Annotated in this window: 21 protein-coding genes and 1 pseudogene (2 of these 22 cut by a window edge); 6 read left to right on the plus strand and 16 right to left on the minus strand. The window is 67.9% G+C overall.

Features of this window, described 5'->3' with window-relative positions; all coding sequences use genetic code 11:
* The 4 genes from BHS09_RS38615 to BHS09_RS18130 all read right to left on the minus strand — a co-directional run.
* A protein-coding gene (locus tag BHS09_RS38615; protein WP_161605160.1) for a hypothetical protein crosses the window boundary here: on the minus strand, window positions 1-55 show its 5' end (the start). It extends 557 nt beyond the left edge of the window; the window shows 55 of its 612 coding nt (coding positions 1-55); the start codon lies at window positions 53-55; its stop codon lies off the left edge, out of view.
* Window positions 52-633 carry a response regulator transcription factor gene (locus BHS09_RS18120; protein WP_140798437.1) on the minus strand — a complete coding sequence of 194 codons (582 nt, stop codon included), beginning with the start codon at window positions 631-633 and terminating at the stop codon, window positions 52-54. The genes BHS09_RS38615 and BHS09_RS18120 overlap by 4 nt, the downstream gene beginning before the upstream one ends.
* Window positions 630-2,720, minus strand: a complete 2,091-nt coding sequence (locus BHS09_RS18125) for a sensor histidine kinase (protein ID WP_161605161.1) — start codon at window positions 2,718-2,720, stop codon at window positions 630-632. Before BHS09_RS18125 ends, BHS09_RS18120 begins: the two co-directional genes overlap by 4 nt.
* Before the next feature lie 571 nt (window positions 2,721-3,291).
* Window positions 3,292-4,719 carry an ISKra4 family transposase gene (locus tag BHS09_RS18130; protein ID WP_140798439.1) on the minus strand — a complete coding sequence of 476 codons (1,428 nt, stop codon included), beginning with the start codon at window positions 4,717-4,719 and terminating at the stop codon, window positions 3,292-3,294.
* 375 nt (window positions 4,720-5,094) lie between these two features.
* Here BHS09_RS18130 and BHS09_RS18140 point away from each other — a divergent pair.
* Window positions 5,095-6,003, plus strand: a pseudogene (locus BHS09_RS18140) (IS3 family transposase); the annotation flags it as partial.
* Here BHS09_RS18140 and BHS09_RS18145 read toward each other — a convergent pair.
* Both BHS09_RS18145 and BHS09_RS18150 read right to left on the minus strand, forming a co-directional pair.
* Window positions 6,004-19,707, minus strand: a complete 13,704-nt coding sequence (locus BHS09_RS18145) for a non-ribosomal peptide synthetase (protein ID WP_140798441.1) — start codon at window positions 19,705-19,707, stop codon at window positions 6,004-6,006.
* A gap of 59 nt (window positions 19,708-19,766) precedes the next feature.
* A complete protein-coding gene (locus BHS09_RS18150; protein WP_237080411.1) occupies window positions 19,767-24,374 on the minus strand; it encodes a type I polyketide synthase in 4,608 nt (1,535 codons plus the stop codon).
* Window positions 24,375-24,888: 514 nt separating this feature from the next.
* On the opposite strand from BHS09_RS18150, the gene BHS09_RS18155 reads away from it, so the two are divergent.
* Window positions 24,889-29,412 carry a type I polyketide synthase gene (locus tag BHS09_RS18155; RefSeq protein ID WP_140798443.1) on the plus strand — a complete coding sequence of 1,508 codons (4,524 nt, stop codon included), beginning with the start codon at window positions 24,889-24,891 and terminating at the stop codon, window positions 29,410-29,412.
* A 55-nt stretch (window positions 29,413-29,467) separates the two neighbouring features.
* A complete protein-coding gene (locus tag BHS09_RS18160; protein WP_140798444.1) occupies window positions 29,468-32,662 on the plus strand; it encodes a type I polyketide synthase in 3,195 nt (1,064 codons plus the stop codon).
* 247 nt (window positions 32,663-32,909) lie between these two features.
* Here the strand turns inward: BHS09_RS18160 and BHS09_RS18165 are convergent, their stop codons facing one another.
* Together BHS09_RS18165 and BHS09_RS18170 are read right to left on the minus strand one after the other, a co-directional pair.
* The gene (locus tag BHS09_RS18165; RefSeq protein WP_140791643.1) at window positions 32,910-34,148 is read right to left on the minus strand and encodes a GNAT family N-acetyltransferase; all 1,239 of its coding nucleotides are present in this window, start codon (window positions 34,146-34,148) and stop codon (window positions 32,910-32,912) included.
* 31 nt (window positions 34,149-34,179) lie between these two features.
* Window positions 34,180-34,866: a glutathione S-transferase gene (locus BHS09_RS18170; protein ID WP_140791645.1), complete on the minus strand. Its 687-nt coding sequence runs from the start codon at window positions 34,864-34,866 to the stop codon at window positions 34,180-34,182.
* A 143-nt stretch (window positions 34,867-35,009) separates the two neighbouring features.
* Here BHS09_RS18170 and BHS09_RS18175 point away from each other — a divergent pair, with 143 nt between their 5' ends.
* Both BHS09_RS18175 and BHS09_RS18180 read left to right on the plus strand, forming a co-directional pair.
* Window positions 35,010-37,274, plus strand: coding sequence for a lantibiotic dehydratase (locus BHS09_RS18175; protein WP_140791647.1), 2,265 nt, complete (start codon window positions 35,010-35,012; stop codon window positions 37,272-37,274).
* Window positions 37,275-37,329: 55 nt separating this feature from the next.
* A complete protein-coding gene (locus BHS09_RS18180; RefSeq protein ID WP_140791649.1) occupies window positions 37,330-38,769 on the plus strand; it encodes a circularly permuted type 2 ATP-grasp protein in 1,440 nt (479 codons plus the stop codon).
* Window positions 38,770-38,784: 15 nt separating this feature from the next.
* On the opposite strand, the gene BHS09_RS18185 is transcribed toward BHS09_RS18180, so the two are convergent.
* The 8 genes from BHS09_RS18185 to BHS09_RS18220 all read right to left on the minus strand — a co-directional run bounded on the left by BHS09_RS18185 (window position 38,785) and on the right by BHS09_RS18220 (window position 52,649).
* Window positions 38,785-39,651, minus strand: a complete 867-nt coding sequence (locus BHS09_RS18185) for a cupin-like domain-containing protein (RefSeq protein ID WP_140791651.1) — start codon at window positions 39,649-39,651, stop codon at window positions 38,785-38,787.
* 22 nt (window positions 39,652-39,673) lie between these two features.
* A complete protein-coding gene (locus BHS09_RS18190) occupies window positions 39,674-40,003 on the minus strand; it encodes a hypothetical protein (protein ID WP_140791653.1) in 330 nt (109 codons plus the stop codon).
* Between the two features lie 26 nt (window positions 40,004-40,029).
* Complete coding sequence (locus BHS09_RS18195) at window positions 40,030-40,782, minus strand: thioesterase II family protein (RefSeq protein WP_140791655.1); 753 nt, start codon at window positions 40,780-40,782, stop codon at window positions 40,030-40,032.
* The gene (locus BHS09_RS18200) at window positions 40,779-42,056 is read right to left on the minus strand and encodes a glycosyltransferase family 4 protein (protein ID WP_140791657.1); all 1,278 of its coding nucleotides are present in this window, start codon (window positions 42,054-42,056) and stop codon (window positions 40,779-40,781) included. The genes BHS09_RS18195 and BHS09_RS18200 overlap by 4 nt, the downstream gene beginning before the upstream one ends.
* Window positions 42,057-42,089: 33 nt before the next feature.
* Window positions 42,090-45,149, minus strand: a complete 3,060-nt coding sequence (locus tag BHS09_RS18205; protein WP_140796499.1) for a type I polyketide synthase — start codon at window positions 45,147-45,149, stop codon at window positions 42,090-42,092.
* A 39-nt stretch (window positions 45,150-45,188) separates the two neighbouring features.
* A complete protein-coding gene (locus tag BHS09_RS18210; protein WP_140791659.1) occupies window positions 45,189-49,793 on the minus strand; it encodes a type I polyketide synthase in 4,605 nt (1,534 codons plus the stop codon).
* Between the two features lie 146 nt (window positions 49,794-49,939).
* Window positions 49,940-50,971 (minus strand): LLM class flavin-dependent oxidoreductase, encoded by a 1,032-nt coding sequence (locus tag BHS09_RS18215; RefSeq protein ID WP_140798445.1) that lies wholly within the window; start codon window positions 50,969-50,971, stop codon window positions 49,940-49,942.
* A 229-nt stretch (window positions 50,972-51,200) separates the two neighbouring features.
* Entirely contained in the window at window positions 51,201-52,649 is a 1,449-nt protein-coding gene (locus BHS09_RS18220) for a hypothetical protein (RefSeq protein WP_140791664.1), read from the minus strand.
* 301 nt (window positions 52,650-52,950) lie between these two features.
* Here BHS09_RS18220 and BHS09_RS18225 point away from each other — a divergent pair, with 301 nt between their 5' ends.
* On the plus strand, window positions 52,951-57,671 hold the beginning of the coding sequence (locus tag BHS09_RS18225) for a non-ribosomal peptide synthase/polyketide synthase (protein WP_237080415.1). It continues 12,433 nt past the right edge of the window; 4,721 of the gene's 17,154 nt are visible here — the first part of the coding sequence; the start codon lies at window positions 52,951-52,953; the stop codon falls past the right edge of the window.

Consider the following 57,671-nt stretch of genomic DNA (forward strand, 5'->3'; position numbering starts at 1 on the left):
CTTCCCATGCGTCAAGTTGGCCGGCCGCTCCTGGGCGGATGATTACGGTTTTCACGGTTTCTGACTGGCGAGTATCTGAGTGAGCCCTTGGCGATAATGGTTGAGTAAAGCTCGGCCTTTTGAGGTCGCCTTCTTCATCTCCTCCAGCGCTTGTCGAAGCGAGTACTCAGACCCATCTTCCGTAACTAAAAGTGGCGCGTCAGCATCCGGACTGTATTGAACCCATTCGTCTAGGGCGGCAATTACTTGACGCTGCTTCGCAATCTCGCGCTCAAGGACAGCCGGGAGCGCCTTCGGATTATCGCCCTTCTGTAGAATGAAGTCAATGCCATTGATTGCCAGGTCAGTTCGGGCGTCTCCGGCCTCTAGTCCGAGGGCGCCGCTCATGAGCACGACAGGGATATAGGCATCGCTCTCTCGAATGCGGTGAAGCACTGAAAGTCCATTTGGACCGTCTTTTAGGTCAAAATCCAAAACGATCGCATGGGGACGGAATGTCTCAAGGTCTTCTTTCAGCTTGTCAGCAGAGTCACGGACTTGGACCTCGTAGTCATCCAATTCCAGCGATTCCTTGACCGTTGCTCCGTATGCTGAATCGTCGTCGATTACCAGGATTCTTTCGGTAGGTTTCATTTTGCACGCGGAATTGCAATCTCAAATGATGCACCAGCGATCGTGCTACTTTTCTTCAGACTCAGACTCCCTCCATAATCGGCAGCGATTTCGCCCGCGATCGGCAGGCCCAATCCGGAGCCGTTGGGCTTGGTCGTCCAATACGGCTCGAAGATGACGCCCTCATCCTCGGTAGGCACACCGGGTCCTTGGTCGGTGACGGTTATGAAGGCACTTCCGTGTTTTGCGAAAACAGAGAGAGTTACCTGCCCTCCTTCTGGACTCCAGAACAAGGCATTGTCGACGAGGTTTCTAACGGCTTGATATAGCTCTCCATAGTCTACCTCGACCTCCGCCGGACTCGACGGCGACGCAAATTTGATTTCAATGTTTCTCTTGCTTGCTGGTTCGATGAAATCGCTTTGGATGTCGATGGCTAGTCTGCTGAGGTCGATTTTCTCAATCCTTCTGCGTGCGCGCGTGAACGGAAGGAGTCTGCGCACTTCCCGAGCTACGATGCCCGCCGATTCATCTGCACGTGCCAATGCTTCGGATACTCCCACAATAGTGACGGAGGCTTTTGCTAGGCGCTTGAGGCCATTGTCTATCGCTCGGCGGATAATGTCGACCTGCTGCCTGATTTCATGAGCCATCCGAGTTGCTACTACTGATAGGCTTAGGATTCGACGATATCTTGAAATTTCTTGCGAAATCGTTTCTTCTGCGGACGATTTTTCTGCCTCTGCTGCGCCAATCATTGCGAGGACTTGCGTGCTTGCAACTGATTTCGATGTTTCCGCTATTTCCCGCAGTCGCTTGAGGCTTTCCAATTCAAAGAGCCGCCTCCCGGATCGGCGTTGCTTGGTGGTCGGCTTGTCGACGAGTATTCGGTTTTCGATCTCTCTGATGACCTGTCTGATCGCTGAGCGAAGATCGTTGAAGGCGTCATTGTTTACCAAGCCTTGGCGATTGGTCTGATCGCGAAGTTCTGGGTTGTCTTGCTCGCTTAGGTAGATGCATCCAATGATTTGGCTGTTGCTGAGTCTCTCTTTGGGCGTGTTGATTCGCTCTTTGTCGAGGTCGAGCCAATCGTTACCTGATTCACCATAAGGGAAGACGCGGAAGCCGTCTCTATAGACTGAAATTCCCGACCACTTGTCAAGCAGTCCTCTAGCCTCTTGAAGCGAGAGATCCAGTGTCTCGCGAATCCCAGCCAGTCCTTCAGCGCTTCTGACCCAGACGTCGATTTCAACGGCAAAATGGCCGGCTGCGCTCTTCTTTCCCTTCGCTCCTCCGCCAAGGGGTCGCACGCGCTCAGACTCATCGTTGATTATAATTGCAATTTCGTCTTCGGTTGGGCTGTGTGCGCGAACGGCCGCCCTCACTCGCCAAGGACAGAGTGTCCTGAGTGACTGCGGAAACTGGCCTATGTCCTCGGAAATCCCATCAACCTCCAGCTTTACCTGGAACGTGGCAAGTGCTGGAGGTATCACAGGTCTGCCCAGAACTTCTGTGGATCTGAATGGAGGAAAAAGCTTTAGTAGTTCTAATTTAAGATGGGCGATTCTGTCTTCGGACCAAGAGCTGCGGAGGTCTTGGAGGAATAGACTGGTGCCATGGCCAATGGCAGGGGTCGGATGGGAGTCAATCTGTGGATGGATTTCGTCGAGAAACTTCATAGGATCGTCGAACTGATTCCAGTCGACGACCGCTCTTGTTGCTGTCGTCTCTCCCTCTTTCTTTGTGATGAGTACTAGCTTTCTAGCGAGTTTATCAGCGGCAAAGCGACCAACGCCCTTCTTGCCAAGAAGCGGCCGTCCCGATGGAGATGCCTGCCGAAGTTTCTTGTCCGGGGTAGCAGGTTGGAGCCATGACCCAAGGACGGTCTCCTTCGACATGCCGTGTCCGTCATCAATGATGTCAAGACTTCCGCCAAGTGCATTTTGGGCATTGTGAAATGCGACCTTGACGCTTAGCGCATCTGCGTCCCATGCATTCCTGACTAGCTCGACGACGGCAATGGTTTCGTCGCTGATTAGTTCTTCACCAAGGAGTCGTAGGACACGAGCTCTAGGACGAAAGACGTGCTGCCCTTCCGGGGTTGCCATGAGAGTGACACTAGCGCAGGATTGAGGCAGGCCGTTTCCAGAAAGTGGGCCAGTCAGCATCTAACTTGGCTCGCTGTCGGAATGTACCCCCCCTGGGTCAGGGAAGAAGTCGCCTCGACTGACGTGCCGAGCTGACGACGCCTTGGGGGCGAGAGCAGGCAGGACGCAGTGTTGTACACGGATGCATTCAATGCGCAGATGGTGAAGCAAATGGTGGGCCCAGGCGCGGTGAGTGCCGCGGCGTTGGCCCGCCAAGTGGGAGTCTCCCAGCCGAGGTGGGCGCACTCACCGTCCCCGAGCCGGTTGCGGACTCGTCCGAAGAGCAGTCGTCGCCGCGCTGAGAGCTTCCCGCTCACGGCCTCAAGATGAGGCGTCTGCTCGTTTCACCGAAGACGGGATTCGTTCAGCGGATACCCAATTCCGCGTCCAGGTCCACCTCCTCGTGTGGGGCGGTAGGACGTCTCACGTCTCGGCTGGGATCGTCACGAGAGGGAACGGCGAGAGCTCACGAAGCTTGATGACGTGCGTGGCCTGTAAGCCGGGCAAAATGGGGGTGTGGCTCCCATCCTGATCAAGCTGCGCGCCGCACCTCGGCCCTCTGCGGTGCAAGCGTGAGGTGCATGGCTGCGTCCCACCGTTCGGAGAGCACCAGGGCGCGCAAGTCCAGGATGTGCTGGCCGGACGCCTCCTTCCAGCGGGCGCCGGGGCGCTTCATGCGCAGGGAGACGAGAGACTTGCAGGTGGCCTCCACGTTGCCGCTGCCAATGGGAAGTCCCCGTGCGCGTGCCTCGGCATAGTGCATTCGCTCGCCGTGGTTCTCCAGGTAGGTGAGGGCCTCGTGCACCGGCTGGCAGTCACCGAGGACGACATGCCGCTTGCCGCTGGCGTGCAACGTCATGGCAATGGTCCACGACGCTCCGGGCGTGTTGAGCAGGGACAGCTTCCACTTCTCACGCAGCGCGGAGGCCTTCTCCTCCCCAGCCACCACGCGCGCCGCACTCCCAAGCTTCTCCATCAGGTGCCAGAAGTCCACCAAGCGCGCCGGCTTCTTGGCCGCGGGGGCGTGGGTGGCCAGCGCCTCGTCCAGCAGGGCGTGCAACTCAGGAGCGCCATCGGTGAGGACGACGACGGACAGGCCGCGCCGTCTGGAAACCAGGGCCTGGACGTCGCGGGCCAGGCGCTCGGCCACCTCGCGGGCCTCGCCCCGCGGCATCCGCCCGTAGCGCAGGGTGCCCAGCGCTTCGCCGTGGGCGTCGTGGAAGGTGAGGCAGGCCGCGTAGGCCATGCGCCAGACGACGTCCACCGGGCGCGTGGGGGCGCCCTTGCGAGGGTGGCCCACTGGCCGCCGCTTCGGCTCCTCCATCGGCACGGCCACCCTGTCCATGCTGACGCTCACGCCGCGAGTGCCTCGGGGCACTCTCAGCTCCCGGGCCAGCGCAGCCTCCACCCGAGGCCGCTGGCCGCCATACAGCGCTCCCACCGCATGCCCCACCCGCTCGAAGGAGGCTCGGCAATACGGCAGCACACCCACCTGACGCGCCGTCGCTTCTGCCTCCCGCGAAGTGCCTCGCGCCAGCAGGTACGCCATGGGCACCGCCGCCTCCGGTAACCAGCCGTCAGCCACGCACCCGGCTTGGACGCTGACGGTGTCCACCGTGGGGCCATTGCGCTCGCCCACCCGCCGGTAGAGGCTTCTCTCTATTTCGACGGGCCCTTGCCGCGTCTTGTACGTTGCCGGGTCCCGTCCGACTCGCACGTAGGACTGGCCTTCGATGAGGACTCGCGCCGCGTCGAGGTCGAGCCCTCGAAGCAACCTCCGCTTCATCAACCGCTCCGTTTGTTCCGCTCCGGCATTCACCTCCTGCCATGCGGCGTCGAACGCGGCCAGGTCCCCTCTGCTCGCTCCCTCCACCCCTCGGTGGGCGCGCTTCAGCGTCTCCTCCAGCGCCTTGACGCTGTCCTCGAATCCTTCCGGCACTTCGATGGTCACCTTTGGCATCGTTGGATGTCCTCCAGTGGCACAACCCACCAGTGGCCTCGCATGCTGCCGACCATCAGGCCTCCGGTGGTCCCCTTGCCTGTCAGCTCGCTCGCTGCTCAGTGCCAGATCCACACCCGGGCCTCGGGTCGGCGCCGCGGAAGCGAGGGCCTGGTGGTGCGCGGACAGGTGCGAGTCGTCGCCGCAGTGGCGACCCGACTTGCCCCCACTGTCGGCGCGGAACTGGCCCCCAAAGACATCATCGCGTGGAGGAAGCTGCGTGCCTCCCTTCGAAGACGGCAACACGCGCGAGTCTTGGGCCGTCGATTCCGGGCCAATCCGAACGCCTACCTCGCAGCGATTGAGCGGGAGCTCAGGAGAGCTTTGCCGGCGTAGAAAAAATGCGGCGGCCTTCTTCGCGACGGAGATGAAGTGAAATTCGCCTTCATCGACGCGAAGAAGGCCCTCTTTCCAGTCGCCACGCTCTGCCGTCACCTGGGCGTCTCCCGCAGTGGCTACTACGCCTGGGTGAAGCGTCCCGGGCAGTCCGAGCGCGCGAAGAGCGACCAGGCCCTCGGCGTCGAGGTGCTGGCCGTGCACCAAGAGAGCCGGGGTACGTACGGCGCCCCGCGTGTGCATGCGGAACTGAAGGCGCGAGGCCGGCGGGTGGCGCGCAAGCGCGTGGCTCGGCTGATGCGCCAGGCAGGGCTGCGCGCTCGTACTCGGCGCCGATTCGTGCGGACCACCGACTCCGCGCATCGCCACCCCGTGGCTCCGAATTCACTGGAGAGGAACTTCCAACCCGGACAGACCGCACGCGCCTGGGTGGGCGACATCACCTACGTCTGGACCGAGGATGGCTGGTTGTACCTGGCCGTGCTCTTGGACCTCTTCAGCCGCAAGGTGGTGGGCTGGGCGATGGGCGAGAGAATCGACCGCGCGCTGGTGCTGAGTGCGCTCGACATGGCGCTGCTGGGCCACTCCGCTCCCGAACTGCACCACTCGGACCGCGGCAGCCAATACGCCAGTCAGGACTACCGCCAATTGCTCGAGGAGCGCGGCATTGCGTGCAGCATGTCGCGCAAGGGCAACTGCTGGGACAACGCCGTGGCAGAGAGCTTCTTCTCCACGCTGAAGCAGGAGTTGGTCTACCTCACCCGCTTCGAGACACGCACGGCGGCCAAGGGGGCACTGTTCGAGTACATTGAGGTATTCTACAACCGGAAGCGTCGCCACTCGTCGCTGGGCTACGTCAGCCCAGCCGAGTACGAGCGGATGGCCGCAACGAAGAGGCTGGCAGCATAGTCAACCTGTCCACCGAACCGGGCCAAGCTCACGAGTCAGAAGCTCGGTCAGCACGCTTGCGAGCGCATCGACTCTGGGGGCCCGTAGGACGTTGTAGTGATCTCCTTGAATGACGCGCACCACCAACTGAGCTGCGTGGCGGCTCCATCCACGGTCTTCCGTCTCGGAAGGCTCCAGTTCCGTGTCGCTGCCGCATAGGACGTAGAGAGTGCCCGGGAAGGCGCCTAGCGTATGCTGTTGGAGCGCACGAAGATTGGCGGTGAAGACACGAAGCAACGCGTGGAGTTGGGCCATGCCGGCGTCTGGGATGAAGACACCCGCGTCGCGGCCCTCCTGGAGCACTCGTTCCAGCAGTGCCTTCGCGTCGCTCACGGAACCATCCGAGATCGTCGATGGAGAGATTCCCGCCGTGCGCGCCAGGTCCAGCGCGAACATCGTCGCCGCGGCCATGTCGTCGTCGGCCGTGACGCCTTGGGCCAGCGAGGTGGAACTGGGCTCAATCAGGGCAAGGACGTCCACCGTCTCACCACTTTTCCGTAGCAGGAGTGCCATCTCGAAGGCGATGACGGCTCCGAGTGACCATCCTCCCAAGCGGTACGGCCCCTGGGGCTGCACGGTGCGGATCGCGTCCACGTAGCTGGCCGCCATGGAATCGATGGACTCGTTCGGCGGCAGCGTTCCCTCCAGCCCCTGGGCTTGCAAGCCGTAGAAGGGCTGGTCAGGGCCGAGCCTCCGCGCCAGCTCGGTGTAGCAGAACACCGTGCCTCCCACCGGGTGGACGCAGAAGAAGGGCACTCGCGAGCCACTTCGCTGAATGGGAACGAGCGGCGTCCAAGGCGCGGGTTCGCGCCGGAGGAAGGCGGCCAGCCCCTCGACAGTGGGGGCCTGGAAGAGTGCCGCGGCTGGCAGCGTACGACCCGTTCGCGCTCGCAGCATGGACAGCAGCCGCACCGCGAGCAGTGAGTGACCGCCCAGTTCGAAGAAGTCGCTCTTCGCGCTGATTGGCGAGACACCGAGCAGTTCCTCGAAGAGACGCGCCAACTCAAGCTCGTATGCGTCGCGTGGCGGGACGTAGGCCTCATGCCGCGTAGACGTTTCCTCGGGTAGCGGAAGTGCCCTGCGATCCACCTTGCCGCTCGTGTTGAGTGGTAGGGCCTCCAGGGTGACGAAGGCCGAGGGCATCATGTGCTCGGGCAGCCGCTCCTTGAGGAACGGCCGGAACGTACCGGAGTCCACGGTGGCGGCGGGCTCCGCGACGACGTATGCCACCAGGCGCTGGATGCCTGGCACGTCCTCGCGCGCCAGGACCACCGTGTCGCGCACCGCGGGGTGTTGGCGCAGCGCGGACTCAATCTCTCCCAGTTCGATGCGGAAGCCGCGCACCTTCACCTGGAAGTCGATGCGGCCCAGGAATTCGAGTTCGCCCTGGGGTAGCCATCGCGTCTGGTCTCCGGTCCGGTAGAGGCGGGCACCCGGAACTGTGCTGAACGGGTCCGGGATGAAGCATTCGGCGGTGAGGTCCGGCCGATCCAGATAGCCACGTGCCAGGCCTGCGCCACCAATGTAGAGCTCTCCGGGCACACCCACGGGAGCCGGTTGCAGGTGTGCGTCCAGCACGTAGGCCCGTGCGTTCGCCAGCGGGCCGCCCAGGGTTGGAGGCAGCGGAGCCTCACGCACGGCGCGAAGGGTCGAATCCACGGTGCACTCGGTGGGGCCGTAGACGTTGAAGCACTCGATGTGGGGATGGGCGGAGAGCCGGGCCCAGAGCGCCTCGTCCAGTGCCTCGCCCCCGGCCAACACTCGCAAGGGCCGGTGGGCCGCGAGGCCCTCGTCCAGCAGCAGGCGCAGCAGCGACGGGGCACAGTCCAGGACGTCCACGTCATGCTGATCCAGCCACGCCAGCATGACGCGCGCATCCTTGCGAGCGGTCTGCGGCACCACGCACAGCGCATGGCCATCCGCGAGCTGCACCAACTGCTGTACGGAGGCGTCGAAGGACAGTGACGCGTTGAGACTGACCCGTAGGGGTTTGTCCACGCCTGCGTAAGCGGTGGCCGCTAGCGCAGCGCGCAGGTTCATCACCGAGGCATGCTGCACCATGACGCCCTTGGGCTTGCCAGTGCTGCCTGAGGTGTAGATGACGTACGCGAGGTGTTCGGGTTCACTGAGCCTCGGTGGATTGGATTCGGACCGCGGCTCGTTCGTGGGAGCGGCGTCGTCCACGCAGAGGACTTGCACCTTGTGCCCGGCGAGCTTGTCTGCGACGCGCTGCTGCGTGAGGACCCAGCCAACGTTTGCGTCGCTCACCATGTAGGCCAGGCGCTGGGCGGGGTAGGCCGGCTCCATGGGGACGTGGGCTCCGCCCGCCTTGAGGATGGCGAGGATGGCGACGACCGTGTCCACCGAGCGTTCCATGCACAGGCCCACGCGACCCTCGGGACCCACACCACGAGCGCGCAGCGTCCAGGCGAGCTGGTTGGCGCGGCGGTTGAGTTCGGCATAGGTGAGCGAGTGCTCATCGTCCAGCACGGCGAGGGCATCGGGAGAAAGGGCCGCGCGGTCCTCGAACCGCTCGTGCAAGCAGCCTTCCCAGGCGACCTCCCGGCGCGTCGCATTCCACGTCTCCAGCAGCGTGTCGCGGTCGGCCGGTGGGAGCAGCGCCGCCTGCTCGTAGCGGCTGCTTGGGCTCGCGGCCATGGCCTCCAGCGCGCGCAGGTAGTACTGCCCCAACTCCCGCGTCCGCTCCGCTTCGTGCCGTGTGCCCGTATTGGAGATGGAAATCGACAGCGACGACGTGTCCGGGTCCTGGGTGAAGGTGACGCCCAGCGGCAGCTCCATCCAGGCGGCGCCCAGCATCTCGTCCACGAAGCGCAGGCCCTTCTGCTGGGACAGCCCTCCCGCGACGTGGAAATGGATGAAGTTGAAGAGCGTGTCGAACAGCGGCTGGCCGCCGCGCTTCTGCTGGAGCCGCGCCATGGGGTAGCGGCGGTGCGGCATCAACTCCTGCTCATACTTCGCGACCTGCTGGATGAGCTCCAGCCATGTGCCTCCAGACAGCGTCACCGGGAAGGGGACGCTGTTGAGGAACAGGCCAATCATCCGCTCACCATCGACGACTTCGGGGCGGCCGTTGGCGACGATGCCGGTGACGACGGAGGTGCTGCCTTCGACGAAGCCGCGGACGCGCAGATGCACGGCCAGCAGCACCGTCTTGAGGGACACGCCCGCCTCGTGGGCCACGCGTACCAAGGCCTGCTGGAGAGGAGCGGGGATGCGCACGTCGTGGTTGTGCAGTACGCGTTCGTCGTCCCTGGCCCGGTTCGGGCGGGAACTTGGCGAGTCTATGGCTTCCATGCGCTTCAGCCAGAAACGCTCACTCTCCGCGGACTGCTGGGCCTCACGCTCCAACGCAATGAACTGGCGGTAGGTCGCAGCCAGGGGCTGTGCCGGGGGCGTGTTGGAGTCGTTCTGCAATTCGAGGTAGCGGCCGAAGAGCTCCGAGAACAGGGTCGCGGCGCTCCAGCCATCGAGGATGGCGTGGTGGAAGACGATGGTCAGCTGAACGCTGCGGTCTGTGCGGCGATGCACGGCGACATGGAGCAAGGGCGCCTGGGTCCACTCGAAGGGCTTGATGCGCTCCGCTTCCACCCACTCCCGCAGGAACGCGTCCTGCTGGGAGGGTTCCAGATGCCGAAGGTCTTCGATGCGCAGAGGCGGCTTGACCTCACGGTGGACGAGTTGGAGGGGCTCCTCGTAGCCATCCAGATGGAAGGAGGTTCGCAGGATGGCGTGACGCGCAATCAGTTCCTGAAACGCCTGACGTAGCAGCGGCTCGTGTAGCTCCAGATCCAGGTGGAAGCTGAACATGTCGTGGTAGATGCCGGCCGAGGCATCCAGCGCGCTCTCGAAGAGCATGCCCGACTGGAGCGCGGCCAGAGGGTAGGCATCCTCCACGTCTTCCGGCAGCCGCTTGCGGTCCGCTTCGGACACGAAGCCGAAGGGGGCCACGTCATGTGCGGCAGGGGCGGACCCTTCGGTGTGCTTCACTGCGCCGGAGAGCTGGCGGATGGTTGGGTGCTGCAGCAGCTCCATGATGGGCAGATCCAGGCCCCGTTCGCGCAGCTTCGCGATGACCTGGATGCTGCGGATGGAGTCGCCGCCCAGCTCGAAGAAGCTGTCGTCGATGCCGACCTGGCGGAGGCCCAGGACCTCGGCCCAGATATCGGCGATGGCCTGCTCGGAGGCATCCCGTGGTGCCTCGAAGGGGGCACCCATCAGGGCTCGGTCCGCGTCGGGGGCGGGCAGGGCCTTGCGGTCCACCTTCCCGTTTGCCGATAGCGGCAGGGACTCCATCGGGATGAAGATGGCAGGGACCAGGTACTCGGGCAGCTTGCGCAGGACGTGATCGCGCAGGGCACGGGGCTCTACAGACTCCACGCCGTCTTCGCCCACGACGTAGGCCACGAGGCGCTTGTCGCCAGGAGCGTCCTCACGAGCGAGGACGACCGCCTCCTGGACACCTGGAGCCTGCTGGAGGACGGCCTCGATTTCGCCCAGTTCGATGCGGAAGCCGCGCACCTTCACCTGGAAGTCGGAGCGGCCGAGGAACTCCAGCGATCCGTCGGCCTTCCAGCGGACGCGGTCGCCGGTGCGGTAGAGGCGAGCGCCGGGCGACTCCGAAAAGGGGTGCGGGAGGAACTTCTCGGCCGTCAACTCCGGACGGTGGAGGTAGCCCCACGCGAGGCCGTCGCCACCGACGAAGAGCTCGCCAGGGACGCCGACAGGGACAGGCTCCATGCGCGAGTCGAGGACGTAGGCGGAGGAGTGTCCCAGGGGCCTGCCGATGGGGACGGAGGTGCCGAAGGCCTCGCCTGCGCGGAGGGAGTGGGTGGCGGAGAAGGTGGTGTTCTCAGTGGGGCCGTAGCCGTTGACGAGGACGGCGCCCTGGGGAATGCGCTCCAGGTGCTGGCGGACACGAAGCGGCGGCAACACGTCACCGCCAGCGAGGACTTGCCGGACACCGGCCAAGGCGTTGCCCTGGTGAAGCACCATCTGCTCGAAGAGGGCAGCGGTGAGCCAGAGGGTGGAGACGCGGTGGTGAGTCAGCAGCGCGGCGAGTTCGTCCAGAGAAGGCGTGTGAGGCGGAGCGAGGACGAGGCGAGCGCCGTGAAGCAGCGCGCCCCAGAGCTCCAGAGTGGAAGCGTCGAAGGCGACAGGAGCCAGTTGGAGGAAGACTTCGTCAGAGCCGAAGTGGATGAAAGGGTTTTCGAGAACGAGCCGGGCGACGGCGCGGTGAGGAATGCAGACGCCTTTGGGCCGGCCGGTGCTGCCGGAGGTGAACATGACGTAGGCGAGGTCATCACCGCCTACGGCCACGGGCAGAGGCGCGTCATGAGGCAATGCGGTGATGACGTCCGCGTCCGTGTCCACGCACACCATCAACCCGCCCGAGCTGGGCAGCTCATCGGCGAGCGACTCCTGCGTGACGAACACGCTGACGCCGGCCTCCTGAAGCAGCAAGGAAATGCGTTCAGCGGGGTAGTGGTGGTCGATGGGCACGTAGGCGCCGCCTGCCTTGAGGATGGCAAGCAGGCCCACCACCATGTCCGGCGAACGTTCCAGGCACAGGCCCACGCGGGTGCCGCGGGAAACACCATACGCGCGCAAGTGGTGCGCGAGCTGATTTGAGCGGCGGTCCAGCTCCGCGTAGGTGACGACGCTCTCACCGCTGACGAGCGCCATGGCGTCTGGCGTGCGAGCCGCCTGCTCGGAGAAGAGAACGTGAATCGGCGTATCGCGCGGGAACACGGCGGACGTCGCGTTCCAGTCGACCAGGAGTTGCTGACGCTCCTCGGTGCGCAGAAGGGGCAACTCGGCCAGACGCTGGTTCTCATCCGTGACGATGGCTTCCAGCAGCGTGCGGAAGTGCCCCATCATGCGCTCGGCGGTGGAGGCATCGAAGAGGTCGGTGTTGTAGTTCAGCGCGCCGGAGAGCCCTTCCGGGGACTCTTCCAGCAAGAGACTCAAGTCGAATTTGACGGTCTCCAGCTCCGTCTCCAGCACACGCAACGATAGCCCCTGCAACTCCAGTCGTACGGGCGGCGTGTTCTGCAGGGTGAAGGTGACCTGGAAGAGCGGCGAGCGGCTCGGGTCTCTCGCGGGTTGCAGCACCTCGACCAGCTTTTCGAACGGCACGTCCTGGTGTTCGGACGCGCCCAGCGCCGCCGCCTTTACTTGGGCCAACAGCTCACGGAATGTGAGCTCCGGCGACATGCGGGCCCGGAAGACCAGCGTGTTGACGAAGAATCCGATGAGCTCTTCCAGCTCCGGCCGGGTGCGGCCCGCGATGGGCGAACCGACGCAGATGTCCTGCTGACCAGAGTAGCGAGAGAGCAGCAACTGCCAGGTCGCCAGCAGGACCATGAAGGGCGTCGCCTCATGACGGCGCGCCAGTGCAGTCATAGGCTCGGAGAGCTTCGCGGGCATCTTCACCGGGAGGAGCGCTCCCCGGTACGTCTGCACCGCCGGGCGCGGCCTGTCGGTAGGCAGCTCCAGGGCCGCGGGGGCTTCAGCGAGCTGTTCACGCCAGTAGTTCAGCCGTGACTCCAGCACCGGCCCCTGCATCCATTCTCGCTGCCAGAGGGCGTAGTCGGCGTACTGCACCGAAGGCGGGGGGCGCTGTACCTCGCGGCCCTGGACGGCGGCTTCGTAGCCCTCCGCCACCTCCCGCACCAGCACGCCCACGGACCAGCCATCGGACACGATGTGGTGCATCGTGACGAACAGGACGTGCCTGTCCGAAGCCAGCCGGAGCAAGCGCGCCCGGAAGAGCGGGCCGCGCACCAGGTTGAACGGGAGATGGGCCTCCTCGTTCGCGAGCTGTCGGGCCCGGGCATCACGCTCACCTTCGGGCAGGGTGGAGATGTCCGTGATGGGCAACTCCAGCGTCTTGAGCGGATGGACGACCTGTACGGGCAAGTCCCCCTCGTTCCGGAACGTCGTGCGCAGCGCCTCGTGTCGCTGCACCACCCGCAACAGGGACTGCTCCATCGCGCGAATGTCGAGCGCTCCGTCGATGGCCACCGCCGCGGGGTTGTTGTACGTCGCGGTGTCGGGCGTCAGTTGCTCCATCACCCACAGCCGCTGCTGGACGAAGGACTGGGGCAGTGGACGATCGCGTGGCGCGGCACGGATGGGCGGCAGGGCACTCGCGGTGCCGCGAGCCCGCTCGGAATCCAGACGCGCGGCAAGCGCCGCCACCGTGCTCTGCTCGAAGAGGGCCCGCAGCGGCAGGTCTACGTCGAAGTCCTGCCGCAGCCGCGTCACCAACTGGGTGGCCAGGAGCGAGTGGCCCCCGAGTGCGAAGAAGTCATCCTCGGCGTTCACCGTCTCGACATGCAGCAGCGTGGCCCAGTGGGCGGCGACACGACGCTCCGTTTCCGTGCTGAGCGGGCGCGTGGCGGCGTGCCGAGGAACTTCCGATGCCGGCAGTGCCTTGCGGTCCAGCTTGCCATTGGGGGTGAGTGGCAGGGCCTCCAATGTGACGAAGGCCGAGGGCACCATATGCTCGGGCAGCCGCTCCTTGAGGAGCGCGCGGAACGTACCAGAGTCCACGACGGTGGTGGCCTCCGCCTCCCCGACCACGTACGCCACCAGGCGTTGCAGCCCTGGCGTGTCTTCGCGGACCAGGACCACGGTGTCGCGAACCGCGGGGTGTTGGCGCAGCGCGGACTCAATCTCTCCCAGTTCGATGCGGAAGCCTCGCACCTTCACCTGGAAGTCGATGCGGCCCTGGAACTCGAGTTCGCCCTGGGGCAACCAGCGAGCCCGGTCTCCCGTCCGATAGAGGCGGGCGCCGGGGGCCGTGCTGAAGGGATTGGGAATGAACCGCTCGGCGGTGAGCTCAGGACGATTCAGGTAGCCACGCGCCAGGCCCGCTCCAGCAATGTAGAGCTCGCCTGGCACACCTGCCGGTACTGGCTGCAGGTACGCGTCCAACACGTAGGTCTGAGCGTTCGCCAACGGACCGCCCAGCGAAGGAGGCAGGGACGCTCCGCGCACGGGACGCAGCGTGGAGTCCACGGTGCACTCCGTAGGGCCGTAGACGTTGAAGCACTCGATGTGGGGATGGGCGGAGAGCCGGACCCAGAGCGACTCGTCCAGTGCCTCGCCGCCAGCCAGTACGCGCAAGGGGCTGTGTGCCGCAAGGCCCTCGTCCAGGAGCAGCCGCAGTTGTGAGGGAGCGCAGTCCAGGACGTCCACGGAATGCCGCCTCAACCACGCCAGCATCAGGCGGGTGTCCTCGCGTGTCGCTTGTGACACCACGCACAGCGCATGTCCGTCCGCGAGCTGCACCAACTGCTGAACGGACGCATCAAAGGACAGCGACGCATTGAGGCTGACGCGGAGGGGCTTGTCCACACCTGCGTAGGCGGTGGCTGCCAGCGCCGCGCGCAGGTTCATCACCGAGGCGTGCTGCACCATGACGCCCTTGGGCATGCCGGTGCTACCCGACGTATAGATGACGTAGGCGAGGTGCTGGGGCCGGCTGAGTCGCGGCGGGTTGGACGCGTCCCGTGAACCGATCACGAGCCCTGCGTCATCCACACAGAGGACCTCCACCATGTGCCCGGCGAGCTTGTCCGCGACTCGCTGCTGCGTGAGCACGCAGCCGACATTCGAGTCGCTCAGCATGTAGGCCAGGCGCTGGGCGGGATATGCCGGATCCATGGGGACGTAGGCGCCGCCTGCCTTGATGATGGCGAGGACGCCGACGACCATGTCGACCGAGCGCTCCATGCACAGGCCCACGCGGACCTCGGGCCCTACGCCTCGGGCACGTAGGGCCCAGGCGAGCTGGTTGGCCCGACGGTTGAGTTCGGCATAGGTGAGTGAGTGCTCATCACCCAGCACGGCCAGCGCATCGGGAAAAAGGGCCGCACGGTCCTCGAACCGCTCGTGCAAGCATCCTTCCCAGGCGACCTCTCGGCGCGTGGCATTCCACGCCTCCAGCAGCGTGTCGCGGTCGGCCGGTGGGAGCAGCGCTGCCTGCTCGTAGCGGCCACCTGGTCCCGCGGCCACGGCTTCCAGTGCGCGCAGGTAGTACTGCCCCAACTTCCGCGTTCGCTCCGCTTCGTGCCGAGTGCCCGTGGTGGCGATGGAGACCGATAGCGACGAGGTGTCGGGATCCTGGGTGAAGGTGACGCCCAGCGGGAGTTCCATCCAGGCGGCGCCCAGCATCTCGTCCACGAAGCGCAGCCCCTTCTGTTGGGAGAGCCCTCCCGCGACGTGAAAGTGGATGAAGTTGAAGAGCGTGTCGAACAGAGGCTGACCGCCGCGCTTCTGCTGGAGCCGCGCCATGGGGTAGCGGCGGTGTGGCATCAACTCCTGCTCATGCTTCGCGATCTGTTGAATGAGCTCCAGCCATGTGCCTCCAGGCAGCGTCACCGGGAACGGCACGCTGTTGAGGAACAGGCCAATCATCCGCTCGCCATCGACGACTTCCGGACGACCATTGGTGACGATGCCGGTGACGACGGACGTGCTTCCTTCGACGAAGCCCCGGACGCGCAGATGCACGGCCAGCAGCACCGTCTTGAGGGACACACCCGCCTCGTGAGCCACGCGCAGCAATGCCTGCTGAAGCGGAACAGGGATGCGCACGTCGTGGGTGTGCAGCACGCGCTCGTCGTCCCGGGACCGGAGCGGGCGCGGACTTGCTGCGTCCACGCCATCCATGCGCCGCAGCCAGAACCGCTCGCTCTCATGGGAGTTCTGGGCTTCGCGCTCCAAGGCCACGAACTGCCGGTAGGTGGCGGCCGGGGTCGGCGCGGCGGGGGCGTCAGTGCCCTCCAGCAATTCGAGGTAGCGGCCGAAGAGTTCCGAGAGAAGGGTCGCGGCGCTCCAGCCATCGAGGATGGCGTGGTGGAAGACGATGGTCAGCTGGACGGTGGTTTCCGACCGGCGATGCACGCAGAGCCGCATCAGCGGCGCCTGGTTCCAGGTGAACGGCTGAACGCGTTCCTTCTCCGCCCACGCCTGCAAGTAGGCCGTTTGCTGGGTCGCCTCCAGGTGCTGGAGGTCTTCGAACTTCAGCGGCGGTTCCACTTCACGGTGGACGAACTGGAGGGGCTCTTCATGGCCGTCCAGGTGGAACGACGTGCGCAGGATGGCGTGACGCGCGAACAGTTCCCGGAAGGCTTGTTGCAGCCGCGGTTCGTTCAGCGCCATCTCCACATGGAAGCTGAACATGTCGTGGTAGATGCCGGCTGAGGCATCCAGCGCGCTCTCGAACAACATGCCTGACTGGAGTGCGGCCAGCGGGTAGGCGTCTTCCACGTCCTTGGGCAGCCGCTGACGGTCTGCTTCGGACACGAGGCTGAAGGGTGCGATCTGGCTCGCGGGGGCCACGCTCGTGGCTTTGATGACACCGGCGAGTTCGCGGATGGTCGGGTGCTGGAGCAACTCCAGCGTGGGCAGCTCCAGGCCTTGTTCCCGCAACTTCGCGATGACCTGGATGCTGCGGATGGAGTCGCCACCCAGCTCGAAGAAGCTGTCGTCGATGCCGACCTGACGGAGGCCCAGGACCTCGGCCCAGATATCGGCAAGGGTCTGCTCGGAGGCGTTCCGCGGTGCTTCGAACGGGGTTCCTGTCCGATTCAGGTCCGCGTACGGGGCGGGCAGCGCCTTGCGGTCCACCTTTCCGTTGGGGGACAGCGGCAGGTCCTCCAGCGGCATGAACACCGCGGGCAGCATGTATTCGGGCAGCCGCGCCTTGAGGAATGTGCGGATGCCGCCCACGGCATTCGCGGCCTGTTCTTCTGACCGCGCTGCGGCGGTGGGCACGAAGTAAGCCACGAGGCGCTTGTCGCCAGGAGCGTCTTCACGAGCGAGGACGACGGCCTCCTGGACGCCCGGGGCCTGCTGGAGGACGGATTCGATTTCGCCCAGTTCGATGCGGAAGCCGCGCACCTTCACCTGGAAGTCGGAGCGGCCGAGGAACTCCAGCGAGCCGTCGGCCCTCCAGCGGGCGCGGTCGCCGGTGCGGTAGAGGCGAGCGCCCGGGGCGGAGGAGAAGGGGTGAGGGAGGAACTTCTCAGCCGTCAACTCCGGGCGGTTCAGGTAGCCCCATGCGAGGCCGTCGCCACCGACGAAGAGTTCGCCAGGGACGCCGACAGGGACGGGCTCCATGCGCGAGTCGAGGACGAAGGCGGAGGAGTGCCCTAGGGGCCTGCCAATGGGGACAGAGGTGCCGAAGGCCTCACCCGCGCGAAGGGAGTGTGTGGCGGAGAAGGTGGTGTTCTCAGTGGGGCCGTAGCCGTTGACGAGGACGGTGCCGAGGGGAATGCGCTCCAGGTGCTGACGGACGCGCAGAGGAGGCAACACGTCACCGCCGGCGAGCACCTGCCGGACACCGGCCAAGGCGTTGCCCTGGTGAAGCACCATCTGCTCGAAGAGGGCTGCAGTGAGCCAGAGGGTGGAGACGCGGTGGTGAGTCAGCAGTGCGGCGAGTTCGTCCAGAGAAGGCGTGTGAGGCGGAGCGAGGACGAGGCGAGCGCCGTGAAGCAGCGCACCCCAGAGCTCCAGAGTGGAAGCGTCGAAGGCGACGGGAGCCAGCTGGAGGAAGACTTCGTCAGGGCCGAAGTGGATGAAGGGGTTGGCGAGGACGAGGCGAGAGACTGCGCGGTGGGGGATGCAGACGCCCTTGGGCCGGCCGGTGCTGCCGGAGGTGAACATGACGTAGGCGAGGTCCTCACCGCCCACGTCCGCGGAGGGAGGCGCGTCGTGTGGCAAGGCGGCGATGAGGTCCGCGTCCGTGTCCACGCACACGTGCTTGCTGTTGGATGCAGGGAGTCCTTCCGCCAGTGGCTTCGTCGTGACGAGCACGCCGATGCCGGCCTCCTGAAACAGCAAGGAGATGCGCTCAGCAGGGTAGTGGTGGTCGACGGGAACGTAGGCGCCGCCTGCCTTGAGGATGGCGAGCAGTCCCACCACCATGTCTGGCGAGCGCTCGAGGCACAGGCCCACTCGGGTGCCTCGGGAAACACCGTACGTGTGCAGGTGATGCGCGAGTTGGTTCGCACGGCGCTCCAGCTCCGCATAGGTGACGATGCTCTCACCGCTGACGAGCGCCACGGCGTCTGGCGTGCGAGCAGCCTGCTCGGAGAAGAGCGAGTGAATCGGCGTCTCACGTGGAAACGCCGTGGACTTTGCGTTCCAGTCGACCAGGAGCTGTTGACGCTCCTCGGTGCGCAGCAGGGGCCGCTCGGAGAGTCGCTGGTCGGCGTTCTCCACCACGCTCTCCAGCAGGCGCACGTAGTGGCGCTCCATCCGTTCGACGGTCTTCGCGTCGAACAGGTCCGCGCAGTACTCGATGCGGCCGATGAACCGGTCGGGCCGGTCCTCGCGCAGCTCCATCAGCAGGTCGAACTGAGACGCGCCCAGATCCAACTCCACGTAGCGCGCGAGCAGGCCCGGAATCCGCAGGGCCGGCTGAGGCACGTTCTGGAGGACGAAGACGGCCTCGAAGAACGGATTGCGGCTGGGGTCGCGGGGCGGTTGCAGCTCCTCCACAAGCTTGTCGAAGGGCACGTCCTGGTGTGAGTAGGCATCCAGGCAGACCTGCCGCACCCGGTGCAGGAACGAGCGGAACGTCGGGTCCCCCGACGCATCCGCACGCATCACCAGCATGTTGACGAAGAAGCCGATGAGTGGTTCGAGCTCGGGCGCCCGGCGGTTGGCGACAGGCGAGCCCACCGCGAAGTCCTGCTGGCCGCTGTAGCGGTGCAGCAGCGTCTGGTAGGCAGCCATCAGCACCATGAAGAGCGTGGCGCCTTCCTTCTGCGCCAGCAGCTTGAGCTTCCGTGCCAGCTCTGGCTCGAGCCGGAAGTGGTGCCACCCGCCGCGATACGTCTTCAGCGCCGGTCGGGGATGGTCCGACGGCACGACCAGCGCGGGAGGCTGCGGCGTGAGCTGCCGTCGCCAGTAATCGAGCTGACCGGCCAGTTCCCGCGTTTCGAGCTGCTCGCGCTGCCACCGCGCGTAGTCTGGATATTGGAGTTCCAATTCCGGCAGGGGCGAAGGCAGGCCCTCTTCGAAGGCCTTGTAGAGCGCCATCAACTCCTGGAGGAACACGCCCAGGGACCACTGGTCTGTTACGGAGTGGTGCAGGGTCAACAGCACCAGTGTGTGCTGCGCATCGAGCCGCAGGATGCCGACTCGCAGCAGCGGTCCGGCGGAGAGGTCGAACTCGAAGTTGGCCTCCGCGATGATGCGGCGGCGTACCTCATCTCCCTGTGCCTCCAGGGACAGTGCGGACAGGTCCTCTTCCGGGAGGGTCAGCTCCAGCGAGGGGGCGACCACCTGCACCGGATCTCCGCCGTGGCTCCTCAGCGTCGTGCGCAGGGATTCGTGACGGCGCACCACCTCGTTCACACACCGCGTGAGCAGGGCCCGGTCCAGCCGCCCGAAGAACTCAACGCTCACGTGGACGTTGTAGGCAGCCATGCTGCTGGGATCCAACTCATGCAGGACCCACAGGCGTTGCTGAGGGAAGGATGCCGGAGCGGGCTCGTTGCTTTCGCGCCGGACCAGGACGGGCGCCGCAGCGTGAGGCTGCGCCGACTGCTGCTCCTGGAGGAGCAGGTCGAGAAGGGCGCGCTGCGAGGGAGAAAGCTGCTCGAGGGCCCGAGAGATGTCAGTCATCGAAGTCGATATCCAGAAAGTGGGGGATCGGGTGCTCCAGCGGGGGCTGGAGCTTCCGTTCACGCGGCCTTCACGCCGCGGCGTCGAAGCTCTTCGGCGAGCTCTTGCTCGGAGACGCGGGTGACCCGGTCGAGCAGCTCGCGATAGAGGGATTCCTGTTGCCGCGCCTGGAGGTCGGCGATTGCCTTCGCCAGCCCCGCCACGGTGGGCGACGTGAAGAGCAGTGCCAGACTCAGGTCCAGTTGCAACCGTGAGCGCAACCGCCCGACGACCTGCGTGGCGAGCAGCGAGTGCCCGCCCAGCTCGAAGAAGTGGTCGTGCCGCGCTACCTGTTCGACGCCCAGGATCTCCTGCCACAGGCCCGCGATGACACGCTCCAGCTCATTGGAGGGAAGCTCTTCGTCTCCGGTGCGGACCTTGCGAGCGACCTTGGGCAGAGCAACCGCCCGCTGGAGCCACGCAGTCAGTCGCCGTGATACGTCACCCGTTGCCACCATCACCGGGCCATCCAAACCGCCGGTGACGACTCGCTGGAAGGCCTCGGTGGCTTCATCCTCGGTCATGGCATACGGCTCAAGGTCAGGAGCGCGCGCATCGCTGGCGCCGGCCGCTCGCGGCCACGGGTCCCAGGCCACGCTCATCCAAGGCGTTCCTGTGTCCCGGCTGCGGTGGGCCGCGAACGCATCCACGAAGAGGTTGGCCGCCGTCGAAGGCGTGTCGCCGAACGGCGACAGCACGGCCGCCGACGCGGAGAACAGCATCACGAAGTCCAGCGCCCGACCGCGCAGGACGTCCTCCAGCACGTACGTGCCGCGCACCTTGGCGCGGAAACGGGCCTCCGCGTCCGGGTTCGTCGCGGAGGGCGGGGTCCGTTCGGGCGGAGCAAGGGGAAGGTCCGCGCAGTGCAGCACCCCGTGGAGCGCGCCGAAGCGCTGGTCCACCTCGGCCAGGACTTCCTGCATCCAGTGCGGCTTGGAGACGTCGGCGCTCAGGACGAGCACCTCTGCACCGTGTGACTCCAATTCACGCACGCGCTGGATGAGCAGGCTGGCGTCGTCGTCCTCACCCTGTGTGGCAACCCAATCGTCCCAGAGACGCCGGGGCGGCAGCGGCGTGCGGCCCACCAGCGCCAGCCGCGCCTGCTTCGTGCGCGCCAGATGGCTGGCCAGCAGCAGGCCCACGCGGCCCAGGCCGCCGGTGATGAGGTACACGCCGCGCTCACGCAGAGGCCGCGCGGGGGCGGCCGTCTCTGTCAGCCGAACGGGAGACAGCTCCTGGACCCAGCGGCGCGAACCGCGCAAGGCCACCCGGACGTCTCGTGCCTCTGTGGCGAGCTCGGCGAGGAGCTGTTCGGCAAGTGCTGCGACGCCTTCGGAGTCAGGGAGGAGCACATCGACGCCGCGCGCGGTGATATGCACCTGTTGCTGCGACAGCACCTGGCAGGGGCCCAACAGGGGCGCCTTCTCCGGCAGCGCCTCCGCTCGGCCGTCCGGGTCGAACAGGTGGTTGGAGATGACCTCCACCCGGAGGGGGCGCGCATCCTTCAGTCCGGTAAGGGCTTGCCCCAGGTGCACCACGCTGTAGTAGCCCAACGCTTGCGCGGCCTGGAACCGCGTCAGCACGGACTGGCGCTCGTCCTGCGGCGTGAGGCTCCACAGGTGGACGAACACTTCGGGACGGGGTGTCAGGTCCTCCAGGGCGCTCAGCAGCGCGACGTAGTCTCCAGGTGCTCCCGGCGCCACGGTGAAGCGCCGCTCGCCGTCACGGGAGAACGCGGCGCCCGCGTGCACGGAGACGACGTACTGTCCCGCCTCTTCCAACCGGGAGACGAGACGCGAGGCCAAAGGGCCTCCATCGGTGAACACCACCCAGCATCGAGGCTGGGCGAGCGCGGTGGGGGCGAGCGTGGCCGGAGGCGTGCGCCGCCACGAGGGCAGGTGGAACCAGTCCGCGATATCGGTCAGCTTGCTGCCGCTCGCGGTCTGCGAGGCCAGCAGCGCGGCGGACCGGTCCAGCGGAGCGACCCAGTACCGCTGGCCCTCGAAGGGATAGGTGGGAAGGGGGATTCGTCGGACCGACTCCGTTCCGTGCAGACCGCTCCAGTCCACCTCCACGCCCGCGAGCCACAGCCGTCCCAGCGCGTTCAGGAAGAGGGCTTCGTCCGGCTGGTCGTCCTTGGGGTGACGCGCGGAGGAGATGATGGTGCGCGCGCCAGCGGGCTCGCCTTGGAGCCTCGCCACGGCGGTCAGCGACTGCGCGGGACCCACCTCCAGCAGGACGCGCGTCGAGTCCTCCAGCAGCACCTGCATGCCGTCCCGGAAGCGTACCGAGTGGCGCAGGTGGTCCACCCAGTACCGAGGTTGCGTCACCTCGTCCCCCGTGACGGGCTGGCCGGTCCGGCTGGAGATGTAGGGCCGCTCGGGTGGACGGAGCGTCAGACGGGACACGCGCTCGTGGAATCGCGGCAGGACGTGCTCCAGCATTCGCGAGTGCGCCGCCGCCTCCACGTGCAACTGGCGGTGCTCCACGCCTCGCGCCGTCAGCTCCGCCATCAGCCGCTTCACCGCCGCCAGCGGACCGGAGACCACGCACTGCGCGGGTCCGTTCACGGCCGCGAGGTCCAGCTCCTGGCCCAGCAGTGGCACCACCTCCGCCTCGGGAAGGCTGATGCTCAGCATGGACCCGGCCGGCAGCTCATCCATGAGCTGGCCACGCAGCGCCACCATGGCCGCCGCATCCTCCACCGACAGCACACCAGCGATGCACGCCGCGGCGTACTCGCCCAGGCTGTGGCCGAGCATCTGCTCCGGCTCCACGCCGCACGACATCCACAGCCGCGCCAGGGCGTACTCCGTCAGGAAGATAGCGGGCAGCGCGAGCGCGTTGCGGGAGAGTCCCGGCACCTCTTGGAGGGGCTCCTGGTAGAGCACCGTGCGCAGGTCCATGCCCAGGTGCGGGCGGAGGATACTGGCGACCTCGTCGGCGGCCTCGCGGAAGACGGGCTCCGTGCGGTACAGGCCCGCGCCCATGCCCAGGTGGTGGGTGCCACCCCCAGGGAAGAGGAACGCCACGGGGCGGCCTCGCGCCTCCTGCTTCAGTGTGACCAGCCGCTCTGGCTCCTCGCCGCGCAGCACGCGGATGGCGTGCTCCCGGTCCTTCACCACGGCGATGCGGCGGTGCTGGAAGGCCTGACGTCCCACTTGCAGCGTGAAGGCCACGTCCTTCAGCGCCTGCTCCGGGTGCTGTTCCAGGTGAGTGGCCAGCGCCTCCGTCGCGGCATGCAGGGCGGTATCCGTCTTCGCCGACAGTGGCAGCACGTACCAGGGACGGGCGTCCGCGGTGGGAGCGACGGCTGGGGCCTCCTCCAGGATGACGTGTGCGTTGGTGCCACCAATACCGAAGGCGCTGACGCCGGCTCGGCGAGGGGAGGGGCCCTGCGCCCAGTCCCTCAGCGTGGCGTTGACGAAGAAGGGACTGGCGGCGAAGTCAATCTGTGGGTTGGGCGCCTGGAAGTGCAGCGTGGGCGGCAACTTCCGGTGCTTCAGCGCGAGCACCGTCTTGATGAGGCTGGCGATGCCGGACGCGGCATCCAGGTGGCCGATGTTGGGCTTCACCGAGCCGAGCGCGCAGAAGCCCGTGTCCTGCGTGCTCGTTCTGAAGGCGCGGGTGAGCGCGCGCACCTCGATGGGGTCTCCCAGTTGGGTGCCCGTGCCATGGGCCTCCACATAGGAGATGCTCCGCGCGTCCACCTCCGCGGTCAGCAATGCATTGCGGATGACGCGTGACTGGCCTTGGACGCTGGGTGCGTTGAAGCTGGCCTTCTGTGCGCCGTCGTTGTTGATGGCCGAGCCTCGGATGACGGCGTGGATGGTGTCTCCATCCTCCACTGCGTCCTCCAGTCGCTTGAGCACCACCAGACCCGCGCCGCTGCCGAAGAGGGTGCCCTGCGCCTGCGCATCAAAGGCGCGGCACCGTCCGTCTGGCGATGCAACACCACCAAATTGATACAGGTAGCCGGTGCGCTGAGGTGACTGGATGGCCACGCCGCCCGCCAGGGCCATGCGGCATTCTCCGGCCAGGAGCGCCTGGGCAGCCAGGTGCACCGCCACCAGCGAGGTGGAGCAGGCGGTGTGCAGCGAATAGGCCGGACCCTTCAGGTTGAGCCGGTGCGCCACCCGCGTGCTGAGGAAGGCCAGGTCATTGCCGAGGCCCACCTCGAACGCGCCGAGCATCCCCAGCGCGGCCGGGTTGGAGAAGAGATTGAAGACGTACGTATTGGTACGGGCTCCCGCGTAGACGCCGATGTGCTCCCGGTAGCGCTCGGGGTCGTAGCCCGCGTCTTCCAGTGCCGCCCAGGCACACTCCAGGAAGACACGCTGCTGCGGATCCATCACCTCGGCTTCCTTGGGGGTGATGCCGAAGAAGGCCGCGTCGAACAGGTCCGCGCCCTCGATGGGGGCCGCCGCGCGCACGTACTGCGGTGACTTGCGGAGTGCCGGGTCCTCCATGACGGAAGGCTCCAGCTCCGACTCCTGGAGGAAGGTGATGGACTCGACGCCATCCCGAAGGTTCCGCCAGTACGCCTCGGCGTTACAGGCCCCGGGAAAGCGGCACGCCATCCCGATGATTGCAATCTCCAGCCCGTTCCAGTGGGTGTCGCCAGCCATGATTTCTTGAGTCCCCAAGATCTTTTCGGGAGTCGGAGGTCCCGCACGCTCGCGCGCAGCGGTTCCATTCCGGGACGCGCCGGGGCCCTGGCGCGCGCGAAACAGCAAACAACGAAGCGGGCCCCAGCGCTCCCAGTAAAGCAGCTTTCAAGTCGAAAGTCGCTTCAACCGGAAAAACTTATAAGGTGCGTCAGGAGGCTTTTCCGCGTTAAATGGACTAGGCTGCTATCACAGGAATGCGGCTGTTGTTGCCACGGTAGTCAATGTCATACTGGACCAGGATGAATCACCTGGAGTGTAGTGGCCGTTCTCAGAGAGAGCGGGCGAGCAAGCGGCAGGCAGGTGCATGCGTCGGGCATCCGGTGGTTGGGATGCTGGCGTCCCCCTGACGCGAGTCCGTCCAGTCCTTCATTTCATCGAAGCGCCGCCGAGTCTCGTCCCAGGGGCCGCTCGGAGCGGAAGCTCGAGCGACTCGAGCTCCAGCCGCCGCGCAAGGAAGCAGGGGTAGACAAACATGGGTCGTCACACCCGGTATGAGGGGGACGCGAGTCTCGCGGTAGCCATTGTCGGCATGGCCGCCCGCGTTCCCGGTGCCGAAGACGTGGAGTCCTTCTGGCGCCTGCTGCGTGAGGGCAGGGAAGCCATTACTTTCTTCACCAACGAGGCGATGAAGGCCTTGGGCGTGGAGCCCGGCTGGCTCGCCAATCCAAACTTCGTTCGCGCCGCGCCTGTCCTGGAGCGGCCGGGGCGCTTCGACGCGGCTTTGTTCGGATACGCCCCACGTGAGGCGGAGTTGCTGGACCCGCAGCACCGCATCTTCCTGGAGTGTGCCTGGTCGGCGCTGGAGCACGCGGGCTACGCCCCGGGCCGGTTGACGGTCTCCACCGGCGTCTTCGCGGGCTCCAGCCTGAGCACCTATCTGCTGTTCAATCTGCTCTCTCGGGCGGAGTTCCAGCAGGCCGAGGACACGTTCCCGGCCATGGTGGGTAACGACAAAGACTTCCTCGCCACGCGCGTGGCCTATCACTTCAATCTCAAGGGGCCCGCGCTCACCGTGCAGACGGGGTGCTCGACGTCGCTGGTGGCCACGCACCTCGCCTGTCAGTCGTTGCTGGGCTACCAGTGCGACGTGGCGCTGGCGGGCGGCGTGTCCGTGCACATGCCCCAGCGCACGGGCTACCACTATCAGGACGGCGGCATCTCCTCTCCGGACGGGCACTGCCGCGCGTTCGACGCCAAGGGGCAGGGCACGCTCTTCGGCAGCGGTGCGGGTGTGGTGGTGCTCAAGCGCCTGGAGGACGCGCTGAACGATGGTGACACCATCCACGCCGTCATCCGTGGCTCGGCCATCAACAACGACGGCGCCATGAAGGTGGGCTACACCGCCCCCGGGGTTGAGGGACAGTCGGAGGTCATTGCTCGCGCACAGGCCGTGGCGGAGGTGTCCCCGGACTCCATCTCCTACGTGGAGGCGCATGGCACCGCCACGCCGCTGGGAGATCCCGTGGAGGTGCAGGCCCTCACGGAGGCCTTCCGCGCGGGGACGGACAAGCGTGGCTTCTGCGGGCTGGGCTCGGTGAAGACCAATGTGGGCCACCTGGACGCGGCGGCGGGAGTCACCGGCCTGCTGAAGACGGTGCTCGCCCTGGAGCATGGCGAGCTGCCTCCCAGCCTTCACTACGAGAAGCCCAACCCGCGCATCGACTTCGAGAGCAGCCCCTTCTACGTCAACGCCGCGCTCAAGCCGTGGCCGGAGGGGGATACGCCTCGGCGCGCGGGGGTGAGCTCGTTCGGGATTGGTGGCACCAACGCGCACGTCATCCTGGAGGAAGCGCCTGTCACCCTCCCGGGGGATGCGGCGCGCCCATGGCAGCTCCTGGTCCTGTCCGCGAAGACAGCCTCGGCGCTGGAGTCCCAGACGGCCGCGCTGCTGGCGCACTTGAAGGCCCACCCGGAGCAGCAGCTCGCTGACGTGGCCTGGACGCTTCAGGTCGGGCGCAAGCCCATGGAGCTTCGCCGCGTGGTGGTGTGTGAAGACCGGGCGAGCGCCGTGGCGGCACTGGAGTCCAAGGACCCGCAGCGCATCTTCACCCTGGCCCCGGGCAACGGCACGCCGTCGGCCGTCTTCATGTTCCCCGGCGGTGGCGCGCAATACCCGGACATGGGCCGTGGCCTCTACGGCTCCGAGAAGGTGTTCCGCGAGGCCGTGGACCGTTGCTGCGAGCTCCTGCGGCCCCGGCTGGGCTTAGACCTGCGGCCCGTCATGTACCCGGACGCGGCGCATGCCGCGGATGCCGTTCAGCGCCTCAAGCGCACGTCGCTGGCGTTGCCCGCGCTCTTCACCGTGGAATTTGCGCTGGCCCAGCTGTGGCAATCCTGGGGCGTGAAGCCCGAGGCGCTCATCGGCCACAGCCTGGGCGAGTACGCCGCGGCCTGCCTCGCGGGCGTCTTCTCCTTGGAGGACGCCCTGGCGCTGGTGGTGCTGCGCGGCCAGCTCTTCGAGGAGTTGCCCGGTGGCGGCATGCTCAGCGTCCCGTTGCCCGAGGCGGAGCTGCGCCCGTTGCTGGGGGATTCGCTGTCCATTGCCGCGATGAACGGACCCGCGCAGTGCGCGGTCGCCGGTACGGTGGAGGCCGTGGAGGTGCTGGCCGCGGAGCTGACCCGGCGCGAGGTGGAGTTCCGTCACATCCCCATCGACGTGGCGGCGCACTCCCACCTGGTGGAGCCCATCCTCGCGCGCTTCCAGTCCTTCGTGGGGACCCTGACGCGCAATGCCCCCACGTTGCCCATTGTCTCCAACGTCACCGGCACATGGATGACGCCAGCGGAGGCGGTGGACCCGGCCTACTGGACGCGGCACCTGCGGCAGACAGTGCGCTTTGGTGACGGCATCCGCACGCTGGCCGCGCAGCCTGGCCGCGTCTATCTGGAGGTTGGTCCGGGCCGCACGCTGGGGACGCTGGCGCGCCTGCAGCTCAATGGGCCCAAGGCCCCCTCGGTGCTCTCCTCGCTGCGTCACCCGCAGGACCCGGTGCCGGATGACGCGTTCCTCACCACCACCGTCGGCCGGCTGTGGGCGGCGGGCATGGAGGTGGATTGGAGCGCGGTGCACGGCGGTGCTCGGCGTCTGCGCGTGCCGCTCCCGACCTATCCCTTCGAGGGCCAGGATTACTGGCTGGCGCCGGAGGTGTCCTCCGCGCGTCGCAGGGGTATCGCGCGCAAGAGCGCGGACGTGGCCGGCTGGTTCTATTTGCCCTCGTGGCAGCGTGCGCCGTTGATTCCCAAGGCGGGACCGGTGACGCCGCGCGGGTGGCTCGTCTACCTGGACGCGGGGGGGCTGGGGGCGGCCCTGGCGGAGCGATTGGAGCGCCTGGGCCACGGCGTCGTTCGCGTGACGCCTGGCACCGGTTTCCGTCAGGTGACGGAGCGCGAGTTCACCGTAGATGGGCGAGAGCGTGAGGACCACGCCCAGTTGCTGCGTGCGTTGAAGGCTCGGGACTTCAACGTAGAGCGCGTGGTGTATCTCTGGAGCCTCGATGTGACTGGGGCGGACTTCGACGAGGCCCAGGTTCGCGGTTTCTTTGGCGTGCTGCGGCTGGCGCAGGCCCTGTCCGGAGCGGAGCTGCCCGGGCCCGTGGAGTTGACGGTGGTGGGGCGCGAAGCGCTGGAGGTGGAGAGCGCCGATGCGGTGGCGCCCGAGCGAGCCACGTTGCCGGCGCTGTGCAAGGTGATTCCGCAGGAGCTGGACACCGTGGCGTGCCGCTACGTGGATGTCCGCACGCCGTCGGTGGACGCATTGGTGCGGGAGGTGACGTCGGACGCCCCGGAGCCGGTGGTTGCCTGGCGAGGCCCACACCGGCAGGTGCAGGCGTACGAGCCGCTGCGCATCGAAGCGGACACGCCGGTGTCCTGGCCCCTCAAGCAGCGCGGCGTCTATCTCGTCACGGGCGGTCTGGGCGGCGTGGGCTTGCGGATGGCGGACTATCTGGCGCGCACCAGGCAGGCGCGGCTGGTCCTGGTGGGGCGCTCCGGCGCGGGGCTGGACTCGGATGGCCGCCGTCAACGTGCGGTGCGGGCGCTGGAGGCCGCGGGAGCGGAGGTGCTGGTGGCTCGCGCGGATGTGGCGGATGAGGCGCAGTTGCGCGCGGTTCTGGCGGAGGTGGATTCCCGCTTCGGTTCGCTGGATGGGGTCATCCACGCGGCGGGGCTCGCGGGCGACGGCGCGGTGTCGTTGCTTGGCGCCATGGAGCCGGCGACGTGCGCGCCGCACTTCCGGGCGAAGGTGCATGGCACGTATGCGCTGGACCGGGCGCTGGCGGGCCGCACGTTGGGGTTCGTGATGCTGGTCTCCTCCAACGCCACGGTGCTGGGCGGCCTGGGATTGGGAGCCTACGCGGCGGCCAATGCCTTCCTGGATGCTTTCGCGGCGGCACGCTCGCGAACTGGAGGCACGCGGTGGCTGAGCACCAACTGGGATGGATGGCCAGTGGATGCCGCCGAGGGTGCGAAGGCCATCCAGACCAGCATCGACCAGTTCGCCATGACGCCAGATGAGGCGGTGGAGGCCTTCCGCCGGGTGGTGGAGGCGCCGCTGGAGGGGCAGGTGTTGGTGTCCACGGGCAACCTGGACGCGCGCGTGGCGCAGTGGGTGCGCCGCGAAGGTGCGGGCGCGAAGAAGGACGCGGGGGGCACGTTGCACTCACGGCCCGCGCTGGGCACGGAGTACGTGGCACCCACTGATGAGGTGGAGCGCGCGCTCGTGCGCGTGTGGCAGGAGCAGCTGGGGCTGGAGCAACTGGGTATTCACGACAACTTCTTCGACCTGGGAGGGAATTCACTCCTGTGGCTGAAGATCGTCGGGCGCATGAAGCGGGAGCTGGGGCGGGACGTGCCGCTCACCAGCGTCTTCGAGGCCCCCACCGTGGCCACCCTGGCGAAGAAGCTGGGTCAGGGACCGGCCCCAGCGGAGAGCACCGCCTTCGAGTCCAGCCAGAGCCGTGGAGCTCAACGCAGAGAGCGGCGCAGCCGTCGCGAGTAGGGCGCGTGCCCGCGCCGAAGCCCCCTTCGACCTACGAGAACCTGGAGACGACACCTTGGACAGCAAGCTCCCTCAGGAGTTCGACGACGCCGACGTCGCCATCATCGGGATGGCCGGGCGATTTCCCGGCGCTCGGGACGTGGAGACGCTTTGGGCCAATCTCCGCGAGGGAGTGGAGTCCATCCGCTTCTTTTCCAAGGAGGAGGCCCGCGCGGCCGGTGTGCCGGAGGAGCGGCTGGAGGACCCGTCCTTCGTGAGGGCCGCGGCCATCCTTCCGGAGCCGGAGTTGTTCGACGCGGCCTTCTTCGAGATGCCGCCACGCGAGGCGGAAATCACGGACCCTCAGCACCGTGTCTTCCTGGAGTCGTGCTGGGAGGCGCTCGAGCACGCTGGCTACTCACCGCGTGACTACGCTGGCGCCATCTCCGTGTTCGGCGGCGCTACGCTCAACACGTACCTGTTGATGAACCTGGCGCGGAACCCGCGTGTGCTGGAGTCCTTCGAGCCGGTGCAGGTGAACATCGGCAACGGGGGCGACTTCCTGGCCACCCGCGTCTCGTACAAGCTCAACCTGCGGGGCGCCAGCCACACCGTGCAGAGCGCGTGCTCCACATCGTTGGTTGCGGTGCACCAGGCTTGCCAGAGCCTGCTCAACGGCGAGTGCGACATGGCGCTCGCGGGCGGTGCGTCCGTCAACGTGGGGTTCTTCAACGGGTACCGGCACGCGGAAGGCGGGATGGCTTCACCGGATGGTCACTGCCGGCCCTTTGATGCGAAGGCGCAGGGTACGCTCTTCGGCAGCGGCGTGGGCGTGGTGCTGCTGAAGAAGCTCCGAGCCGCGGTGCGGGACGGTGACACCATCCATGCCGTCATCAAGGGCTCGGCCACCAACAATGACGGTGCGCTGAAGGCGGGCTTCACCGCGCCCAGCGTGGACGGCCAGGCCGAGGTGGTGGCGGAGGCGCTCGCGGCGTCGGCCTTGGATGCGGACGACATCAGCTACGTGGAGGCCCATGGCACCGCCACGCCGCTGGGCGACCCCATCGAGGTGCAGGCTCTCACCAAGGCTTTCCGTGCCACCACCCAGCGACGGCGCTTCTGCGCGCTAGGCTCGGTGAAGGGCAACCTGGGCCACCTGGACGCGGCCGCGGGCATCACGGGCCTGATGAAGACCGTGATGGCGCTGAAGCACGGCGAGCTGCCGCCCAGTCTTCACTACGAGCGTCCCAACCCGGCCATCGACTTTGATGGCAGCCCGTTCTACGTCAACGCCGCGCTCAAGCCCTGGCCCGCGGGGGACTCGCCGCGGCGCGCGGGCGTGAGTTCCTTCGGCGTGGGTGGCACCAACGCGCACGTGGTGCTGGAGGAGGCTCCCCAACTGCCCGCGAGCGCACCCTCGCGACGTGCATGGCACTTGTTGCCTCTGTCAGCCCGGACGCCCTCGGCGTTGGAGTCAGTAACGACGCGGCTGGTGGAGTCATTGAAGAACCAAAGGGGTGTGAATCTGGCGGACGTGGCCTGGACGCTCCAGGCCGGACGCCAACGTTTCCTGCACCGTCGCTTCGTATTGGCGCACAGCGCGGAGGATGCGGTCGACGCGCTGTCGCAGCCACAATGCCCTCGCGTGTTCACCGAGGCTCAGGACGCGGTGGAGCGGTCCGTGGCGTTCCTCTTCCCGGGCCAGGGGTCGCAGCACGTGGACATGGGGCGAGCGCTTTACGAGGCAGAGCCCATCTTCCGCGCCGAGGTGGACCGCTGCGCGGAGTTGCTGAGGCCCCACCTGGACGGACTGGACCTGAGAACGGTGCTGTACCCTCAGCCCGAGGCCGCCGAGGTCAGCGGGACAAAGCTTGCTCAGACGGCGCTCACGCAGCCCGCGCTCTTCACGCTGGAGTACGCTACCGCGCGCCTGTGGATGTCCTGGGGCGTGATGCCGCAGTCGATGCTGGGACACAGCATCGGCGAATACGTGGCGGCGTGCCTCGCGGGTGTCTTCTCGCTGGAGCATGCGCTGAGACTGGTGGCCGCGCGTGGCCGGCTCATGCAGGGACTTCCTTCCGGTGCGATGCTGGCGGTGCCCCTGTCCGAGGACGAGGTTCAGCCATACCTGCGCGCAGGCGGAGCCGAGCTCAGTCTGGCGGCCCTCAATGGCCCCATGCAGTGCGTGCTGTCGGGGACGCACGCAGCCGTCGAAGCGGTGCGGAAGCAACTCCAGGATGCGGGGATTCAGTGTCAGCCGCTGGTGACGTCGCATGCCTTCCACTCGTCGATGATGGACGCCATCCTCGACGTGTTCGCCGCGCAGGTGGCCACGGTGCCGCTGGCGGCGCCCACGCTTCCATTCGTCTCCAACGTCACCGGCACCTGGGTGACCGCCGAGCAGGCGACGAGCCCTCGTTACTGGGCCGAGCACCTGCGCGGAACGGTGCGTTTCGCGGAGGGACTGCACGCGCTCTTCGCCGACGCCAGGCGCGTGTTGCTGGAGGTAGGCCCGGGCCAGGTGCTGGGTAAGCTGGCGAAGCGTCACCCCGCATTCACGGCCTCGCACATGGTGCTGGCGTCCATGCCTCCGCCCAAGGATGACGGGGCCACCGCCGGCATGGCGCCGCTGGCCTATGAGACGCTCGGCCGGCTGTGGCAAGCGGGCGTCCTCGTGGACTGGAAGGGTGTCCATGGCGCGGAGCTTCGATATCGGGTGCCACTTCCCACCTATCCCTTCGAGCGCCAGCGCTTTTGGATCGAGCCCGCCGCCGTCGAGACCGCGCCTCGGGTCACGATCGCATCCCAGCCCGCGGCGGCGGCGCCGGACGCCACGCCTCAGGCCTCGCAGGCGGAACCGGGGGGCGAAGCCGTCAGCGCGCGCCCGTGTCAGCCGCGCCCGCAGCTTCGCAGTGCCTACGTCATGCCGGGCACGCCACTCCAGCGGTCGCTGGTGGAGTTGTGGCAGGAGATGCTGGGCGTGGCGCCCATCGGCATCCAGGACAACTTCTTCGAACTCGGTGGCGACTCGCTCATCGCCGTGCAGCTCAGTGGCCGCATCAAGAAGCAGTTGGGCTTGGACCTGCCTGCATCAAGCCTTTACGAAGGCGTCACCGTGGAAGCCCTGGCGGCGCTGCTGAAGCCGGCGGAAGCGGTGGGGCAGGAGCGCCGTGAAGAGGCGCCAGTGGCGGATGCTGCGCTCCAGCGTCGCAAGCAGACCCTGGCGCGGCAGCGCAACCTTCGTCGCTTCGACGACGATGATGATGCATGACCGCTCCACCGATTGCTGCGACGGACGGCTCGCATGATGGGGCCGTCCATCGTGGGAAGCTTCGTGGCGCTCGTTGATGCACATCGCCGCGAGATATGCTGCTCGTGGCCATGGACCTCCGAGACATCATCCCAGACGTGCGTGATGGGCTCAGCCAGGTGGAGCGCGTCATCCTTCACACGCTGCATCAGCTTCAACGGGAGCGGGGTGGCCGCTCCGTTCCCACTGTCATGCTCACATCGACGTTTCAGGACGTCTTGCGGATGCGGCCATTCTGGGTGCCGCCAGCAGCCATGGCCATGGCCACGCGGGAGTAGGCAGACACGTAGGGCTGAAGCACCGTGCGTGACCAGCGCCCCGGAATCCACAGGTAGCTGTACAGCCCGTGCCTGCGCGCGCCACGGCGCCGCTTCGTCTCGTACCCGCTGGCGCCCAGCCAGAGTTTCTTGACGCCGAGTTCATAGGCCCGGCGCAGGGGCTCGTAGAAGGCGAGGTTGAAGTACAGCGGCGTCTCGGATGCCCCGGCCTCGGCGCGGCCGACCCGGTAGAACCACATCTCATCGTTCTTGTGGAGCAGCAGGGAGAAGCCGATGGGTTCGCCGTTCTGGTAGGCGACCACGGCCTCGGCCTCGGGCGAGACGTGCTGGTCGAGCGCTGCCCAGAACGTGGAAGGATGGCGGAGGTGCTCGCTGCCATACTTGGAGTAGGTCACCTCGTAGAACCGCTCCAGTTGCTCCGCCATCTCGCCCATCCGGGAGACGCGCTCGAAGCGAACGCCCGCATCCCGAGCGTGCGCCATCTCCTTCTTGAGCACCCGCCGGACGTCGCTCTTGAACTGGCCCAGGTAGGCGTCGAAGTTGTCCCCCGGGACATCCATGACGTTGTCGTCGTAGATGAAGATCTCCTGGAACGTCGCCGAGGTGAGCGCCTCTCTCAGCGTCGTGTCATCCCGTTCCACGCCGTAGAAATAGAGCGGCAGCCGCTCGCTGGTAGCGAGCTCCCGGAGTCCTTGGAGGATGAGCTCCCGAGCCTGCTTCGCGACGTCCACGGACTGCGCGGCACAGTGGATGCTGCTCCGCATGCTGAGCGGGCTGGTGACGAAAACGCCGCCATCGAAGCCTGCTCCCGTGCGCCAGGCCACGTTGCGGTAGAGGTCCGCCGCCGCGATGGCCACCCGGCTCCAGGCCGGCCCGTTGGCGAAGCCTTTCTTCCAACTGGTGAAGAGGAAATGCTCCAGCGAGTAGGGCGTGTAGATGGTCTTGCTACGGGTGATGAAACACGGGCACATCGCGACGGGAGTGCCCTGCTGATACGCAATGGCATATCGCAGGGACAGCTCCCCCCGGGCCATGGCGGACAGGTCGACCGCGTCCAGCATGCGGAACCAGCGCCGGCCGAAGAAGACGCTCGACTCGGAGGTGAGGGCATCCAGCTCCGCGTCGCTCAGGTGGCTGACGGAGTCGTGGAATTTCAGGGTAAGCGTCATGGCCGGGGGGCTTCGTCGGGCGCGGGTCCGCTCAGCCGTTGAGCAGCTGGACGGCGGGGTGCCGCTTGGGGCTGGCGAGGTGCCGCGCGAGGTTGGGGCGCTGCTTCATGCGCTCGAAGAACCCGAACAGCCCAGGGTAGGTGCTCTCCAGAAGGTCCTGGAGGCCGTTGTCCACGAGCAGCTCCAGGAAGCCGAAGACGCTGGTGTCCGCCACCGTCACGGAGGGGCCGACGAAGAAGCCGTCACCGCTGCCGTTGCTCTTCAGCAGGCGCTCGAAGTGTGAGAGCCACTGCGGCAGTTCCTCGCCCAGGATGATGGGGAGCTGCTCGGAGAGCTGGTCCGGCGTGAGCGAGGTCAGGCTGCGCGCACGGGCCGTCACTTCCTCGACGCCGTCGATGATCATGTCGCAGGCGGCGGTCTCCCGCGCATCCTTCCCATAGAGGCCGCGGGTGCGCGCGACGTGACGCATGATGGCCAGGCTCTGCACCACGCGGAAGCCGTCTGGCTCCTCCCACAGCGGCACCTTGTCGAAGGCCAGCATGCCAGCCGCCTTGATGGCCTCGAAGGCCGGTGTCTTCACCTTGGCCTGCACGTCATAGGTGCCCAGGTCGATGTCCTCGTACTCCGTTCCGGACTCGGCGAGCAGCAGGCGGATCTTCTCGGCGACGCCTCGACCCGTGAAATACGACAGGCGCGGCAATGATGATTGAGCGTTCATACAGGGTTCGTGGTTGGAAGGGAGAGGCTCTATACTAGAGTAAACGTATTATTCGGAAGGGGCAGACTTCCTTGACTGGTGTATCCGAGCCTCTGGATTCCGCGAAGTCCGAAGCACCCGCGCTCGTCTCCCTTGCTCCAGGAATGGCCCTGTGGCCGTGGGCCGCGCTGCGTGGCGCCGGCTTTCCCGCTCAGGATGCGCTCCGGCTCGCGGCTCCGACAGCGGCCGCCGCCGCCGATACATGGCTCGCGTCTGGGGTTGAGACACCCGGTGACGCACTGCGCACCGCGTTCGACTCGGACCTGCTGGGTATCAGCGCGGCGCTGCGCTCGCTGGCGGGGGAGTCCCACCTGAGCGAGGCCCTCCTGTGGCAGAACCGCCATGCCTACAAGACGGGCGTGGAGCCGCTGGCGGCCCTTCCCGCCACCGCTCGGAACAGCAAGGCCCGGCAGCGTGAGCGGCTGGTGGCCTCCTACGTCCAGCGCTACAGCACCAAGAACGACACCATCGGCTTCTTTGGTCCCGTGGGTTGGGCTCGGCTCACCCCGTCGAATGACGGGCTGCGCTGGACGCCTGGGCAGCAGCTCGTCTCCCGGCGCGCGGTCTATTTCGAGACATGGTGCCTGGATGCGCTCAGCGCCGCACTGGCGCGCGACGCGTCCCTGCGTCACTGGGCACCTCCCCGGCTGTTGCCATACTTCCGGCTGGAGGGTCACGTGCTTCACGGTCCCATGCCCACGCCGGTGGAGCTGAGCCCGGAGCAGGCGCTGCTGTTGTCGCGGTGTGATGGCTCGGCCAGCGCCGTGAGCATCGCGCGGGAGCTCACGGCTGGTGATTCGCCTGCCTTCGCCACGCAGGATGAAATCTACACGGCGCTCGAACAGGCGGTTGGTTTCGGTGTCCTGGTCTGGGGCTGGGAGGTGCCGCTCGTCCTCCGGCCCGAGGTGGTGCTGCGCGGCGCGTTGATGGCCATCGAGGACGCAGACGCACGGGCCCGTGCGCTGGCGCCGCTGGAGCGCCTGGAGCGCGCGCGTGCCGCGGTCCAAACGGCGGCTGGGACGCCCGCGGCGTTGGATGCCGCGGTCGCGGATTTGGAGGCCGTGTTCCAGGAGGTGACGGGGGCGCCGCCGACGCGCGCGGCGGGCCAGACGTATGCCTCGCGGACGCTCATCTACGAGGACTGTGAGCGGGACGGCGCGTTGGCGCTGGGCGCTCCGGTGATTGGCCGGCTCGGAGCCGTGCTGGAGCTGGTGCTGACCGGAGCGCGGTGGCTGGTGGGGGAGGTGACCCGGGGTACGCGCGCGGGCCTGGATGCGCTCTTCGACCGGTTGTCCGAAGGCGGCGCACCCGTGTCGCTCACCGCGCTCCAGCTCGCCTTCGTCCAGGGACTCAAGGACCCGGCCTCTGAAGCGGAGCTGATGCCCGTGGCCAAGGCTGTCGCCGAGCATCGCCGGCGCTGGCGTGAGCTCTTTGCATTGGAGCCGGACGTCCGCCGCCAGACGCGCACCGTTGATTCGCTCCGGCCCCGCGTGCTTGAGGCCTTCGGCGAGTCGGGCCCGGCATGGCGGAGCCGCTGGCACGCCTCACCGGACGTGATGATTGACGCGGCAAGCGAGGAGGCTGTTCGTACCGGGGACTACCAGTTGGTGCTGGGCGAACTGCATTTGTGCAACAGCATCTCCTCGCTCTTCGTGGAACAGCACCCAGCGCCCGAGGAACTCTTCGCGCTCGCGGAGCGGTGTGCCACCGGGGCCGACGTGGTGCCCGTGTTCCCGAAGTCCGAGTGGAGCCAGCGGACGCTGCCGTGCCTCTTCCCGCGAGACAGCCTCTACTACCTCTCCGGGCAGGAGCCGCCGCCCCAGCCGGGCGCACGCGCGCTCCGCGTGGGGGACATGGTGGTGGAGCGGCGAGACGGCTCGTTAGAGGTCCTCGACCGCGTGAGCGGGCGCCGCTTTGGCCTGATGGAGTTCATGGCCGTGTTCCTGGAGCAGCGCTGCGCCAGCATCTTCGACCTGGCGCTGGCCGATGACTACTCGCCCCGGGTGACGGTGGATGGCGTGGTCGTCGCCCGTGAGCGCTGGAGCGCGCCTGCTTCCGAGCTGGGCTTCGCCGGCCTCACGGACCCGATGGCGCAGTGGCTGGAGGCCCGGCGTTGGCAGCAGCGGCTGGGCATTCCGCGCTTCGCGTTCTTCAAGGTGGCGACGGAGCGCAAGCCGTGCTTCGTGGACTTCGACAGCCCCTTGCTGGTGGAGATGATGGCGAAGCTGGTGCGGCGCACGGCGGAGGAGTCGCCGGCTTCGCGCGTCCAGTTCTCGGAGATGCTGCCGGACCCGGAGCACCTCTGGCTCACCGACGCGGCTCAGCGCCGCTACACGAGCGAGCTGCGGTTGGTCTGCGAGATGTCTTGACCAGCCCGCGGCCTTTCAACGGTTTCACCCCTGTTCATGAAGGAGCCGTACGCCCATGAGCGTGCCCGAGCCGATTCCCGGCGGACAATTCCCTCCAGAAGTCAAAGCGCTGCACGGCCGGCTTTCCCCTGCCGCCGCTGCGTTCCTGGAGTTCACGGAGCGCGTCCCCGAGGCCCTTTCGCGCCACAAGTTCAATCCACACGAGGCATCGCCGTTCATCACCTATGAGCTGCATGCGTGGCCCACCTTCGTGGAGGGCCCAGTCGCGCGACAGATGCGGGAGGTCGCTCCGGCGCTCTGCCGGCTCATCAAGCGGGCCCCCCGGCGCCTGCTGGGGGCCACGGATCGCGCGGCGGCGTTCTACGGACTGCCGCATGAGCGGGCGCACGCGGCGCTCGAGGCCCTGGCGCGGACGGATGACGCCCGCGGAGCCATTGGCCGTGGTGACTTCATTCATGACGGCACGGCCTTCAAGTGCGTGGAGTTCAACCTGACCGCGGGTGTCGGGGGCTGGGAGACGGCCATCCACGTCCAACAGGTGCTGGCGCAGCCCGCGATGCAGCGCTTCGCCATGGAGCAACGGCTGCGCGTTCGGCAGCCACGGACGCTGCGCGACTTCTTCTCCAACCTCGTCGACACCGTGCGGCGGGACATCGACTGGGAAGGGGAGTGCAACATCGGAATCCTCTTCACCCCCAGCACCTTGCCGGACGCTGGCCCCGCGGAGCTGGTGAGCCGGTTCTTCACCGCCCAGCTCCAGGAACTCCTCCAGCCCGAAGGCGCGCGCGGCGAGGTCCTCCTGGCCGCCTATGGCTCGGTGGAATCCGAGCCCGGCGCCCGCCTCACGCTCCGGGGCAAGCGGCTTCACGCCGTTGTGGAGTACGACGCGCGAGACAGGCTGGCGATGGCGGGAGCGGCCTACGTCGCGCAGGCCCAGGCCGCGTTCGATGCCCGGACGGTCAGCCTCCTCAACGGCCCGGCGCAGGATGTGCTCGACGACAAGCGCAACCTCGCGCTGCTCTGGGAGCACGTGGCGTCGCCCGCGCTGTCCGAGGCGGAACAGGAGTTGGTGCGCCGGCACGTGCCCTGGTCATGCCGGGTCGAACGGACGCACGTCGAGCGCGACGGGACGCGGTACTTCGTTCCGGAGCTGCTGGCCTCGCAACGCGAGTCCCTGGTCCTCAAGCCAGGCCGGGACTACGGCGGCGAGTCCGTTCTGGTGGGTGGAGCGACCTCCGCCGCCGACTGGGACACGGCCGTGCGCAAGGCGCTCGACGTGGGCGGCTGGGTGGCGCAGGAGCGCGTGCACCCGATGCCCCTCCACGCGCTGGGACCGGAAGGCACGGTGGTGCCCTACAGCGCCGTCTGGGGACTCTTTGTGCTCGGAGAGACCTACGGCGGGCACTTCCTCCGCATGTGCCCCATGCGGCGGGGCACCGGCGTGGTGAACGTCGCGCAGGGCGCCATCGTGGGCGCCCTCATCGAACTGGAGTGAGGCTTCAGGGCCGCGTTACTGCTCGCGGTACTCGCGGCCCAGCTTCTGCTGCTTGCGGATGCGGCCCGCCGCGCTCAGGGCGATGGAGGGGATGAGCTTCGGGCCCAGCTTGGCCAGCATCGACCAGGTCCACCACCAGTAGTTGGTGGCGATGGCGTCCTCCACCGTGTACACGCGGTGCCACCAGCCGTAGGGCAGGTAGAGAATCTCCCCGGCCTCCAGGACGAAGTCGTAGTCCGGGACGAGGCCGCCGGGGAGCTGGTCCGCCTTGCCGCCGTGGGGCGTCAGGTCGTGGGCGCTCACGACGGACCACGGGTGGCTGAGCTTCGCCGGACTCAGCTCCGCGTCCCGCTTGGGCGAGTACAACTGCCACTGCTTGCGGCCCACCATGACGGCGTGCAGGTTGTGGGCGCGGTCCAGATGGAGCTGGGTGAAGGTGCCGCGCGGGCCCATGAAGAAGAGCTGCTCGGTCAGCTTGCGCTGGACGGCGTAGTCGTCGAAGCGGACGTCCTTGTGCAGCTCCGGCAGGGTGCGGAACAGGTCATTGCCGATGAGGTAGCCCGGCGTCTCGCCGCCCTTCGCCTTCAGCGTGTCGACGTACTCTTGCATGCTCATCTTCCGCACGCGGCCCACGCGCTCCACGCCGCCCGTGTCCTTGGCGTTGTATTGCAGCCACTCCACGGGGACGCTCACGTCGCGGTACTTCGTGGCGAAGTAGTCGAAGGTCCACCGCTCGGCTGCGGGCCAGCCTTTCATGGCGTCGGTGAGGATGACGGGTTTGTTGTTGGCTTCGATGCGCTCGTAGAAGGCCCGGCGGTTGTCGAGCGGCATGCGCTCGGGGACCAGGGGCTCGGCGACCTTCTGGGCAGTGGCGGTGCTCATGGCAGCTCTCCCGGGTGGTGCGTCAGGCCGCGCTCTCGCTTTGGCCCTGGGCGCTTGCCTTCTGCAGGCGCTCGAAGTTGTTGTCGATGCCGTGGCGCACGTCCGCCAGCATGTGGATTTCGAACTCCTGGAACGGGAAGGACGGCCAGGCGCGCAGCAGCGTCAGCAGCGACTCGTGCGAGTCGGCGTTGAGGATACAGAGGCCCATCTTCGGGAGGACGTAGTAGGCACAGTCGAAGGTGCCGTCCTGGAGGCGGGCGCCCACCCAGTCACGGACAGCGCGGTTGAGGGCGATGGGGTCCTGGGGCTGGGGGCCCGAGGTGCGGTCCTTGACGTAGACGAGGTACTTCATCGGGAAGGCTCCTTTGAAAGGTGGGGTCAGCGAGTCGAGGCGGGCCGCAGCCTGGTGAGGCTCCGGTGGATGTTCTGCAGCAGGCCGCGCGGCGTCTGTCGCAGGAAGAAGTGGTCCCCCAGGAACGTCTGGGTGGCGAACGGACCGGAGGTGAGCTGGCGCCACGCCTCCGTCGCGTCATCGGGCACGTAGTCGTCGAAGCCGCGGAAGGCGGAGAGCGGGCACGCCAGGACGGGGCCCGGCTTCCACGAGTAGCCCTCGCACACGGCAGTGTCCGCCAGCATGGTGGTGCGCATGAGCGTCAGCAGCTCTTCCGCCATGGCTCCCGACACGGCGCGCGATTCGCCCAGGCGCCGGGCCTCTGACGCGTCGATGTCATGGGTGGCCGTGGCCGGTGTGTGGGCCTGGAGCGTGTGCGGCGCCCGGTAGCTGGCGACGAAGAGGTGCAGGGGCGCCGGCAGCCCTCGCTCGCGCAGGGCCCGCGTCAGCTCGTATGCGAGCAGCGCGCCCATGCTGTGTCCGAAGAGGGCGTAGGGCTTGTCCGTGTGCTTCGCCAGCACGTCCACCAGGGGCGCGATGACGTCCGGCAGCGCGCGCAGGGGCGGCTCGCGCAGGCGGTTCTCCCGGCCGGGGAGCTGCACCGGGCACACCTCGATGTCTTGTCCCAGCTCCGCCTGCCAGGTGCGGAACAGGGAGGCGCTGCCGCCCGCGTGAGGCAGGCAGAACAGCCGCACCCAGGAAGCCGGTGCGGGGACGTGGAAGGCCAACCACTCCGTCATGACCGCACCTCGCGTCCCTGTCCGCCAACGAGCTGCTGGTACACGACGAGGTTGGCGGCCACCATGCGCGGCAGGCTGAACAGCTCCACCACACGTTGCTGTCCAGCGAGCCCCATGCGCCGCGCCCGTTCACGGTCTTCCAGCAGGTTGAGCTGCGCGGCGGCGAGCGACTCGACGTCCACTTCGCGTGGACCTCCCGGTGCGCCGGGGAGCACGGGGACGAGCAGGCCCGTCTTCTCGTGGTCGACGATTTCCGACGGGCCTCCGGAGCGCGTCGCCACCAGCGGCAGACCGGATGCCATGGCCTCGATGGCCGTGTAGCCAAAGGGCTCGTAGAGCGAAGGCACCAGCGCCAGATCCGCGATTCGATGGAGCAGCCCGAGCTGCTGGCGCGGCAGCTTGCCCAGCAGCTTGATGCGGTGGCGCAGGTGCGCGTAGCGCTGGGTCAGCGTCTGCACCATCTGCGTGGACTCACGCGAGTCGGTGCCACCGGCCAGGAGGAAGCGCACGTTGGGGCGCCGTTCGAGCACGCGCTCGGCGGCGGCGAAGATGGCGCTGATGCCCTTCATGGGATGGAGCCGGCCCGTGTAGAGGACGACCGGGTCATCCGGCGTGGCCACCGTGGCGCGCAGCCGGGCGTAGTCCTCCGGCGCGTGCGAGGGCTGGAGGAAGGGGCCCGCGTCCATGCCGCAGTGGATGGTGTGCAGCATCGACGCCGGCATCCCGTAGGTCTCCCGGATGAGTTCGCTCATGGAGTCACTCACCGAGATGACGTTCGTCGACCCGTCGTAGAAGCTGCGCTCCTCCTCGAGAATCTCCGGGTCGGGCGTCTGTCCCCACCATCGCTCGGCGGGCTCGGAGATGTAGTGGCTGGTCCCCAGCACCGGCACACCGGCCTCGTGGGCCAGCGCTCGCGCGGCGCGGTGGGTGTGCCACTGGTGGAAGTGGATGAGGTCTGGCTTCTCCTCGTGGATGAGTTGGCGGCCTCGGTGAATCAGGTCGTCGTTGAAGACGCGGATGCCGCCCACCAGGGAGAGCTTTCCCGCCTGGGAGAGGCTGCCGCGGCTGGGCGGCATCATGTGCACGGTGAGGTTGGGCTCGCGGAGTACGGCGGGCTCGCCGGGCGTGTACGCCAGGACGGTGACCTTGCACCCGCCGCGCGCCAGCCCGCGGGCCAGCTCGTAGACATAGGTGCCCACACCGCCCGCCACGTTCGGCGTGTACTCCATGGCCAGGAGGAGCGCCTTCAGGGGTGAGGAGATAGGAGGTGCCATGGGCTGTCTCTCAAAAGGGATGTGGACGCGCGGCTAACGGCTGGCCGCGCCCTCCTTGGCGGTGAGTTCGGCCAGCATTCGCAGCAGGGCCTCCACCTCCGGGTCGTCATGGCCGGGGCTCTCGCGCTGCTCGGCCACCAGGGCCGCCAGTCGATCCACCGTCGGCGCTTCGAACAGCGATTGCAGCGGCACCGTGAATCCGAAGGTGTCCCGCAGCCGTCCCACCACCGTGGTGGCCAGCAGGGAGTGTCCACCGAGCGCGAAGAAGTCGTCGTGGATGCCCACCGGCCGCACGCCCAGCACGTCCTCCCAGATGCGCGCCACCACCTGCTGGTCCTCGGTGTCGGGAGCCACGTAGGCCACGGCCATCGCGGGGCGGGAGTAGCCCGCGGCGGGAGCCTCGTCGGGCTCCTCCGTTTCGGGGGCGCGCTCCGCGGACGGCGCGGCGGCCAGGGCGCGGTGCCCGTCGGGGGAGACCCAGTAGCGCTTGCGCTCGAAGGGGTAGGTGGGCAGCCCGACGCGTTGGCGCCGTTCCTCGCCGTTGAAGGCTTCCCAGTCCACATCCACGCCGGACAGCCAGAGCTGTCCCAGCGCGCCGAGCAGCACGGCCGTATCCGCCTGCCGCGTATCCGGATGACGGAGCGATGTCACCGTGGTGGGCACCTGCCGGAGCGCGCCAGGCTGGGACGCGAAGGTGGTCAGCGTGCGGCCGGGACCGACCTCCAGGAGCACCTGCGCGGGTTGCAGCTGCGCGAGTCCCGCGGCGAAGCGGACCGGCTGACGCAGGTGGCGAGCCCAGTAGGCCGGGTCCTTCGCCTCGGTGGCCGTCACCCACGTGCCGGTGACGTTGGAGAGGAAGGGGATTTGCGGCGCGGACAGCTTCATCCGCCGCAGGCGCTCGGTGAAGGGCGCGACGATGGGGTCCATCATCGCCGAGTGGAACGCGTGAGAGGTGTGCAGGCGACGCGACTGGACGCCACGTGCGTCGAGCCGGGCCTTCAGCGCGTCCACGGCGTCTTCGGGGCCGGCGACCACCGTCATCGACGGCGCGTTCACCGCGGCCACGGACAGCCGCGCATCCAGCGACGACACCAGTTCCGCCTCCGACAGCGCGACGGAGAGCATGGCACCCGGCGGCAGGTCCTGCATCAGCTGGCCCCGCGCGGCCACCAGGGCCAGCGCGTCCGGCAAGGTGAAGACGCCCGCGAGGCACGCGGCCACGTACTCACCGATGCTGTGGCCCACCATGGCTTCGGGCCGCACGCCCCAGGACATCCACAGCCGCGCGAGCGCGTACTCGATGATGAAGAGGGCCGGCTGGGCCAACCGCGTCTGCTGCAACTGCCGCTGGGCTTCCTCGGCGCGGTCCGCGGCGGGGAAGAGGACTTCGCGCAGATCCAGCTTGAGGTGCGGGATGAGCCGGGTGGCGCAGTCGTCCACGTCCGCGCGGAACCCACGCTCGTTCTCGTACAGGCCCTGCGCCATGCCCGCGTACTGCGCGCCCTGGCCGGGGAACATGAACACGGTGGGGCGGCTGGTGCGCTCCTCGGTGGCGGAGAGCTGCCGACTGATGTCGCCCAGCGCCGTGAGCGCGTCCTCACGCCCCTGACAAACGATGGCGCGGCGGTGCGGGTGGCGCCGCCTGCCCACCTGGAGCGTGTACGCCACGTCCGCGGGCTCCAGGCCCTTGTTCGCGCGGAGGTGCTCCTCCAGCCGGGAGGCCTGCGCGGCGAGCGCCGTGGGCGTGCGCGCCGACAAGACCAGGAGTTGGTGCGGGCGCCTGGACGGAACCGGAGCGCGGGAGGGCGGCTCCTCCAGGATGACATGGGCGTTGGTGCCGCCCATGCCGAAGCTGCTCACGCCGGCACGCCGAGGCTCGCGGGCGGGTGCCTTCCACTCGCGCAGCTTCGTGTTGACGTAGAAGGGGCTCGCGTCCCAGGGGATGTTGGGGTTCGGCGTCTCGAAGTTGAGGCTGGGTGGCAGCTTGCGGTGCTTCAGCGCCAGCGCCGTCTTGATGAGGCCCGCCACGCCCGCCGCCGCGTCCAGGTGGCCCAGGTTGGGCTTGATGGAGCCCAGGGCGCAGGTGCGCGGTCCGGCCGCCTCGTCGCCGAAGGCGCGGATGAGGGCCTGCACTTCGATGGGGTCTCCCAGCGCGGTGCCGGTGCCGTGCGCCTCCACGTAGCCGATGCTCCCGGCCGATACGCCCGCGCTGCCCAGGGCCTCGGAGATGACGGCGGCCTGGCCCTCGACGCCCGGCGCGGTGTAGCCCACGCGCGCGGCGCCGTCGTTGTTCACCGCGGAGCCCTTGATGACCGCGTAGATGGGGCTGCCATCCGCCAGCGCATCTTCCAGGCGCCGCAGCGCCACCACGCCCGCGCCGCTGCCGAAGACGATGCCCTTGGCCTGCGCGTCGAAGGGGCGGCAGTGCCCGTCCGGCGACAGGATGCCGCCATCCACGTAGCGGTAGCCGCCCTGAATCTGGAGGTTGATGGACACGCCGCCCGCGAGCGCGAGGTCACACTCCTGGTTGAGCAGGCTCTGACAGGCGACGTGGACCGCGACCAGCGACGTGGAGCACGCGCTCTCGATGTTGAAGCTGGGGCCGCGCAGGTCCAGCTTGTAGGCGGCCCGCGTAGTGAGGAAGCTGCCCGCGTTGCCCAGGTTGAGCTGGAGCGGGTCCGCCGTGCGCATCAGCTCCGCGTTCCCCAGCAGGTTGAGCAGCAGGTAGGTGCTCAGGGCCTGTCCGCCGAACACGCCCACCAACAGCTCGGGAGGCGGAGCGCCGTAGCCCGCGTCCTCCAGCGCCTCCAGCGCGCACTCCAGGAAGAGGCGCTGCTGCGGGTCCATGACCTCCGCCTCGCGCGGCGTGTAGCCGAAGAAGGCCGCGTCGAAGCCCGCCACGTCGTCCAACCGTGAGGCTACCTTCACGAAGTGCGGATCCTTCAGCACCTCGGGGGGCAGGCCCGCCTTGAGGACTGCCTCGTCCGAAAGTGGCTCAATGGACTCCACGCCGTCGCAGAGGTTGCGCCACAGCTCCTCCAGGCTGCGAGCGCCCGGGAAGCGCCCGGCCATCCCGGTGATTGCGATCTCCATGCCTGTGTTGCTGTCCGACACGCTGTCCCCCTCTTGCACTCAGTTTCCCGACTGGCGCCGCTGCTGGATGAGCTCCCGACGCCTGGCTCCGCGGCTTCGCCGGTCACTGGTCGTGGCCGAGGCCTGTTCCTGCCCTCGCGTCAGCAGCCGGGCCATGGCGCTGAGCGTGGGGTTCTCGAAGAGCGCCACCACCGGCAGGTCCTTGCCGAAGCGGCGCTTCACCTCGTTGATGACCTTCAGGCCAATCAGCGAGTTGCCACCGAGCTCGAAGAAGTTCTCGTGCAGCGCCACGCTCTCCACGCCCAGGAAGCGCTGCCAGATGTCCGCCAGCTCGCGCTCCGCCTCGTCCATGTTGGCGGGCACCGTGCGCTCCGTCGTCGGCGCGGCGTCCGTCTCCATGGGGCCCATCAAGTCCTGGAGCAGCGAGGCGCTGCGCGCCATGGCCGCTCGCAGGTCCTCGGTGGACACCACGACGTGCGTGGGGGCCTGCGCCAACACGCGCTCGAAGACGTCCACGCCCTCGGCCGGTGTCAGGGCATGGGCCAGCATCGCCTCCCGCATCGGGTTGGCGCCGTCCGGCATCTGCGTCGTTACGGCCTGGCCCACCTCGCGCCAGGTGTCCCAGGCCAGGGAGATGATCGGCACGTTCCCCGTCGCCGCGGCCTGGTGGGCGAAGGCATCCTGGAAGGCACACGCGGCGCAGTGGTCAATCTGCCCGGGCTCCGCCGTGTAGGCGGTGCGAGACGAGCAGAGCACGAAGAAGTCCAAGGGCGTGTCGCGCAGCAGCGCGTGCAGGATCCACGTGCCCGACACCTTGGGGCGCAGGACGTCCTCCACGGCCTTCTGGGTGCGGAGCTGGGCCAGTCCGCCCGCGGGCACGCCCGCGGCGTGGATGACGCCGTGGAGTTCGCCATAGGCCTGCCGCGCCTGGCGCAGCACCTCGGCCATCTGCTCGGCGTCGCCCACGTCCGCCTGGAGGACCAGGACCTCGGAGCCCAGGGACTCCAGCGCCAGCACCTGGCGAATCCGCTGACTCACCCGGTCCTGCTCACCGCGCTCGGTGAGCCAGGTGTCCCAGGTGTCACGTTCCGGCAGGGCATTGCGGCCCACCAGCACCAGCCGGGCCTGGACCTGCCGCGCGAGTGACTCCGCGAGCACCAGTCCGATGCCACCCAGGCCGCCGGTGATGAGGTACGTGCCTCGCGGACGCAGGCGCGACGGCGCATCCGCAGCGGGCGCGGAGATGCGCACCTGCTCGATCGACTGTTCCCAGCGGTTCGGGCCTCGGAGCGCCACGGCGCCGTTGGAGGAACCCGTGGCCAGCTCACCCACCAGCCGCGCCACCAGGGCCTGGAGCGTCTTGCTACAGCTCGGGGCCTCCACGTCGATCGACCGACATGACAGGCCCGGCACCTCGTGCGGCAGCACGCGGCAGGCGCCCAGGAGCGTGGCCTTCTCCGGAGCCAGCACCTCATGTCCGGTGACGGCCTGCACGCCGCTGGAGACCACCGTGATTTGCACGGGCCCGGACGCGCCATGGCCCGCCAGGGCCTGTGCGAGGAAGAGCAGGCTGAAGAAGCCAGTGCGCTGGGCGTGCTCCACGCCCGCCAGTCCTTCTCCCGCGGAGTCCACGCTCCACAGGTGGACGATGCGCTCGGGCCGGCAGGAGTCCTCGGCGAGCGCGTTCAGCAGCGCCGCGTAGGTCTCCGGGCGGGTGGGGTCCACTTCGAAGGCGCCGTCATCCACCCGGCGGAAGTCGGAGCCCTGCGACACCCGGGTGACCCGGCCGCCGCTCTCCGTCAGCCGTGTCGCCAAGGCGTCTCCCAGCCCGCTGGTGTCGGTGAAGACGAGCCAGTTCTGGGGCGCGGCGGTGGTTGCGCGTAGTGCGAGCGTGCGCTTCCAGGATGGCAGATAGAACCAGTCCGCCGCGTCTTTGCGCCGGGCGAGCGAGACGTCGCTGGCGATCGCGATGCCGGCTGCATTCGGCTCCAGCCAGTGCCGCTTGCGCTCGAAGGGGTAGGTGGGCAGCACCACGCGCCGGCGCTGCTCTCCGGCCTGGAGACGCCGCCAGTCCATGGGCACGCCCGCCGCCCAGAGCCGGCCCAGCGTGGTGAGGACGAAGCGCATGTCGGAGCCGGGCTCACGAGGCGCCCGCATCGACGTGAGCACCACGGTGGGCTGGCCACGCTCCACCTGCAGGCGCGCGAGCGAGCCCAGCGTCCGCCCGGGACCGACCTCCAGCAGCACGCGCGACGGGTTCTCCAGCAGGCAACGCACGCCCGGACCGAAGCGCACCGTCTGCCGCAGGTGGCGCACCCAGTACCTCGGGTCGGTGGCCTCCTCCTCGGTCACCCATGTCCCCGTGACGCCAGAGACGAAGGGCTGCGTCGGCGTCTGGAGCTTCAGCCGCCCGACGAAGGCCGCGAACGCCGGCAGGATGGAGTCGATGAGGTGGGAGTGCGCGGCCACGTCGATGTGGACGCGGCGGTGCTCGATGCCTCGCGTCGCCAGGTCGGCGGAAAGCGCATCCACCGAGGCGGTGTCGCCGGCCACCACGCATTGCGACGGTCCGTTGACGGCGGCCAGGGACAGGCGCTCGCCCAGCATCGGCAGCAGCTCCTGTTCGGACAGGGCCACGCTCACCATCGCGCCGGAGGGAAGCTGCTCGAAGAGGCGGCCACGCTCGGCCACCAACGCCAGCGCGTCCTCCAGCGAGAAGACACCCGCGAGGCAGGCGGCCACGTACTCGCCCATGCTGTGGCCAATCATCGCCTCGGGCCGGATGCCCCAGGACTCCCACAGCCTGGCCAGCGCGTACTCCACCGTGAAGAGCGCGGGCAGGCCCACGGAGGGGCGAGGAAGGGGCGCGCCCGCGTCCGCGTCGCCCGGCGGGTACAGCACCGTGCGAAGCGACGGTCCGCCGCGGCGCTGGAAGATGGCGGCGCACGCGTCGAAGGCTTCGCGGAAGGCGGGCTCCTTCTCGTACAGCTCCTGCCCCATGCGCAGGTGCTGCGCGCCACCGCCGGGGAAGAGGAACACGACGGACCGGCCACCGTCCTTGGCCACGTCCGTGAACACGCGCTCGGGGTTCACCTCGGACAGCACCGTGGCCGCGTCCTCGCCACTCTCGCAGACCACCACGCGCCGGTGCGGAAAGGCCTTGCGGCCAATCTGGAGGGTGTAGGCCACGTCCGCCAGGGACTGCTCGGGGTGCGCCTCCAGGTGCGTGCCCAGGTTCTGGGTGAGCGCATCGAGCGCGGCTGGCTTCTTCGCGGAGAGCACCAGCAGCTGCCACGGCCGCGACGGACCGGAGGGTGCCGGGGGCGGCGGCGCTTCCAGCAGTGCGTGGGCGTTGGTGCCACCAATGCCGAAGGAGCTCACGCCCGCGCGGCGCCGGTGGTCATGCGGCTGCCAGTCCCTCAACGCGGCATTCACGAAGAAGGGGCTGCGTGTCCAGTCGATGTTCGGGTTGGGCGTGCGGCAATGGAGGGTGGGGGGAATGCGTCCGTGCTCCACCGCCAGGGCCGTCTTGATGAGCCCCGCCACGCCGGCCGCCGCGTCCAGGTGGCCGATGTTCGACTTGACCGAGCCGAGCGCGCAAAAGCTGGTGGCCTCGGTGCCGGCGCGGAAGGCGCTCGTCAGCGCGGAGACCTCGACCGGATCTCCCAGCAGGGTGCCGGTGCCGTGCGTCTCCACGTAGCCCACGGTGTCTGGCGTCACGCCCGCCAGGGCGTGGGTGCGGGCAATGACCTCCGCCTGTCCCTCGGCGCTGGGCGCGGTGTAGCCGAGCTTCGAGGCGCCGTCGTTGTTGATGGCGGAGGCCCGGATGACGGCGTGGATGTGGCTGCCGTCCGCGAGCGCGTCATCCAGCCGCTTGAGCACCACCACGCCCACGCCGCTGCCGAAGAGCGTTCCCTGGGCCTGGGCGTCGAAGGGACGGCAGTGACCGTCCGGGGACGCGATGCCGCCGGGCTGGTGCACGTAGCCCGTGCGCTGAGGCACGTCCACGGACACGCCGCCCGCGATGGCCACGTCGCACTGGAAGCCCATCAGTGACTGGCAGGCCAGGTGGGTGGCGACCAGCGACGTGGAGCAGCCCGTCTGGACATCCAGGCTGGGGCCCTTGAGGTCCAGGTGGTACGCCAGCCGCGTGGCGAGGAAGTCCTTGTCGTTGCCAATCATCACCTGGAAGCTGTCGCTCGACTCGAGCAACTCCGGGTGCGTGCGCAGGTTGAAGAGCAGGTACGTGCTCAGGCTCGTGCCCGCGAAGACGCCCACCGAGCGCGACTCCGTATCCAGTCCGTGGCCCGCGCGCTCGATGGCCTCCCACGCGCACTCCAGGAAGATGCGGTGCTGCGGGTCCATCAGCGCCGCCTCGCGCGGCGAATAGCCGAAGAAGCTCGCGTCGAACGCGTCCACCTGGTCCAGCACGGCCCCGGCGCGCACGAAGCCCGGCTGTCGCAGGCGCTCCTCGGGAACGCCGCGTGCTTTCAGTTCGTCGTCCGTGAAGAAGCGGATGCCTTCCACACCCTCGCAGAGGTTCCGCCAGAAGGTCTCCACGTCGGGGGAGCCCGGGAAGCGGCCCGCCATTCCGACGATGGCAATGGCCAGATCGTCGCCTTCACTCAGGTTGTCTTCGCTCATGGCTGTCGACGAACTCATGTTCAGGAAGCGAGGTGGGGCAGCGGCCCGGCGGCACCACGCACATGCCCCACGGAGCCCTCATGCTGCAGGGCTCAGGGCGGTGACCGTGACGCCGGGCAGGGCTCCACGGTGCGCGGAGGCGCGGCTCAGCTGGCTGCCTGGGCGGCGGGCGGCGTGCTCGTGAGAGAGAACGCGTCAGCGAGCAGCTCGTAGGAGCGCAGCCGGGCGCGATGGTCGTGGACGATGGTGGTGACGAGCAGCTCGTCCGCCTGGAACTCGGCGGCCATGCGCAACAGCTGTTCCTTCACCTGGCCCGGTGAACCACACACGACGCGCTTGCGGTCGAACTCGAGCGTGGCCAGGTCCTCGGGCGTGTAGGCGTAGGCTTCCGCCTCCTCAATGGAAGGAATGGGCGCCTCGGGCCGGCCCCTGCGCGTGTTGATGGTCAGCAGGTCGCTGCTCCGGGCTATTCGCCGGGCCTCCTGCTCGGTCGGGGCACAGATGACGTAGACGCTGACGGCGGAGTTGGGCGCCGCCTGCACGTGCGAAGGCTGGAAGCGCTCGCGATACCCCCGCGTCACCGGGCCACCGTGGATGGGGTTGAAGAAGTGCGCGAAGCAGAAGGACAGACCCAGCCGGGCCGCGAGCGCGGCGCTCTGCTCGCCCGAGCCCAGGGCCCAGACCTGCGGCATGCCCGGCGCCATCGTCTTCAGGCTCAGCTTCTCGAACTCCGGCGTCGCGGGCGTGGTGCCCGACAGGAAGGCGACGAGGTCCTCCAGCTTCGTGGGGAAGTTCTCGTTGTTCATCGGCGGGCCGTAGGCCAGGGCGCGGGCCACCAGGTCCGTGCTGCCCGACGTCCGTCCGATGCCCAGGTCGATGCGGTTGGGGTGGAGCGTCTCCAGCAGCCGGAAGACCTCGGCGACCTTGAAGGGGCTGTAGTTCGACAGCAGGACGCCGCCCGTTCCCACCCGGATGCGAGACGTCGCCGCTGCGACATGCGCGACGAGGATTTCCGGCGCCACGCCCGCGAAGTGTCCTGAGCCGTGATGCTCCGCGAGCCAGAAGCGGTGATAACCGAGCTGCTCGGCGGCTCGGGCCAGCTCCACCGTGTTTTGGAAGGCCGCACGTGTCTGGGAGCCGCTGGCGACGATGGAGTGATCGAGAACACTGAGCTTCACGGCGAGCGTTCCTTCCCGGGCAGACGACGCCCCCGGGGCCGCTTCGAGACGGGCCGAGTCGTCGCGTGTCCGCGTTTCAAGATGGTGACAAAGCCTATAGTAGCGCGGCTAGCTGCGACAAATGGGTTTTGGTTGATTATACTTGAAACTTGAAAATAGGCGGCAGGCCGGAGTGAGCCTGATTGCCAGGGGCTCTTTCATTCCCCGAGGCTCGGTGTGACACGGGCTGTTACTCGACGACGACGAGCGCGCACATCAACGCGCCTTGGGTCGCGTTGACCACGTCCTTGCCCTGACCGGTGGGGTTCAGTCGCACCATGGTTCCGCCGTAGCGCTCACCGAAGACAAAGGCGCCCCAGATGAGGATGTGGGGGCCCACGGCGCCGTCGTCCCGCAGGAAGTGGTAGGGGCGGGGCTCGATGCGCTCCTGGACAATCCACCCGCCGTGCTCCAGGGCTTCCTGGATGGCGGCGTCCCAGTCCTCGGCGGTCATCGCACGGCCAATCAGCACCGACTTGCCGCCATAGGCGCGGCCCGCCTTGAGCACCAGGCCTTCGCGCTTCGAGGCGGCGAGCTCGTCGGGCAGCCACACGGAGGCTCCGTCGCGCGTCGTCTGGGCGGAGCGCACGCGGCGCGTCCAGGGAATGTGCCGGCGGATGAACTCCCGCTCCTCGGGAGTGAGCGCGGGTGACGCCTCGTTCTCCGACAACAGCGCGATGTTGAGCTTGTCGTCGAGCAGTTCCTGCGCTGGGCCGTTGTAGAGACACAAGGTGCGCGCGGCGAGCGCGGCGCGGACGCGGGCGTCGAAGTCCAGGCCCACCACTTCGAGCCGATCTCTCGCGTCATGTTCCTGCACCGCGTGCAGGCGCCGGCCGCGCATCGTGAAGCAGTGGCCCTCCGCGTCCTTCACCTCGCTGTAGGTGCCGATGAGCACCTCGCCCTTCGCGCCTTCCTCAGCGAGCAGCTCGCTCAGCGTGCTGTTGAGCAGCAGCGTCGCCATCTCCCTGCCCGCGGCTTCGGGCAGCTCGTTGTCGGGGAAGAGCACGGCCAGATTGCATTCGCCCTCCCACGAAACGGTCCGTCGCACGTCCTCGACGACATGCCCCAGGAAGGCGCGCAGCGTGTCCTGAAGCTGGATGCGCAGGCCCTGCTCCTCGGTGAAGCGCTGGAGTACGGGCTGGTCCATCACCACCTGCGCCTTGAGCCCCGTCTCCCAACCGCCCAGGCCCGCCATCATGTTGACCTCAAGGCACTTGAGGCCGTCGGCCGAGTCGATGAAGTCCCCGCGGCTGAGCGCGCCGCGCGCGTCCTCCGTGTTGGCCAGGACCTCCGCCGCCACGCGCGCCCGTTCCAGCGAGACACCGTAGTAGTCGGCGATGCGCCGAGGGTCGCCGTCCAGCAACAGCCGGGGCCCGCGCTTGATGAGCCGGCTGAGCTTCACCGAGACCTCCTCCAGCTCACGGTCGCGGCGCGAGTCGATGAGGAGCGGCCACCGGTGCAGCTCGTAATACATCAGCGGTGATGCTTCGAACTTGTGGAAGCGGTGCCGCGCGAACACCTCGGGCGTCCGCTCCGCGAACTTCAGGAAGGCCACCGCCGCCGCGGACAGCTCACCGTGCAGCGCCTGGATTTCATCGGAGAACTTCAGCTCGCCTGGGTGTCCGTCGATTTGTGACATTTTCCGCGTAATAGCACTTTGTCTCAGAGTGCGTAGAAGGCGGATGTTTTGCGTACCCGAAGCGACGGCGGCTCACGCGGAGGCGTCAACCTTCCAGGGCGCTGGCTGAGCTGATCCCGCAGCGCGAACGTGGTGTTCGTCTGGAGCCGCGTCAGCAGCAGCTGCGCTCCGATGCGCGCGAGCCCAGCATCAGGACTCGGGATGAAAACCGGAATGTGGGTGCTCATAGCTTATGCTGAGCGTCCCCCTCTAGCGAAGGTCTCCGGCTTTTCCACAGCTCCGCCCCTTGGAACCTCTCACCATGCGCTCCCACCCGGCCGCGACACTGCTGGAGCTCCTCGAAACGCAGACCCAGTCCCTGGGTGAACGGCCGCTGTACACCTTCCTGGAGGATGGCGGGGATGACGCGGTCCTGAGCTATGCCGGGTTGGATTTGCGAGCCCGGCGCATTGGCGCGGCGCTCCAGGCCCTGGCGCGAGCGGGCGAGCGGGCGGTGCTCCTCTATCCACCGGGCCTGGAGTACGTCGCGGGTTTCTTCGGCTGCATGTATGCCGGGTTGGTCGCCGTCCCAGCCTATCCGCCGGACCCGATGCGGCTGGAGAGGACGTTGCCTCGGCTGCGCGCCATCATCCGGGATGCGCGCGCGAGCGTCGTACTCACCACCTCCTTCATCCAGGAGATGGGGGAGGGGCTCTTCGAAGGCGCCCCCGAACTCGCCGCGCTCCGCTGGGTGGCCACCGACGCGTTGCCCGAGGGGACCGAGGCGGGGTGGCGCCGTCCGGAGCCTTCGCGGGACACGCTGGCCTTCCTTCAATACACGTCCGGCTCCACGGGGGATCCGAAGGGCGTGCAGCTCAGCCATGGGAACCTGCTGCACAACCTGGGGCTGATCTCCCACGCGTTCCAGGTCCGCTCGGACAGCGTGGGCGTCATCTGGCTGCCGCCGTACCACGACATGGGCCTGATTGGCGGCATCCTCCAGCCGCTCTACGCGGGCTTCCCGGTGGCGCTGATGTCGCCGCTCGCGTTCCTTCGCCGCCCACGGTTCTGGTTGGAGTCACTGTCCCGCTTCGGTGGCACCATCAGCGGTGGCCCGTGCTTCGCCTTCGACCTGTGCGTGAGGAAGGTGCCTCCCGCGGAGCGTGAAGGGTTGGACCTGCGTCGCTGGGAGTTGGCCTTCTGTGGGGCCGAGCCCATCCGCCCGGAGGTCATGACCCGCTTCTCGGAAGCCTTCGCGCCCGTGGGCTTCCAGCGCGAGGCGCTCTATCCCTGCTACGGGCTCGCGGAAGGCACGCTGATCGCCTCGGGTGGGCGCAAGGGCGAAGGTGTCCTTACGCGGACATGGGACGCCCAGGCGTTGGAGCGGAACGAGGCGCTGGCGGCCGAGGACGGCCCCGGGGCGCGCCCGCTGGTGGGGTGCGGCCAGACGCTGCCTGAGCAGACGCTGCTCGTGGTGGACCCGGAGACGCGGCGCGCGTGCCCGCCCGAGCGGGTGGGGGAAATCTGGGTCTCCGGTCCCAGCGTGGCCCACGGCTATTGGGAGCGGCCCGAGGAGAGCGAAGCGGCGTTCGGAGCGCGATTGGCGGATTCGGACAGCGGCCCCCGGTTCCTGCGGACGGGAGACCTGGGCCTGCTGAAGGACGGCGAGCTGTTCGTCGTGGGCCGGCGCAAGGACCTCATCATCCTTCGCGGGCGCAACCTGCATCCGCAGGACCTGGAGCTTACGCTGGAGCGCAGCCATTCTGCGCTGCGACCCGGGTGTGGCGCGGCGTTCTCCATCGACGTGGGCGGCGAGGAGCGGCTCGCGGTGATGTACGAGGTGGACTCGCGCAAGCCGTGGATCGCCGAGGACGTGGTGGGCGCCGTCCGCCGCGGTCTGGCGGAGACGCACGAGGTCCAGCTCCACACGCTCGTCCTCATCGAGCCGGGCGCGCTGCCGAAGACGTCCAGCGGGAAGATTCAGCGGCGTGCCTGCCGGGCCGAATGGCTCGCGGGGACGGCTCGGGCGCTGCTGACCTGGAGCGAGTCGGAAGCAGATGCGCCCCAGGCTGAGGCTCCCGCGCCAGACATCACCGCGTCCGAGCCGCTCACCGTGGAGGCACTGGAGGCGTGGTTGCTGGCGCGGATCGCCGCGCGGCTTCGCGTCCGTCCAGAGGAGTTGGCGACGGATGCGCCCATCACGTCCTTCGGTCTGGACTCACTGGGCGCCGTGGAGCTGGCGAACGACGTCGAGACCCTGGGCGTGGTCCTTCGCATGGAGGTCCTGCTTCAGGGGCCGACGGTAGGGGAACTCGCGCGGACCGTCTTCGAGGCGCGTGGGAAGTCCGCTGGCGCCGAGCTGACGCGGGGCGAGGAGGGGGCGCCCGCGCCGCTCTCCTCCGCGCAGCAGCGACTGTGGCTGTTCGAGCAGTTGGCGCAGGGAAGCGCCGCGTATCATCTGCCGGCGGCGGTACGGCTCACCGGTGCACTGGATGATGTGGCGCTGGAACGTGCCTTCGCTGCAATCGTTCAGCGCCACGCAGCGCTCCGAGCGACGTTCCGCGACGAAGATGGCACGCCGTCGCAGGTGACCTCGTCGGCGCCGGTGTCGTCACTCCGCCGGGTGGACCTCCGCGACGTCCCGGTGGATGCCCGCGAGGAGGCCGCGCTTCGTCTGGCCCACGAGGCCGCGCGGGCGCCGTTCGACCTCGAGCGCGGTCCGCTGCTCCGGGCCACGCTGTTTCGATTGGACGCGCACGAGCACGTGCTGGTCGTGGTGATGCACCATATCGCCTCGGATGGTGCCTCGTTCGCTATCCTGGCCCGGGAGTTGAGCGCGCTGTACGCGGGTGATGCTTCGCTGCCGCGGTTGGCCTTCCAGTACCCCGATTTCGCGCGCTGGCGCCGCGAGGTCGAGGCGGACGGTGCCCTGGCCACGTCGCTCGACTGGTGGAAGGCGCGGCTGGCGGGTGTGCCCGCTGCGCTGGAGCTGCCCGAGGACCGGTCTCGACCGCCCATGCCGTCCTATCGCGGTGGACGCGTGGCGGTGCGGTTTCCGGAGGCTCTGACAGCTCGGCTGGAGGCGTTGGGCCGGAGCGAAGGCGCCACGTTGTTCATGACGTTGCTGGCGGCTTTCGAGGTGCTGCTCGCACGTCATTCGGGACAGGAGGACTTCTGCGTCGGGACGGCCGTCAACGGGCGTGAACGGACGGGACTCGAAGGGTTGATGGGATGCTTCCTCGACCTGGTCGTCCTGCGCGCGTCCGTGTCCGGCTCATCACGTTTCCGCGAACTGTTGGGACAGACGCGGGAAGGCGTGCTGGCGGCCTTTGCCCACCGGGGCGTTCCTTTCGAGCGGCTGGTCGACGCCGTCCAACCCACGAGGGACCCCTCGCGCGCCCCCTTGTTCCAGGTGCTGTTCGTGCTCCAGCCGGAGCCCGGCGCGGGACTGGCGCTGCCCGGCCTGGAGTCTCGCCGCGTGGAGGTGGACCCGGGGGCCACGCCCTACGATTTGACGCTGTCGCTTGCCCGCAGGCATGAGGGACTGGGCGGGTGGCTCGAGTACGCCACGGACCTGTTTGATGCGGACACCGCCGCGCGTCTGGTGGCGCGGCTGGGCGTGCTTCTGGAGTCCATTGCCGCGGACCCTGACCAGCGCCTCTCCGTACTCCCGGTACTGCCACAGGCGGAGCAGCGGCAGGTTCTGTTCGACTGGAATGACACGCGGGCGGAGTTCCCTGGGACGTGCATCCATGCGCTCATCGAATCGCAGGCGCAGCGCACGCCGGACGCCGTTGCCGTGGTGTGTGGCGACGTGGCCCTCACGTACCGTGAGCTGAACCAACGAGCCAACGCCGTGGCATGGCGGCTGCGCGAGCAGGGCGTTGGACCTGAAGGCATCGTGGGGCTCTGCGCCGACCGCTCCGCGGACCTGGTCGTGGGCCTGCTGGGCATCTTCAAGGCGGGCGGTGCGTACCTGCCGCTGGACCCGTCGTACCCCGAGGCTCGGCTCGCGCTGATGCTGGAGGACTCTGGCGCCTCGGTGGTGCTCGCGCACCGGCATCTGGCGGGCGCGCTTCCGTTCGGCGATAGGACCGTGGTTCCGCTGGATGTGGCTGGCGAGGCGGACGCCGCGCCGCCGGGAGCCGTGGCGCCCGACAACCTGGCCTATGTCCTCTACACCTCGGGCTCCACCGGCATGCCCAAGGGCGTGCTGATTCCTCACCGCAACGTCGTCAGCTTCTTCACGGGCATGGACGCGCGCGTGGGGGCCGAACCGGGGACGTGGCTCGCGGTGACGAGCGTCTCCTTCGACATCTCCGTGTTGGAGTTGCTCTGGACGCTGGCGCGCGGCTTCAAGGTCGCCGTGCAGGGCGAGCAGGGGGCCTTGGGGGCCGCACCGCGCCGGGTGACCCGGTCGCGCCAGAAGCCTCTGGGGTTCAGCCTCTTCTACTTCGCGGCGGACGAGGGGGCTCCAGGCGCGGAGCGTTACCGGCTGTTGATCGAGGGCGCGCGGTTCGCGGACCGTCATGGCTTCCAGGCGGTGTGGACGCCGGAGCGCCACCTTCATGCGTTTGGTGGGCTCTATCCCAATCCGTCCGTGACGAGCGCGGCCATCGCCGCCATCACCGAGCGCGTGGCCATCCGCGCTGGCAGCGTCGTGCTGCCTCTGCACCACCCCGTGCGCGTGGCCGAGGAGTGGTCGCTCGTCGACAACCTGTCGAAGGGCCGCGTCGGCATCTCCGTGGCGCCGGGCTGGCACGCGGATGACTTCGTCCTCGCGCCAGAGCGGTATGCGGAGCGCCGGGAGCTGGCGCGGCGGGACCTGGACACGTTGCGGCGGCTCTGGCGCGGTGAGTCGCTGTCGTTCCCCAATGGCGCGGGGACGCCCATCGATGTCCGCATCCGTCCGAGCCCCGTGCAGCGCGAGCTCCCTGTGTGGCTGACCGCCGCTGGCAATCCGGACACCTTCCGCGAAGCGGGCCGGTTGGGCGCGGGCGTGCTGACGCACCTCTTGGGACAGCGGTGGGAGGAGTTGGAATC

Source organism: Myxococcus xanthus (assembly GCF_006402735.1).
Classification (GTDB): domain Bacteria; phylum Myxococcota; class Myxococcia; order Myxococcales; family Myxococcaceae; genus Myxococcus; species Myxococcus xanthus_A.

Excerpts from the sequence above, each read along its gene's own strand:
- BHS09_RS18120 (WP_140798437.1), bottom strand. The coding sequence starts at position 633 with ATGAAACCTACCGAAAGAATCCTGGTAATCGACGACGATTCAGCATAC.
- BHS09_RS18125 (WP_161605161.1), bottom strand. The coding sequence starts at position 2,720 with ATGGCAACCCCGGAAGGGCAGCACGTCTTTCGTCCTAGAGCTCGTGTC.
- BHS09_RS18130 (WP_140798439.1), bottom strand. The coding sequence starts at position 4,719 with ATGCCAAAGGTGACCATCGAAGTGCCGGAAGGATTCGAGGACAGCGTC.
- BHS09_RS18145 (WP_140798441.1), bottom strand. The coding sequence starts at position 19,707 with ATGACTGACATCTCTCGGGCCCTCGAGCAGCTTTCTCCCTCGCAGCGC.
- BHS09_RS18150 (WP_237080411.1), bottom strand. The coding sequence starts at position 24,374 with ATGGCTGGCGACACCCACTGGAACGGGCTGGAGATTGCAATCATCGGG.
- BHS09_RS18155 (WP_140798443.1), top strand. The coding sequence starts at position 24,889 with ATGGGTCGTCACACCCGGTATGAGGGGGACGCGAGTCTCGCGGTAGCC.
- BHS09_RS18165 (WP_140791643.1), bottom strand. The coding sequence starts at position 34,148 with ATGACGCTTACCCTGAAATTCCACGACTCCGTCAGCCACCTGAGCGAC.
- BHS09_RS18170 (WP_140791645.1), bottom strand. The coding sequence starts at position 34,866 with ATGAACGCTCAATCATCATTGCCGCGCCTGTCGTATTTCACGGGTCGA.
- BHS09_RS18175 (WP_140791647.1), top strand. The coding sequence starts at position 35,010 with ATGGCCCTGTGGCCGTGGGCCGCGCTGCGTGGCGCCGGCTTTCCCGCT.
- BHS09_RS18180 (WP_140791649.1), top strand. The coding sequence starts at position 37,330 with ATGAGCGTGCCCGAGCCGATTCCCGGCGGACAATTCCCTCCAGAAGTC.
- BHS09_RS18185 (WP_140791651.1), bottom strand. The coding sequence starts at position 39,651 with ATGAGCACCGCCACTGCCCAGAAGGTCGCCGAGCCCCTGGTCCCCGAG.
- BHS09_RS18190 (WP_140791653.1), bottom strand. The coding sequence starts at position 40,003 with ATGAAGTACCTCGTCTACGTCAAGGACCGCACCTCGGGCCCCCAGCCC.
- BHS09_RS18195 (WP_140791655.1), bottom strand. The coding sequence starts at position 40,782 with ATGACGGAGTGGTTGGCCTTCCACGTCCCCGCACCGGCTTCCTGGGTG.
- BHS09_RS18200 (WP_140791657.1), bottom strand. The coding sequence starts at position 42,056 with ATGGCACCTCCTATCTCCTCACCCCTGAAGGCGCTCCTCCTGGCCATG.
- BHS09_RS18205 (WP_140796499.1), bottom strand. The coding sequence starts at position 45,149 with ATGGAGATCGCAATCACCGGGATGGCCGGGCGCTTCCCGGGCGCTCGC.
- BHS09_RS18210 (WP_140791659.1), bottom strand. The coding sequence starts at position 49,793 with ATGAGCGAAGACAACCTGAGTGAAGGCGACGATCTGGCCATTGCCATC.
- BHS09_RS18220 (WP_140791664.1), bottom strand. The coding sequence starts at position 52,649 with ATGTCACAAATCGACGGACACCCAGGCGAGCTGAAGTTCTCCGATGAA.